Source organism: Rhodanobacter sp. Root561 (assembly GCF_001427365.1).
Classification (GTDB): domain Bacteria; phylum Pseudomonadota; class Gammaproteobacteria; order Xanthomonadales; family Rhodanobacteraceae; genus Rhodanobacter.
Map to the genome: position 1 here is coordinate 1199177 of NZ_LMGH01000001.1, position 53353 is coordinate 1252529.

Here is a 53353-nt window from a genome sequence, read left to right on the forward strand (position 1 = left end):
CACCGGCCCGGGCGGCAACCAGAAGACCGGCAAGTACCTCTACGGCACCGACTACGCCGCGCTCGACGTGACCCAGTCCGGCAGCACCTGCACGCTGGTCAATACCAACGTGAAGACCTACAACCTCAACCACGGCACCAGTGGCGGTTCGGTGGTCAGCTTCACCTGCTCCAACAGCGACACCGACGCGATCAACGGCGCCTACTCGCCGGTCAACGATGCCCACCATTTCGGTGGCGTGGTGCATGACATGTACAACGCCTACACCGGCGCACCGCCGCTGAACATGCAGCTGCGCATGAACGTGCATTACAAGAGCAACTACGAGAACGCGTTCTGGGATGGCTCGGCGATGAACTTCGGCGACGGTGCCAGCACGTTCTACCCGCTGGTGTCGCTGGACGTGACCAGCCACGAAATCAGCCACGGTTACACCGAGCAGAATTCGAACCTGGAATACGACGGCCAGTCCGGCGGCATGAACGAGGCGTACTCGGACATCGCCGGCGAAGCGGCCGAGTTCTACGACCGCGGCGCGGCCGACTTCCTGGTCGGCGCGGACATCGTCAAGACCAGTGCCGGCATCGGCGATGCGCTGCGCTACATGTGCAACCCGCCGCAGGATGGCGGCTCGATCGACAACGCGGCCGATTACACCTCCAGCCTCGACGTGCATTACTCCAGCGGCGTGTACAACAAGGCGTTCTGCCTGCTGGCCAAGACCTCGGGTTGGGACGTGAAGAAGGCGTTCCAGGCCTTCGCGCTGGCCAACAAGTCGTACTGGACGGCCACCTCCACCTTCAACTCCGGCGCCTGCGGCGTGGAGTCGGCGGCGACCGACCTGGGCTACAACGCGAATGACGTGATCACCGCGTTCAACGGCGTGGGCGTGGCCTGCCCGGGCACCGGTGGCGGCGGTGGCGGCGGCGGTGGCACGACCACCGAGTTGCAGAACAACGTGGCGGTGACCGGCGTGTCGGCCTCGACGGGTGCCGACAACGACTACTTCATCACGGTGCCGACAGGCGCCACCAACCTGGTGATGTCGATCTCCGGCGGTACCGGCGATGCGGACCTGTACACCAAGGCCGGCAGCGCGCCGACCACCAGCAGCTACGACTGCCGTCCGTACAAGACGGGCAACTCGGAAAGCTGCACCGTGGCGTCGCCCGTCGCGGGCAAGTACTACGTCAAGGTCCACGCTTACGCGTCCTACTCCGGCGTCACGGTGAAGGCCTCGTACAGCACCGGCAGCGGTGGTGGCGGCGGTGGCGGCGGCAGCACCTCGGTCAACTTGCCGACCGTGAGCACCGGCAACTTCTCCACGACCTACACCCAGGCGGTCACCGCGGGTCATACGGCGACCATCTCGATCGCCGGTGGTACCGGTGACGCGGATCTGTACGTGAAGGCCGGCAGTGCACCGACCACCAGCAGCTACAACTGCCGTCCGTACAAGACCGGCAACAACGAGACCTGCACGTTCACCCCGACCAGCAACACCACCTATTACATCAAGGTGCGTGCGTACCAGACGTTCTCGGGTGTCACCCTGACCACCAGCAGCAACTGATCCTCACGCTCATCGCGTGACGGTGCAAACGGGAACCCCGGCTTCGGCCGGGGTTCTTCATTTGGGGAGCACGGCTGGATTTGGGCGTGGCTGGCGAAAGCGCCGGACTTCAGCCCACCGGCTCGAAGCGGTTGGCGTCGCGGTTCTTGCGCACGCTGGCCGGGTCCCACACGCGACCGTTCATGGCGATATAGACGCCGTCGGGCAGGGTCTGCACCGCGGCCACCGCGCAGCCGATGTTGAACACCGCGTCCGAGCCCTGGAAGCGGGCGGGATTCAGCGCGCCGGTCAGCACGATCACCTTGCCCTTGATATTCGCCAGTTCGCGCGCGGTTTCGACCATGGTGTCGGTGCCGTGGGTGACCAGCACGTGGCGATGCGGCTGCGCCTCGATCGTCGAACGCACCAGCGCGCGATCCTCGGCGCCCATGTGCAGGCTGTCCTTGCGCAGGATCGGGATCACGTCGAACTGGAACGCCACGCCGAGCTGGCCGAGGATCTCGCCGATCTGCGGCGCGCCGATCTTGTAGTCCGACTTGTCGTCGAAATAGATCTTGTCGATCGTGCCGCCGGTGGTGACGATGGTCAGATGCTGCATGTCGGTGGGCCATGGAGAGAATCCCGGCATTTTAGCCCGTGCCAGCCCCGCCCACAGCATTGCCGACCCAGCGGCCCCGCCGGCCGCACCACGAAGCCGATGCTCCGCTCCCTCCCCTGCTCGTCCCGCAAGGGGACTTCCTTCGGTCGCAGAAAGGGCTGGGGTGGGGTCGCTCTTGATCTTCGCCGCGCGTCGCAGCCTGCAGTCGCTAGCCCAGCAACAACGCGGTGTTGTCCCCGTCCGGCACGATCAGCCGATCGAGCCCGAGGCGGACGAAACGGCGCAGTGCCGCGGCAGGCCGCGGGTCGGCATGAGCGCTCGACCAGCTCGCCTGTCTCGCCAGCAGGGCCGCCGCCGCACAACGAGCCAACGTGAACGCGAGGCCGCGTGCGCCCGATTCCAGGGTTTCGCGTGCGGCCGCATGCTGGTCGAGCCAGCGCGCGGCCGCGTCCAGCGTCTGCCGGATCGCGCTGGCCGCGTGCATGTCGTCGTTGCCATCCAGCCAGTGCGTGCTGGCCGTGCGCAGCGCGCCCAGGCTGTCGCCGGCCAGCGCGCGCAGGCTGTCCAGCGACAACACGTTCGTGGTGCCTTCCCAGATCGCGTACACCTGCGCGTCGCGCAACAACTGCGGCAGGCCGGTGTCCTCGATGTAGCCGGCGCCGCCGAAACATTCGATCGCCTCCGAGCAGACCTGCACCGCCAGCTTGCCGGTCCACAGCTTGGCCAGCGGCGTCAGCAGGCGCAGCAGCGCGGCCTCGTGCGGGGCGGCCGTGCCGTGCTCGACGCGGCCGAGCAGGTGGGCCACCTCGAACGCCAGCGCGAACGCGCCCTCGAACTCCGCCTGCATGTCGGCCAGCGTCTGCGCGTGCAGCGGCTGCTCGATCAATGGCCGTCCAAACGCCTGCCGCCGCGTGGCGAAGTCGCGCGCCAGGCTGATCGCGCGTGCCATGCTGGCCACGGCGCAGATCCCGTTCCAGGTGCGGGTCACGTTGAGCATCGGCGCCACCTGGCGCACGCCGTGGGCCAGTTCGCCCAGCGGCCAGGCGGGCAGGCCGTCCAGATGGATTTCCGCGGTGGGCAATTCCTGCGTGCCCAGCTTGTCCTTCAGCCGGTCGATGACCAGCTCGCTCTTGCGCCGCTCGCCGTCCATCGTCTCGACGTAGAACAGCGCCAGCGCCGCCGTGCCGCTGCCCGCGCCTTCGGGCCGCGCCAGCGCCAGCGCCGCTTCGCCGACCACCGCCGAGCTGAACCACTTGCGCCCGTACAGCCGCCACTGGCCGCCTGCATCCTGTCGCGCGACGGTTTCGGTGTTGCCCACGTCGGAGCCGCCGGCGTTCTCGGTCATCCACTGGCCGCTGAGCCAGAACGTCGATGCATCGCGGCTGAGGAAACGCGGCAACACGCGCTCGATCAGCTCGCGGTTGCCCGACGCCTTGATCGCGGTGGCGGCGCCGTCGGTCATCGCCAGCGGGCAGGTATAGAACTCGCTGGCCAGGTGATACAGGTAGACGCGGGCAAATTCCTCCAGTCGCGCATGCTCGCTGTCCGCATGGCCGGCGGCGAGCACCGCATGGCGGGTGGTGATGCCGGGGCCTTCCTGCCAGGCCGTGGTCAGCTCGATGCGATCGACCCGCCGGCCCCACGCATCCCACTGCGTCAGCACCGGCTTGCGCCGCGTCGTGTTGCATGCGCGGTGCCATGCCATCTGCGCGTAATCCCCCAGCGCATCCAGATCGGCATCCAGCGCCGCGCGTCGTTCCGCAGGCAGCGCGCGATCGAGCAGGGTCAGCAGCGAACGATCGCTGCGATACGGGTGGGAAAGTTGCGGCGGGTCCTGCAGGAAGGCCATGACGTGCTCCGTCCAGAGTCGAGGTGTCGAGTATAGGCACGCAGGCAATTAAGGCGGTGCGCTGGCATCATCGAAAGCCCTTCCCCGGCGCAGGCACAACCCATGCGATTTTCCGAAGCGATGCAGAGCGTCACCCGCCACAGTGACGGCTGGCAGGCCACGGTAAGCGAGGACTGGCTGCAGGGTCGCAGTGCCTTCGGTGGCCTGCAGGCGGCACTGGCCCTGCGCGCCATGCGCGAACGGGTGCCCGTCGACATGCCGCTGCGCACCTTGCAGGTGACCTTCATCGCGCCGGTGCCGGCCGGCACGGTGAGCATCCGCGCACAACGCCTGCGCGCAGGCCGCAGCGCGATCCAGGTCGAGGCCAGCCTGCATGACGGCGAACAGACCCTGTGCCGGCTGGTCGGCGTGTTCGGCAACGCGCGGCCGTCGGTCCTGGATTTCCAGCCCGTGCAATCGCCCGTGGAGAACGCCCCAGCACCGGAGCTGCGCTACGTCGAGGGCCGCATGCCCGCCTTCACCCAGCACTTCCGCGCCCGCTGGCTGCGCGGCGACCTGCCGTTCAGCGGCGGCCACCAGCGCGAAAACGTGCTGCAGCTTTCACTGCGCGACCAAGGCCAAGTCGACGAAACCCACGTCCTCGCCTTCGCCGACTTCATCCCGCCGATCGCCCTGTCGATGTTCGCCACGCCGACCCCCGGCAGCTCACTCACCTGGATGATCGAGTTGCTGCGCGATCGGTACGATGATCTGGGGATGGATGACTGGCGCGTGGACGCTGAACTCATTGCTGCCCGCGACGGGTATACGAATCAGAGCGTGATGCTGTGGGGGCCGGGTGGGGAGCCGGTGGCGTTGAGTCGGCAGAGCATGGTGGTGTTTGGGTGATGCATGCCGAGGCCTGCGTCAGGCCGGCCCAAGGGGGAGCGATGCACGATTACGCTGCAGCCGATGGTCGAGTCTTTGATTCACTCGGAGTTCTGTTGCAGCGTTCATGGGAAAAGCAGGGATAGACTGCAGGAATATGCTGCACTTTGAAATCTACTTAACGTTAGGCCCGTTTCCGAATGCCCTATTCAGCCGAATCGATCGACGAGATGGCCAGGGCGTTGCCTCGCACGTTGAGCGACGTCAACAACCTTCTTGTGCGTCATGCGCAACTCGCGGAAAGCTTTGATGGGGGCGTTAAGGAACATCTTCTGCACGGTGCAGGCCGTCGCCTTAACGTTATTCGTCGCTGCATCGAAAGACTCTTTCAAGTGTTTCCGCCTCAGCGGACGCGAAAACTGGATGATGGCGAGCTCGGTGATGTTCAACTAATGCTTCAGGCCCTTTGCATGAATGTGGCAGGCATATTCGACAACTGGGGATGGGCGTTTGCTCTACGTCACGGCTTATTGGACCTGATCGGCGGCCCGCACGGAGCCTCCCTTTTCAAGCAGAGAATCCGCAAATTTCTTCCCGAGCCTCTTCTGCGACAGGTGGAGGCGATGGATGACTGGCACACTAACTACCTCAAAGGTTACCGGGACTCGCTAGCCCACCAGATTCCGCTTTACATCCCTCCCTTTACAGTTACGAAGGATGAGGAGGTTCGCTACCGCGAGCTAGAGTCCGAACGGCAGCAATTGCTCTTCGCGGGTGAATTTGATCGGTATGAATCTGCGACCCAAGAACTCGAAGCAATAGGTAGTGCTTGCACCGTCTTCATGCACTCACTCCAATTCGAGGGCGTGTATCGTCCGGTTCACCTGCATCTTCAGATCCTCAGCGACTGCGCTACTGTCGTCGAGTGTGGTGGCCTGTTCTTGTCTCATTGGCAAGAACGGGCCTAACGGGGGCCGCGGCAAGCGTCAGACTGCATCCCCGTCGCGCGGTTTGCGCTTCACCCCGGCCCCCAGCGCCCCGATCAACAACACCGTCAACACGATCTCCGTCACCGCCAGCCAGCGCTCGCCACTCGCCGCGCTCCATGCCTCGGATACGCCGTGACAGAAGTAGAACAGGCTGAGGATGCCGACCCAGAGCAGGGCGCGGCGTACGTCGCGGAGGGCGAACAGGGGCAGCAGCAGGGGGACGACGGTGATCGCCAGCAGCAGGGTGATCGGCATGCTTTGCGGCGGGAACAGCCAGGCGTGCCAGATCAGTTGCAGCACGACGAGCAGGGCCCAGGCGATCAGGCCGAGGCGGTAGACGGGCAGGATCGGGGCGCGCGGCGTCGTGCTCATGGATTGGTCGCCAGTCGACGGGCCACGTCGGCGAGGCGACGGCCCAGGGCGCGGGCCAGTTCGCGTTCGTGGTCGCTGATCGGGTTGTCGCCCTTGGCGCCGGCCACGTGGCTGAGACCGTACGGTGTGCCGCCGCTCTGGGTGCTGGTGAGTGCCGGTTCGGTGTAGGGCAGGCCGACGATCAGCATGCCGTGATGGAGCAGCGGCAAGGCCATCGTCAGCAAGGTGGTTTCCTGGCCGCCGTGCATGGTGCTGGTGGAGGTGAACAGCGCGGCCGGCTTGCCGACCAGGGCACCGCTGGCCCACTCGGCGCCGGTGGTGTCGAGGAAGTGTTTCAGCGGCGCGGCCATGTTGCCGAAACGGGTGGGGCTGCCCATCGCCAGGCCCACGCAGTCGAGCAGGTCCTGCTTCTGCACGTAGGGTGCGCCGTCTTCGGGTTCGGGCGGCTGGGCCACTTCGGTGACCGGTGCTACCGGCGGCACCTGGCGCAGGCGCGCGCGCATGCCGGGCACTTCCTCGATGCCCCGGGCGATCAGCCGCGCGAGCTGCGCGGTGTGGCCGCTGCGGCTGTAGTAGAGGACCAGGATTTCATGATTCATGCAGCGTCGACTCGCGCGTTTGAGGCTTTCACGGCCAATACGCTAGTGTACCGGCCGATACCCACCATGTTGGTGGTCATCGTCGGCGCCCGTATGGGTTCAGCGACGAGAGGACCGTGATGATCCGGCGTTTCAATCGCGACCGCACCAGGACGTTCAGCCGCTTCATCTGGCAGCGCTTCATCGACGACAAGTGCTTCGAGACGGCCGGCGCGCTTTCGTACACCACGCTGGTGTCGCTGGTGCCGTTGACGGTGGCGGTGCTGGCGATGTTCTCGGCGTTCCCGGTGTTCCAGCCGGCGCGCGACACGCTGATCAATTTCGTGTTCAACAATTTCGTGCCGTCCACCGGCGAGGCGGTGCAGGCGACCATGCTGGGGTTTGCCGCGAACGCCAGCAAGCTCACCGGCATCAGCATCCTGGTGATGCTGTTCAGTGCGCTGTCGATGATGATCAGCATCGAGGACCGGCTGAACCGGATCTGGCGCGTGCACCAGGCGCGCAGCTGGGGTTCGCGCCTGCTGCTGTACTGGGCGGCGCTGACGCTGGGGCCGATCCTGGTGGTCGGCGGCATCGCGGCGACGTCCTACGTGACGGCCGCGCCGCTGCTGCACAGCGCGGTGGACCAGTTCGGCGCGCTGACCCAGGGCCTGCTCAGCGTGCTGCCGTTCCTGGTGACGTTCTTCACCTTGTGGCTGATGTATGCGGTGATCCCCAACTGCAAGGTGTCGCGCCGCGACGCGGCGATCGGCGCGTTGCTGGGCGCGGTGCTGTTCGAGGTCGCGCGCTGGGGCTTCGGCCAGTTCGTGCAGCACGCGCAGACTTACCAGCAGATCTACGGCGTGCTGGCGGCGATCCCGATTTTCCTGCTGTGGATCTACCTGTCGTGGGTGATCGTGATTCTGGCCGCGTCGATCGCCGCGTCCGCTTCGGCGTTCGAGTATCACGCGCCCAAGGAAACCCTGCCCGAGGGCGCGGAGTTCCTCGGCCTGCTGGTGGTGCTGCGGCATTTCGTGGAGGCGCAGCGGCGCGGCGATTGCGTGGACCCGGCCGACCTGCGGATACGCGAGCCGTATTTGCGCAGCGCGCTGATCTCGGCCTATTTCGATGACCTCGACCAGGCCGAACTGATCCAGCGTGGCGAGGCCGGCGGCTGGCTGCTGTGCCGCAGCCTGGACAGCACCGACCTGTTGCGCGTCTATCGCCACACCGACTACCGCCTGCCGCTGCAGCCGGTGGAAGAGGCGGCGACGCTGGGCATCGAACTGCCACCCGAACTGCTCGCCATGCTGGCCGACCTGGCGGCCGAGCTGAAGGCGAAACTGGGCGCCCGGCTCGACGAAATCTATCCCCCGGTCGCCACGGTGGCGGCCGACACCGAGGAACTCCCCGCATGACCCTGCTGCATTCCACGTCGTTCCGCTCCGCCGTGTTCGGCCTGGCGCTAGCTTTCGGCCTTGCCGCGCAGGCCGCCATGCCGGAGCGCCCCACGCTGCACGTCACCACGCTGGACGACAAGACGTTCGACCTGTCCGCGCAGCGCGGCAAGTGGGTGATCGTGAATTACTGGGCGACCTGGTGCGTGCCGTGCATCAAGGAGATGCCGGACATCTCGCGTTTCGTGGCCAGCCACAAGAACGTCGCCGCGATCGGCCTGGCCTACGACGACAGCGAGCTGGCGGACATCAAGGCCTTCATCGCCAAGCATCCCGTGGTGTACCCGATCGCCCAGGTCACGCTGGACAAGCCGCTGAAGGACTTCGACGAACCGCGCGGCCTGCCGACGACGTACCTGATCAGTCCGGACGGCAAGGTGGCCAAACACATCGTGGGGCCGGTGACCGAGGCGTCGCTGGCCGCGCTGATCGGCCAGCCGTGATGGTCAAGCCGTGATGCCGACGGCGCGCTTCATCGTCAGCGGACGGGTACAGGGCGTGTTCTTCCGCGCCAGCACCCGCGAGCAGGCGGTGGCGCTCGGCGTCGCCGGCCATGCAAGGAACCGCGGCGACGGCAGCGTCGAGGTGCTCGCCAGCGGCCCGGCCGGTGCGCTGGACGCGCTGGAGCGCTGGCTGTGGCAGGGGCCGCCGGCGGCGCGGGTCGATGCGGTCGTCCGCGAAGAGCTGCCGGAGCAGGAGCTGCAAGGCTTTCGCACGGGCGGGTGAATCGGCCGCACACCGTGGCAACTCCCGTTCGTCCCGAGCGCAGCGCAGCGAAGTCGAAGGACCCTGGGCGATCGTGTTCGGGGCAGCTCTAGTCCGTCGATTCCTGGAGCGTGTCAGGCACCCACAGCGCCTTGCCGGTGACATGTTCGCCTCGCGGCTTGCCCTTCAGCTTGGGCAGCTTCACCTTGGGCACCGCTTCCTCATGCAGCGGCACCTGCTGCAGCAGGTGGCGGATCAGGTTGATGCGGCCGCGCTTCTGGTTGTTGAAATCGACCACGAACCACGGTGCGTGGTCGGCGTGCGTGCGTTCGATCATCACGTCGCGCAGCTTGCCCATCTCGGCGTATTTCTGGCGTGCGGCCAGATCCACCGGCGACAGCTTCCAGCGCTTCAGCGGATCGTCGGCGCGTTCGGCGAAACGCTGTTCCTGTTCGGCCTGGTCCACCGCCAGCCAGTATTTGACGAGGATGATGCCGTCGTCGGCGAGCAGCTTCTCGAAGGCCGGCACGGCATCGAGGAAGGCCTCGTACTGGGCGACCGTGCAGAAACCCATCGCCGGTTCCACCACGGCGCGGTTGTACCAGCTGCGATCGAACAGCACGAACTCACCGGCGCTGGGCAGGTGGGCGACGTAGCGCTGGAAATACCACTGGGTGGCTTCTTCCTCGCTGGGTTTGCCGAGTGCTGCGATGCGATAGCCGCGGGTGTCCAGGCTTTCGGTGATCGCCTTGATGGTGCCGCCCTTGCCGGCCGCGTCGCGCCCTTCGAAGATCACCAGCAGGCGCTTGCCGCTGCTGCGCAGGCCATGCTGCAGCCGCACCAGTTCGAGCTGCAGTTCCCCGATCGCCTTGCGGTAGCGCTTGCCCATGATCGCCTCGCCGGATGCCATGTCGCGTGCAGGGTAACCTGCCGCGGCGTGAGGGTGAGGTTCAGGAGCGACCCCACCCCAACCCTCCCCTGCAGGCAGGGGAGGGAGCAGGGCGGCTTTCGTTGCTCACTGGCCCGCAGGTGGCTTCTGCTCCTCCCCCTGCAGGCAGGGGGAGGTCGTGAGGGGGTGAGCTTTTGACCTTGGCCCGGCGAAGAGCGACCCCACCCAACCCTCCCCTGCAAGCAGGGGAGGGAGCGACTGAGTCCGACGAATGCCCGAATAAGCTTCGCAGCCTTTCGCGGTGATCATTGTGCGAGCGGCTTTCGGAGAACTCACCTCGCCGACTATTCGGCGGGCGTCACCGTGCGGATCTTCCAGCAGTTGCCGAGTTTGACCAGGCTGATCTTCAGTTCATGCCCAGTGGCCCCGATTGTGCCCAGTACCACGCGGACCGTTGCAGTCTTGCCGTCAACTTTTTCATCGGTGACTGCGACATGGTTGGGCCAGTCTTCCAGAATATCCTGAGCCTCGATGAAATAGTCCTGCTCCAGTCCGTCGGGGCTGTTTGCCTGCTTGCGTATTTCGCTAACGAGAGCTTTCGATACATAGCGATCCATCGTGTTGTCCTCATCCAACGGATTCTGGTCCCTGGAAAGTTCGCCCAGATACCATTGGTAGAACGCTTGCACGCGAACAGCTGGTGCATCCACAGCGTGCGGTGTCGCAGCCGGGACGGGGCTGGCCAGAAACAGCCACAAGCATGCCATTGCGATGCTCACGACGCGCAAAATCTTGCCCGGCTGTCGGCGGAACCGGATGAAGATAAGTTTGATCATGAGTGGCTTTCCGTCGGACATCGTCATGTCGGGCAGGCTGACCTGGAATGGATGGACAATGGTCATACTGACGGCGAGGTGATGGTACCTGGCGTCGGCATGTGCGTTGCTCACCTTGACGAGGCGGTCACAGGCCGCCAAGCGCCTGCAGCTGGTCGGCCTGGTGTTCGCGGGTCAGCGTGTCGATCAGTTCGGCCAGGTCGCCCTGCATGATCTCGGCGAGGCTGTACAGGTTCAGGCCGATGCGGTGGTCGGTGACCAGGTTGTCCTTGTAGCGGTAGGTGCGGATGCGCTGGCTGCGGTCGCCGGTGCCGACTTGCAGGCGGCGCGACTCGGCCTGTTCGGCGGTCTGCTTGCTGCGTTCGGCGTCGAGCAGGCGCGCCTTCAGCAGGCTCATCGCGCGGGCGCGGTTCTTGTGCTGGCTGCGCTCTTCCTGGCATTCGACCACGGTGCCGGTGGGCAGGTGGGTGATGCGGATCGCCGAGTCGGTCTTGTTGACGTGCTGGCCGCCGGCGCCGGAGGCCCGGAAGGTGTCGGTCTTGAGGTCGGCGGGATTGATCGTGATGTCGTCGATCTCGTCCAGTTCGGGCAGCACGGCCACGGTGGCGGTCGAGGTGTGCACGCGGCCCTGCGATTCGGTGACCGGCACGCGCTTGACGCAGTGGGTGCCGGATTCGAACTTCAGCTGAGAGTACGCGCCGCTGCCTTCGACGCGGGCCACGACTTCGCGGTAGCCGCCGTGTTCGCCGGCGTGCTCGCTGAGGATCTCGACGTGCCAGCGACGGCTTTCGGCGTAGCGCAGGTACATGCGCAACAGGTCGCCGGCGAAGATCGCCGCCTCGTCGCCGCCGCTGCCGGCGCGTATCTCCAGGTAGAGGTTCGCCTGGTCGCGCGGGTCCTTCGGCAACAGCAGCAACTGCAGTTCACCATCCAGATCCTGCAGCCGCTGTTCCAGCCGCCGCACGTCGTCGACGGCCATCTCGCGCAGTTCGGGGTCGTCCAGCATGGCGCGCGTTTCGGCCAGTTCGCGCTCGGTCTGGTCGTGTTCGCGCAGCGACGCGGCGACCGGTTCGAGCTGGGCGTATTCCTGGGAAAGTTCGCGGAAACGGCTGTTGTCGGCGTGGACGTCCGGCTGCGACAGCAGCAGGCCGACTTCATGATGACGCTCGGACAGCGCCTCGAGCTTGCGGCGGATCGATGGGGTCATGGCAGGCCGGGAACGAGTGGTGCGGATGAGGGCAGGGCCGCTGTACGGCAAGGAACTTCCGGTGCGCGGCAGCCAGCCGCCCTCGCTATTCGCCCCGGGTGGCGCGCCCGTCATCGTCTTCGTCCAGCCCGTACAGCCGCCCCGCCGCGTGCAGCAAATCGAGGTCGCCGTTCAGCGCGGCCTCGCGCAGGCGGGCGCTGGGGTGGTGCAGCAATTTGTTGGTCAGCGTGTTGGCGAGGAAGGCCAGCGCCTCCTCCGGCGACTTGCCGTGGGCCAGCATGCCGCGGGCCTTCAGCAGCACTTCGTCGCGATAAACCTCGGCGTGCTGGCGCATGTCCAGCGCGGGGTTGCGCACGGTGAGCGCGCGGCGCCAGGCCATGTAGCGGTCGACCTGCAGGTCGATGATCGCTTCGGCGTCGTGGGCGGCGGCGGCGCGCGAGCGGATGTTTTCGTCGATCACCTGGCGCAGGTCGTCGATGCCGTAGAGGTAGACGTCGGGCAGTTCGCTCACGTCGGCCTCGATGTCGCGCGGCACCGCGATGTCGACCATGAACATCGGCCGGCGTTTGCGCGCGAGCATGGCCTGCTCGACCATCGCGCGGGTCACGATCGGCTGCCGCGCGGCGGTGGAGGAAATCACGATGTCGGCTTCGGCCAGGTGCTGCGGCAGGTCGGCCAGGGCGATCGCGTAGCCGCCGTAACGGCCGGCCAGCTCCTGCGCGGTTTCCGGCGTGCGGTTGGCCACGATGATCCGGCGCGCCTGCTTTTCGGCCAGGTGCCGCGCGGCCAGCTCGATGGTGTCGCCGGCGCCGATCAGCAGCACGCAGGCCTGCTTCAGGTCGGTGAAGACCTGTTCGGCCAGGCGCACCGCGGTGAACGCCACCGATACCGTGTGCGCGCCGATGCGGGTGTCGGTGCGCACGCGCTTGGCCACTGCGAAGGTGTGCTGCAACAGCCGGTCCATCGGCGCCTTCAGCGATTGCGCGCCGCGCGCCAGCTGGTAGGCGTCCTTCACCTGGCCCAGGATCTGCGGTTCGCCAAGCACCATCGAGTCCAGCCCGGTAGCGACGCGGAACATGTGCCGCACGGCGTCGTCCTCGTCGTGCCGGTACAGGAACTCATCGAGCTTGCCGGGGGTCAGATGATGATGACGATTGAGCCATGCCCGCGGGATGTCCTCGGCGCCGGCGGCGGTGCCGACGTACAGCTCGGTGCGGTTGCAGGTGGACAGGATCATCGCCTCTTCCACGCCCGGCTCGCTGACCAGCGCGCGCAGGGCGTCACCGGCGGCGTCCGCGTCGAACGCCACCTGCTCGCGCAGGCTGACCGGCGCGGTGAGGTGATTGAGCCCGAGGGCGATCAGCGGCATGGTGGTCGGAACATCTCGGCGGCGGCGATCCGGCGGCGTAGGCTAAGCTTGGCGCAACGCCGCGAAGTGGTGACCGGCACGGTCAAGGCAGGCATGTGGATGGAGAGTAGTGTGCGGAGCGGGCCCGGCAAGTTCAAGCAAGTGCGGCATTTTACGGCAGTGGCGACCATGGCGCTCGGACTGGCCGCCTGCGCCGGCGCGCCGCTGCATTCGAGCGTCAAGGCCGCTGCGCCGGCGCAACCGCTGGCGCAGCTGGTGGTGGCCACGCAGGATGCCGACCACGACGTGCTGGCCCAGTTGCTGGCTGGCGAGATGGCGCTGACCCGCACCGACCTCAAGGCTGCCGCCGGTCATTACGACAAGGCGATGGCCTTGAGCAATGATCCGAAGGTGGCGGAGCGTGCGGCGGGCCTGGCCATCGCGGTGCACGACGACGATGCGGCCCGGCGCGCATTGGCGCGCTGGCAGGCGCTGGGCGCCAAGCCCGCCGCGATCGCTCAGGCGCGGGCGCAGCTGGCGCTGGATGTCGGCGACACCGCCGAGGCGCGGCGCCAGCTGGAAATCCTGGTCGGCAGCGGTGACAAGGATGCCTGGCGCCAGTTCGGCCGGGTGCTGGTGGGTGCGCGCGACCAGGCCCAGGCGGCCCGGCTGCTGGAAGCCCTGGCCACGCCGCAGCGGCTGCCGGCCGATGCCCAGGCCTGGCTGGCGATGAGCGAGCTGGGTGACCGCCTGGGTCGTCACGCCTACGCCGCGCAGATCGCCACGGCGGCGATGCAGCGTTTCCGGACGGCCGAGACCTATACCTGGGCGGCCCAGATGAAGTTCAAGGACGGCGACCGCGACGGCGCCGCCGCCCTGCTGCAGAAGGCCCTGGCGAAGGAACCGAAGAACACCCGGCTGCGGCTTGCCTACGCGGGCCTGCTGGGCCAGGCGGGTGACTACGCCGCTGCCAGCAAGCTGCTGGCGCAGGGTCCGCAGAACGCGGACACCTACGCGATGCGCGCGGGACTGGCCGCGCATCTGCACGACGACAAGGCGCTGGCGGCGCTCTATCGGCAATTGCAGAACGCGCCGACCGACGTGCGCGAACAGAGCGCCTACCTGCTGGGCCAGCTGGCCGAAATGCAGAACAAGCCGGCCGAGGCACTGGCCTGGTACGACCAGGTGGGCGACGACGACGCTCACGCGTTCGACGCCGACCTGCGCAGCGCGATCATCCTGCACGGACAGGGCAAGCGCAGCGATGCACACGCGCTGCTGGAACAGTTGCAGCTGGCCTATCTCGACCAGCCCGACCAACTGCGCCAGGCCTGGCAGGCCGACGCCGAGCTGTACCTGACCGAGCAGAACTATGCGAAGGCGGAGGCGGCGTTCAGTCGCGCACTGCAGGTGGTGCCGGATGATCCGGGCCTGTTGTACGGCCGCGGCCTGGCCTACGCCGAGGGCGGGCAGGTGGATCAGGCGGTGCAGGATTTCGAGCGCCTGCTGAAACTCAAGCCCGGCGATGTCGATGCCAGCAATGCACTGGGCTACACCCTGGCCGATGCCAATCGCGACCTGCCCGAAGCCACCCGGCTGATCAGCGCCGCCCGCGCGGCCAAGCCCGATGATCCGGCGATCGCCGATTCCTGGGGCTGGCTGCAGTACCGCCTCGGTCATCTCGACCAGGCGGCGCAGACGCTGCGTGGCGCCTGGCTGGCCCGCAAGGACGCCGACGTCGGCGTGCACCTGGGCGAGGTGCTGTGGCAGCAAGGCCACAGGCAGGATGCGCAGCGGGTCTTCGACGAGGTGCGCAAGCTCGATCCGCAAAACGACAACCTGCAGCAGGCGCTGAAGCGGCTGCATCCATGAGGCGCTGGCAGGCTCTTTTCGCCATCGTGGCCCTGCTGTCGCTGGCCGCCTGCGTACCGCAGGCCGTGCGGGTGAAGGGTGATGCAAGCCTGTTGAACGCGCAGCTCGCGCGCGAACAGGCGCTGGCGCATGCGGACCACTGGTCGCTGCAGGGAAGGCTGGGCATTTCCAACGGCAAGGACGGCGGCAGCGGCAGCTTCAGCTGGCGCCAGGATGGCGAGCGCTACGAGTTCACCTTGCGCGGACCGGCGATCAGCGGGATGAATTTCCGCCTCAGCGGTGGTCCCGACGGCGCCGTGCTGGAAGGACTGGAGCATGGTCCGCTGCAGGGGCCGGACGCCGAGGCGCTGATGCGCAAGGCGCTGGGCTGGGAGGTGCCGCTGCGCGACCTGCGCGCCTGGGTGCTGGGCGTGCGCGCGGACAGTGGCCCGGCCGAGCTGAGCTTCGGCGAGAACCGTCTGCCTTCGCTGCTGCAGCAGGATGGATGGACGGTCGACTATCGCGCCTGGGACGAGACCCGCCAGCCGCCGTTGCCGACCCGGGTGTTCGCCGCCCGGCCGCCGTACAAGGTGAAGCTGTCGATCGAGTCCTGGCAGTTTCAGTAACTTCGCCCGGCTGGGTTAGTCTTTGCGCCCCTGATCGCCTGCCGATCGTTCGGCGAATCCCGGAACGCAAGCATGCCCTTTTCCATCGCACGCGCTGAACCCGGCCAGGTCGAGGCCTTGTGCGCGATCGAGCGCAAGGCCGTGCACCTGTTCCGCGGGCATCCGGCATGGACAAGCTATGCGGCGCTGTCGATGCCGCCGGAACAACTGTTGCAGGCGATCAGCCGCGGCCTGGTCTGGGTCGCCCTGGGCGAAGCCGGCGATCCGGTGGGCTTCGTCTGGCTGGACGCGGAGCTGGAACCCGGTGCGATCGGCATCGCCGAGATCGACGTGCTGCCGCTCTACGGCCGGCGCGGGATCGGTGCCGCGTTGCTGGAACATGCTTGCGCGTGGGCCCGTTCGGCCGGTTATCGGCGGGTGGACCTGGGCACCCTGGCCGACGTGCCGTGGAATGCGCCGTTCTATGCGAAGCACGGTTTTGTCATGGTCGACAAGCACGATCCCGCCTTTGCGTTGGCGCGCCAGCGCGATCGCGAGAACGGCTTTCCCGACACCTTGCGCGTATTCATGAGCCGCCTGCTGACACCCCCCGCGCCCGCTGAATGGACGGTGTGGCCGGCGCCGGCCAAGCTGAACCTGTTCCTGCGCATCGTCGGGCGACGGGCCGATGGCTACCACGAGCTGCAGACGGTGTTCCGCCTGCTCGACTGGGGTGACGAAGTGCGCCTGCGCGTGCGCGATGACGGCGAGATCCGGCGCGTGCGGGGCATTCCTGGCGTGGCCGAGGCCGACGATCTGGTGGTGCGCGCCGCGCGCCTGTTGCAGCGGCACGCCGCGACAAGCCTGGGTGCCGACATCGAGGTGGACAAGCGCATCCCGATGGGCGGCGGCCTGGGCGGCGGCAGCTCGGATGCGGCCACCGTGCTGGTGGCGCTGAACCAGCTGTGGCAGCTGGGCCTGGACGAGGATGTGCTGGCCGAACTGGGACGCCAGCTGGGCGCCGACGTGCCGGTCTTCGTGCGCGGACGCTCGGCCTGGGCCGAGGGGGTGGGCGAGCAGCTGACGCCGCTGGCGCTGCCGCCGCGCCACTACGTGGTGCTCGATCCCCATGAGGCAGTGCCGACGGCAGCGCTGTTTCAAGCGTCTGAATTGACACGAAATGCCCCGCGGGCGACAATTTCATCCTTTGCTTCAGGCGAAACGACGGAAAACGCCTTCGCGCCGGTCGCGTGCGCGCGGCACCCGCGGGTGGCTGCGGCGCTGGACTGGCTGGACGGTTTCGGCCAGGCGCGACTATCCGGCAGCGGCGGTTGCGTGTTCCTGGAGCTGCGTTCGATGGAGCGGGCGCAGGCGGTGGCAAGGCAGTGTCCGGTGGCGTTCACGGCGCATGTTGCCGGTGGCGTCGACGTGTCGCCCCTGCTGTCGTCGTTGAAGCGACATGCCGGTGCGGTGCCTGCGGATTGATGGAAGCGGACGAAGTTCTGGGATAGACGGATCAAACAAATACTGGGGCGTCGCCAAGCTGGTTAAGGCACGGGATTTTGATTCCCGCATACGCAGGTTCGAATCCTGCCGCCCCAGCCATTTCATGATGGCCAAGTTTTCGAGGTAACACCTGTGGACACGTCCACCCCGATGATGCTGTTTACCGGTAACGCACATCGTGCCCTGGCCGAGGATGTCGCCCATCGCCTGGGCGTGCCGCTGGGCAAGGCGCTGGTCGGCACGTTCAGCGACGGCGAAGTGCAGATCGAGATCGAGGAGAACGTACGCCGGCAGGAAGTGTTCGTGATCCAGCCGACGGGCGCGCCCAGCGCGGTCAACCTGTTCGAGCTGCTGGCGCTGACCGACGCGCTGAAGCGCGCCTCCGCGGCCAGCGTCACCGCGGTGATGCCGTACTTCGGCTATGCCCGGCAGGATCGCCGGCCGCGTTCGGCGCGGGTGCCGATCACCGCCAAGCTGGCTGCCCGCATGATCGGCGCCGCGGGCGTGGACCGGGTGCTGACGGTGGATCTGCACGCCGACCAGATCCAGGGCTTCTTCGACATGCCGGTCGACAACGTCTACGCCTCGCCGGTGCTGCTGGCCGACATCTGGCGCAGCCACAGCATGGACGACCTGATCGTGGTCAGCCCGGACGTGGGCGGCGTGGTGCGCGCCCGCGCGATCGCCAAGCGGCTCGACGACGCGGACCTGGCGATCATCGACAAGCGCCGGCCGCGTGCCAACGTGTCGACCGTGATGAACATCATCGGCGACGTGGAAGGCAAGACCTGCGTGATGGTCGACGACATCGTCGACACCGCCGGCACGCTGTGCGCGGCTGCTGCTGCCCTCAAGGAGCGCGGCGCCCGCAAGGTGGTCGCCTACTGCGTGCACCCGGTGCTGTCGGGCGCGGCGATCAGCAACATCGAAGGCTCCCAGCTCGACCAGCTGGTGGTCACCAATACCTTGCCGCTGCGCCCTGAAGCCAAGGCCTGCGCCAAGATCCGCCAGCTCTCGGTCGCCGAGCTGCTGGCCGAGACCATTCGCCGCATCGCCTTCGGCGAGTCGGTGAGTTCGCTGTACGTGGATTGATATCTACGGGAATGGAGAATCGGGAATAGGGAATTGTAAAAGCACGGCTTGCGCGCTCGACGATTCTCCATTCCCGATTCTCCATTCCCGGCTCAACCGACTTCCCTGGTCGCGGGGAAGTCACTCAGCCGCTGCGAGGCGGCAAACACAAACCAGGTAGTAATGAAATGACCAAGACTCATGAAATCAAGGCGCAGAGCCGCAAGGACGAGGGGAAAGGTGCGAGCCGCCGCCTGCGTCATGCCGCTTTCGTGCCTGCCGTTGTCTACGGCGCCGGCCAGCCGCCGGAAAGCATCCAGATCGAACACAACACCATCCTGCTCGCCGCCAAGAACGAGTGGTTCTTCTCCTCGGTGCTCGACCTGAACGTCGACGGCAAGGTGCAGAAGGTGCTGGTGCGCGACTGGCAGAAGCATCCGTTCAAGCAGCTGATGATGCACATGGATTTCCTGCGCATCGACGAGAACGCCAAGCTGCGCGCCAACGTGCCGCTGCACTTCCTGAACCAGGAAAAGTCGCCCGCGGGCAAGACCTCCGGCGTGGTGATCTCGCACAACCTGACCGAAGTGGAAGTCAGCTGCCTGCCGAAGGACCTGCCTGCCTACATCGAGCTGGACCTGGGCGAGCTGGTGGCCGGCGACATCATCCACCTGTCGCAGCTGAAGCTGCCGGCAAACGTGGAGTTGCCCGCGCTGCAGCTGGGCGAGGCGCATGACGCTGCCGTGGTCACGGTGAACGTGGTCAAGGAAAGCGCTGCGGACGCCGCCGAAGACGCTGCCGCCGAGGCCGAGGCCGAAGCGAACAAGGCCGCCGCGGCCAAGTCTGCCAAGGCTCCCGCCAAGCCGGCTGGCGACAAGAAGTAAGTCGTGTGATCCCGCGTCCGTGAGGGCGCGGGATCATGTGGCTGGTCGCTCATGGCTGGTTTGCGACTCATCGTCGGACTGGGCAACCCCGGTGCCGAATACCTCAGAACCCGGCACAACGCCGGGTTCTGGCTAGTTGACGCCCTCGCCAGCGGGCAGGGCGAGCGCTTCGCCTTCGACGGCAAGCTGCACGGCGAAAGCTGCCGCGTACGCCTCGGCGGCGAACCGGTCTGGCTGCTGAAGCCGGCCACCTTCATGAACAAGAGCGGCATCGCCGTGGTTTCGGCGCTGCGCTACTACAAGATCGAACCCGAACAATGCCTGGTCGCGCATGACGACCTAGACCTTCCTGCGGGCACCGTGCGGATGAAATTCGACGGCGGCCACGGCGGCCAGAACGGCCTGCGCGACATCATGGCCCATCTCGGCCACGGCAAGTTCCATCGGTTGCGCGTGGGCATCGGCCATCCCGGCCACCGCGACCAGGTCACGCCCTGGGTGCTGGGCCGGCCGTCGGCCACGGACGAGGACGCGATCCTCGACGGCATCGCCCGCGCCCTGGACGTGCTGCCGCTGGCGGTGGAAGGCCAGTTCGAGAAGGCGATGAAGCAGTTGCATACGAATAGCCGGGAATAGGGAATGGGGAATCGGGAATGGTCAAAAACCAAGCCCGATTCCTGCTTCTCCTGTTCCCGATTCCCCATTCCCTATTCCCGGAATCACATCCATGGGCATCAAATGCGGCATCGTCGGTCTGCCCAATGTCGGCAAGTCCACCCTGTTCAACGCGCTGACCAAGGCCGGCATCGCGGCGGCGAATTTTCCGTTCTGCACGATCGAGCCGAACGTCGGCGTGGTGCCGGTGCCGGATCCGCGGCTGAATGCGTTGGCGGCCATCGTCAATCCGCAGAAGGTGATCCCGACTGCGGTGGAGTTCGTCGACATCGCCGGCCTGGTGGCTGGCGCGTCGAAGGGCGAGGGTCTGGGCAACAAGTTCCTGGCGCACATCCGCGAGGTCGACGCGATCGCCCACGTGGTGCGCTGCTTCGAAGGTGACGTGATCCACGTGGCCGGCAAGGTCGATCCGATCTCCGACATCGAGACGATCGACACCGAGCTGGCGCTGGCCGACCTGGAGTCGGTGGACAAGGCACTGAACCGCGCCGAGCGCGCGGCCAAGGCGAACGACAAGGAGGCGGTGGCCAAGAAGCCGGTGCTGCAGAAACTGTCCGCTGGCCTCAACGAAGGCAAGTCCGCGCGCAGCCTCGGGCTGGACGAGGAAGAGAAGGCGCTGGTGCGCGACCTGTTCCTGCTCACCTTGAAGCCGCTGATGTACATCGCCAACGTCGCCGACGACGGCTTCGAAAACAACCCGCTGCTGGACGCGGTGCGTGCGCGTGCCGCCACCGAGGGTGCCGAAGTGGTGCCGGTGTGCGCCGCGATCGAGGAAGAGATGGCGCAGCTCGACGACGCCGACCGCGACGAGTTCCTGAAGGACATGGGCCTGGACGAGCCGGGCCTGAACCGGGTGATCCGCGCGGGTTACAAATTGCTCGACCTGCAGACCTATTTCACCGCCGGCGTGAAGGAAGTGCGCGCGTGGCAGTTGCGACGCGGCTCCAGCGCACCGCAGGCGGCGGGCGTGATCCACAGCGATTTCGAGAAGGGCTTCATCCGCGCCGAGACGATCAGCTACGACGACTTCATCCAGTACAAGGGCGAAGCCGGCGCCGCCGCGGCCGGCCGACTGCGCAAGGAAGGCAAGGAATACGTCGTCAAGGACGGCGACGTGCTGCACTTCCTGTTCAACGTCTGACGCGGTTCCATCCATCGCGAAAAACAGCGCACTCCGGTGCGCTGTTTTTTGTGCGGTTCAGAGCGCGCTGCCGCCGAGCTTCCAGGTGAACTGCAGGTAGTAGCTGCGTCCGGCGGCGTCGAACCAGGACACGTCGTAATACGGATACGCCGTGTAGCTGGGGTCGCGTGGCGGCAGCTTGTCGAACAGGTTGTCCACCGCCAGCGACAGCTGCGCGTGATCGCTGAACTTGTATTGCAGCGTGGCGTTGTAGCGATAGGTGGCGTGCACCCAGGCCGCCTCGCCGGCGTCGGTGTCGACGATCTGGTCGTAGGAGTCGGAGTTCGGCAGTCGACCCAGGCGTGAGCCGAACAGCGTCGCCGACCAGGCCTTGCGTTCCCACGACACGCTGGCGCTGGTCTTCTCGCGGGGAATGTCGAAGCCGCTGTTGACGGCCAGCTCGTCCAGGGTCGGGTCGCCCGGGTATTGCTGGAACAGGTGGTTGCGCGTCCAGGTGTAGTTGCCGCTGAAGCGGAACGTGCCGATCGCGGTTTCCAGCTTGTAATGGCTGCTGACGTCGACGCCGCTGGTGCGTTCGTTGGCGACGTTGATCGGGTTGACGAAGATGCCGTACAGGCCGCCCGGGTCGACCGCGCTGTCCGCCGGGTAGCGGTTCACCCGCGCTATCGCGTCGATGCAGCTGGGCGAATTCGCATCCACCGCGTTGCCGTTCACGTCGCTGCCGATGCGGCAGCTGGCTTCCAGTTGCAGGATGCGGTCGGTGCTGAGGTCCTGCACCTGGTTCTGCATGCGGATGTTGAAGTAGTCGACCGAGAAATCCAGGTTCGGCGTGGGCGACCAGACGAAGCCGCCGGTCCACGAGGTGCTGGTTTCGGAGTCCAGGTCGCGATTGCCCTGGCGTGTGCGGATCAGGCCCTGGTCGGAATACGAGCAGTCGGTGATGTCCTCGTCAGGCTCTTCGGTGCGGCACAGGTAGTAGTCGTTGCCCGAAGTCTCGTCGTTGCCGATGCCGGAGTAGACGTAGTGCAGGTCCGGCGCGCGAAATGCGGTGCCGTAGGAGCCACGCACCAGCAGAGTATCCAGCGGGCGCCATTCCAGGCCGGTGCTCCAGGTCAGCTTGCCGGTCTTGTGGCCGGAGAAGCGGTACTGGTCGTAGCGACCGGCCACGCTCCAGTTGAGCGAATCCAGCAGCGGCATGCGCAGTTCGCCGGCGGCGGCCCAGCGGTTGCGGCTGCCGTGGCCGTCGGAGTCCTTCCAGCTGTAGTAGTAATACTGGGTGGCCAGCGGGTCGGGCTTGAGGTCGTAGGACTGGTTGCCGTACTCGACCACGCCGGCAAAACCGGCTGGCCCGGCCGGCAGGCTGAACAGCTCGGTGTTGGTCAGGGTGAACGCCAGCGTGTCGCTGCGCGACTCGGGGTGGTAGTTGGTGCGTGCGGTGATCGAGTCGTATTCGGCGCGGGTCAGCGGCGTGTACAGGCGGCTCGGGTCGGCGTCGAAGATCGGCAGACCGCTGTCGGCGTCCACGCCGAGCTGCGGGCCGAGGTAGAGGTCATTCGCCTTCGACGCGACGGTCTGCGGCCAGCTGATCAGCGCCTTGTACTGCGAGTGGCTCAGCGAGGCCTCGTAATCCCAGGCCTGGCCGAACGTGCCCTTGAAGCCGGTGGTGAGGCTGAAGGTCTTCTGGGTGTTCTCGATCATGCCGCGGCCGAGGCCGCCCATTTCCTCGGGCGTGAACTGGCGATACCAGTTCTCGATGCCGCCGCTGTGCGCGTTGTAGAAGTAACCGTCCTCGTTGCCGTCGGGCGCCTGGTAGTTCCACTGCTCGACGTCGCGAAACAATTTCACCTTGCTCCAGCCCAGCTGCATGTCGCCGAACCAGCTCAGGTTGTCGTTGATCTTCAGGTTGGTCGAGGTGTAGGTGTTGATGCCGCGGCGCTGGCTGAGGATGGTGCCGTAGCCGATCGACTCCGCGCTGCCGCAGAAATTGCCGTAGCGCGGCCGGTTCGCATACACCGTGGTGCCGCCGTTGAGATAGCCCAGCGCGTCGCAGGTGGCCTGACCCGGGTCGATGTAGTCGTCGTTCCAGTCGCCGTTGAGGAAGGTGCGCCGCGGTACCTGCGAGCGTTCGGTGGGCGCGTCGGCGGTGGAATCCTGGATCTTCCGGTCATAGGCCCACAGTGGCTTCTGGTCGATCAGCTCGGCGCCGAATACCAGGTTGAAATCGTCGTGCGAGAAGCCGGTGGAAAAGTTGAGCTTGGTCGAGGCGCCGCCGCCGCGGGTGGTGTCGCCGTAGCGCAGGTCGATGGTGGTGCCGTCGGCGTGGTCCTTCAGGATGAAGTTCACCACGCCGGAGATCGCGTCCGAACCGTAGACCGCCGAGGCGCTGCCGGTGAGCACCTCGATGCGGTCGATCATGCCGATCGGGATGTTGGAGACATCGGTGAAGTTGCTGCGGCCCTTGAACGGCATCGGAAAGTCGGCGATGCGGCGGCCGTTGACCAGCACCAGGGTGTGGTTGGGGCCGAGTCCGCGCAGGTCGACTTCCTCGGCGCCGGGCGAGAAGTCGGCGCCGCTGGAGGACTGCTGGCTCTGCGTCTCGCCGCTGTTCTGGGTGATCGCGCGCATCACGTCGGGCACGCTGGCGAAACCGCTGGCCTTGATGTCGTTGGCGGTGATCACGGTGACCGGCGCCGGCCCTTCGACCTGGGCGCGGGGGATGCGCGAGCCGGTGACCTGGACTTCGTCCAGCCGGGTGGCTTCCTGCGGGTCCGCGCTCGCGCCGCTGCGACTGCTGGCCGGCGTGGCCGACGAAGCCGGTCGAACCGATTGGCTGGCGCCCTTCACGATGACGACGGCGCCGGAGTCGTCGCGGTGGACGGTGAAGCCGGTGCCGGCGAGCAGGCGACCCAGCGCCTGGTCGGCCGACAGCGCGCCATGCACGCCGCCGGTGCGCAGGCCCTTCAGCTGATCCGCCTGATAGATGAACTGGGCGCCGGACTGGCGCGCCAGGCTGTCCAGGGCGGTGACCAGCTCACCGGCGGGAATGTCGATCTGCCGGACCGCATTGCCCTGGGCCGAGGCGAAGGCCGACACCGAACAGGCCATCACGAACAGCATGCCACGTAGCGAACGAACCATGGTCACCTCTCCCCAGGTGGGCGCGCGCGATGCGCGCCATGTGAAAGCCGGGACGAACGGCTGCGGCAAATCCCCCCTCGCGCGAACCTCAGCGGCGGCGCAGCACGATGTTGTCGCCCTGCTGCTGCGCCCTGATCGGGAAGCCCTGCGCCAGCAGGCGCACGAAGGCGTCGGTGTTGGACCAGCGGAAGTTGCCGCCCACCCGCATGTTGCCCACGCTGGTGTCGCCGATCACGATCTTGCGCGTGTTGTAGCGGTTGAACTCGGCGGCGGCGATGGCCAGTGGCGTGTCGTGAAAGCTGACGAAGCCGCTGCGCCAGCTGAGGTATTCCTCGGCCTGCTGGACCGGGCCGGAGCGCACCACCACGCCGGCATCGCTGGCCGTGGCGATGCTGCCGGCGGGCAGCAAGGTGGTGGGCTGGCGTTCGCCGTCGGGCCGGTTGTCCGACTCCAGCCGCACCAGGCCCTGGGTCACCACCACGCGCAGGTCGGCGGCGTCGCGGCGCACGGCGAAGCGGGTGCCCACGGCGATCACCCGGCGGCTGCCGGTGCTGACCACGAAAGGCCGGGCGCGATCCTTGGCCACGGCAAAGAACGCCTCGCCACGCTGCAGGTCGATGTGGCGTTCGCCGTGGGACAGGGTGACCAGCATGCGGCTGTCGCTGCTCAGCGTGACGGTCGAGCCGTCGGCCAGCGGCACCTCCTGCAAGCCGCCGATCGCGGTCTGGTAGGAAGCCTGGTCGACCGCGGTGTAATGGCGCCAGCCCAGCGCCAGCGACACGACCAGGGCGAGCATCGCCGCCGCGGCGAACAGGCGCAGCCAGCGGCGCGACCCCGCACGGCTGCCTCGTTCCGGCTCGGCACGATCCCGCGTCGTGGTGGGCACCTCGTCTTCGCCATGCGACGCGTGCGCCCAACTGCCGCGTGCGGGCACCACGCCCGGCGCCATGCCGGCGCCGAGCGCCTGCAGCCGGCCGCTCTGTCGCCACGCGGCATCCAGCCGGAGAAAGGCGACCTGGTGCGCGACCGCCTCATCCAGCCAGGCGTCGAGCTGCTGCTGGTCGCGCGCGCTCCAGCCGCCGGCGTCGCGTCGCGCCAGCCAGGCAGCGGCGACCTGCTCAATCTCCCTGCTGCTGGCCATGTCCGTTCCCGTCATTGGCTTCCATGATCCGGTCGCGGCGCGCGCGATGCGTCGGCGTGCCGCCATAGAAGTATTCGGCGATCAGGCGCGAGCCCTTGGCGACCTGCTTTTCCACGGTCTTCTCGCTGATGCCCATGCGTGCTGCGACCTGCTTTTGCGACAGTTCCTCGACCCGGCGCAGCCAGACCACTTCCCGGCAACGGTCGGGCAGGCGGTCGAAGGCGCTGGCCAAGTGCCGCAGTTCCTGCCGCGCGCTCATCCGGTGTTCCGGCGACAACTCGTCTATCAGGACGTTCAGCGCGTCCAGATCACCCACGGCATCGATCGAGACGACCCGACTGCGGCGCAGGCGATCGGTCATCAGGTGGCGCGCGGTGGTGAACATGAAGGACTTCGGTTGCGCTGGGCGCGCCTTCGCCGCGGCCTCGTAGACGCGTACGTAGATCTCCTGGCGCAGGTCGTGGATCTCGTCGCGATGGAACCAGCTGCGTAAGAGGTAACGCATCAGCGCGCCTTCGTGCACGAGGATTTCGCGGGCAAACCAGTTGTTGAGGGAGTCGTCCACGCTGGCGACGATAGCGCCAATGCCGGCGGGAAACACCTTGTCCGAAGGCATGGGGGATCGGCCGTCCAGCTTCGTCCCGGATCAGGTGTGTGCCCGCTGTCTGCGCGGGTGGAACTGCCCGGAGAGACCCCGATGACGACCTTGCTCCAGCGGTTCGCCGCGCCGTCGCGCCACCTGCTTTGCCTGCTCGTCCTGTTGCTTGCGCCGTGGCTGGTGATGGCGCAGGCGGGCGTGCCGGATGCCGCTGCGCGCCATGGCTACGAGTATTACCGGATCGGCCATCCGGAGGCGGTTCGCCCCGCCGCGACCGAGCCGGCACTGATGTTGATGGGCGGCGGGGAGTGGCCGCACAAGGCGTTCGCCTGGTTCGCCGCGAAGGGTGGCCACGGGCATTTCGTGATATTGCGCGCCTCCGGCGACGACGGCATGCAGAAGGAACTGTTCAACGAAGTCGGCGGCGTGGCCTCGGTGCAGACGCTGGTCTTCCACGATCGCGCCGCCGCCAGCGATCCACGGGTGCTGGACATCGTGCGGCACGCGGACGGCATCTTCATCGCCGGCGGCGACCAGGCCAACTACGTGCGGTTCTGGAAGGGCACGCCGCTCGGCGCGCTGTTGAACGAGCACGTGGCGCACGGCAAGCCGATCGGCGGCACCAGCGCGGGGCTCGCCATTCTCGGCGCTCATGCCTATGGCGCGATGGATGGCGGCAGCATCACCTCGAAGGAGGCGATGCGCGACCCGCTGGGCAAGGCGATGACCCTGGTCGGCGATTTCATGCACCTGCCCAACATGCAGCAGGTGATCACCGACACCCACTTCCACGCCCGCGACCGGCTCGGCCGGCTGATTGCGTTCGTGGCCAACCTGCGCCACGCGGGCCATGCCGACATCGTCGGCCTGGGCGTGGATCAGGATGCGGCGCTGTGCGTGGACGGTGACGGCATCGGGCGGCTGTTCACCATCGACAACGGCTTCGCCTGGCTGGTGCAGCCGAAGGGAGCGCCCGAACGGATTGCGGCCGGCAAACCGCTCGACTACCCGGGTACGCGCGTCACCGGCGTGGGCACGCAAAGCCGGATCGACCTGAAGCGTCTCGCGGTCAGCCGGCCGGTGTTCGAAGCCGTCGCCGACGTGCGCGACGGCGAGCTGACCCTGCGCGGCGAGCACGCACCGCTGCTGGTGATCCACGGCGGCGCGGGCGTGGAGCGGGCGGGCATGACGCCGCAGATCGAAGCCGGCGCCCGTGCCGCGATGGAGCTGGCATTGCGCAAGGGTTACGCGGAACTCAAGGCCGGCAAGGCCGCGACCGACGCGGTGACGGCGGCGATCGTCGTGCTGGAGGACGATCCGCTGTTCAACGCCGGCAGGGGCGCGGTGTTCACCCATGACGGCAGGAACGAGCTGGATGCCTCGATCATGGATGGTTCGGCGCTGGCCGCCGGCGCGGTGGCGGAGGTCCATCGCGTGAAGCATCCGATCCTGCTGGCGCGCGCGGTGATGGAGCATTCGCCGCACGTGATGATGGTCGGCGACGGCGCGGAGAAATTCGCCACGGAGCAGGGATTCGAGCTGGTCGATCCGGCGTACTTCCGCACCGAGCGGCGCTGGCTGGAACTGCAGAAGGCGCTGAAGGAAGACGCCGCAGGCGTGCCGCTGCCCGAACGGCTGCGCGCGCTGAAACATTTCGGCACCGTCGGCGCCGTGGCGCGCGACGGCCAAGGCCGCCTGGCCGCCGGCACCTCGACCGGCGGCATGACCGACAAGCGCTACGGCCGGGTCGGCGATTCGCCGATCGTGGGCGCGGGCACCTATGCGAACGTGGCCTGCGCGGTTTCAGGCACGGGCTGGGGCGAGTACTACATCCGCGTTTCGGCAGCGCGCGAGATCTGCCTGCGCATGACCGAATTGCACGAGTCGGCGGAGCAGGCCGGCAAGGCGGTGATCAACGACGAGATCCCGCAGATGGGCGGCGACGGCGGCGCGATCATCCTGGGCGCCGATGGCAGCACGGCGATGCCGTTCAACACCGAGGGCATGTACCGGGGCTGGATCGGCGCCGACGGCGTGCCGCACGTGGCGATCTACGACAACGATCCACTGGCGCTGCCGCCACCCACGCCTTGAACGGCATGGGTCAGGCGTCGTCGCCTTCGGTGATCTGCCGCTGCATGCGGTCCAGATAGGCGTCGAGCTCCTGCGTGCTGGTGAACACCTCGTTCACCGGCACCGCCTTGACGATGTCGAACACCTTGCGCACCTGCGCCTGCGGGTTCAGCAACAGGGTGTGGCCGCCGCGGGCGCGCATGCTCTTGCGCACCTTGGCGAAGCTGCGCAGGCCGGCACTGCTGATGTAGGTCAGTCCGGCCAGGTCGATCACCACGGTGCCGCCATCGGGCAGCTGCGGCAGCAGGGCGAGCATGGCCTCATCGAGTTCGCCGAAGGTCATCGCATCGAGGCGCCCACCGACTTGCACGACGGCGCGATCGGGGGCGGAGAATTCACTGTGCAGGCTGAGCGTCATGGTGAAGATTCATCCTGGGTCGGGTAGGCGAAGCGAAGCAGCAGGTGGTTGCCTTGCGCATCCCGTGTATAGCGCATTTCGTCGGTCATGGTACGCGCGAGATGGATGCCGAGACCGCCGACCCGTTCGCGATCGGCCAGGTCGCCGGTGAGGACGGGATCGGCGCATTGCAGCGGGTCGAAGGCGACGCCGTCGTCGATCAGCTCGACCGTGACGGCATCCGCCAGGGGCTGCAACCGAAGGCCGATCTGGCCGGGCTGGCCATCGGGATAGCCGTATTCGACCGTGTTGACCATCAGCTCCTCCAGCACCAGGCGCATGTCACCGCACAACGACGCCGGGGTGCCGGCGTCCTGCAGCAACTGCTCGCAGCGGTCGAGCGCGGTGAAAACCTCCGGCAGCCGGTTGTCGATGGTCATCTCGGTGGCCTTGAGCGCCGAGCCGTGCCAGCTCAGTGCCAGCAGGGTGATGTCGTCGGCCTGCGGCGCATCGGCCACGAAGCGGTCCACGTCGCCCAGCAGGCGCTCGATGTAGGTGGCCGTGGCTGCCGTCGGCGGAACCTGCGCGAGACTTTCCACGGTGCGTTCGATGCCGTACATCTGCTCGTCGTGGTCGCTGGCTTCGGTGATGCCGTCGGTGTACATCAGCAGCGTTTCGCCCCGGCCCAGGCGCAGGACGTGTTCCGGATAATCCGAATCCTCGTACAGGCCGAGCACCGCCCCGGTGGGAAATTCCAGCACCTGTGGCGCGCCACGGCCACACAGGATCGGCGGCTCGTGGCCGGCGCTGGCCAGCACCAGGCTGCCGCTGCCGGTGTCTAGCAGGCCGCAAAGCAGGGTGACGAACATGCAACTGTCGTTGCCGCGGCACAGTTCGAGGTTGAGCAGCCGCAGCAGGTTCTGCGGTGTCTGCGCGCGCGGCGCCAGCGCCTTGGCCAGGGTGATCGTCTGCGCCATGAACAGGGCCGCCGGGATGCCCTTGTCCGAGACGTCGCCGACCATCACGAAGAAGCGCTGCGGGTCGAGCATGAAATAGCTGTAGAGATCGCCACCGACCGCTCGCGCGGGACGCAGCGCGGCGTGCAGTTCGAACTGCGCGCAGACGGCGTCCAAGTAATGCGCATTCGGCAGCAGGCCGAGCTGGATCTGGTGGGCGATCTCCAGTTCGCTGGCCAGTCGCTGTTTTTCCCGTGCGACCCGGGCCAGGTCCTCCAGGTGCAGGGCCAGTTCGCGACGCATCTGGTCGAAGGATTCGGTGAGACGGCCCACTTCATCGGGGCGGCGGGCCACCGGCAGTTCGAAATCCAGTTCGCCACGGGCGACGTGCTCTGCACGGTCGGCCAGCACGCCGAGCGGCGCCATCGTGCGGCGGATCGTCAGCAGCGTGATCAGCGCCACGCCGAGCATGGCCAGCAGGCCCAGGGCGAGGCTCAATTGGAAGATGTGTCGCACGCTGGCGTAGATCTGGTATTCCGGCACCACCAGGCCGAGCCGCCAGCGGGTGCCTTGGATCGGGGCGGAGTAGACCCATACCGGTCCCCGGGCCCGCCTGTTCTGCGCCACCGGCAGGCGCATGGAGCCCGCATGATCGCTGGCCAGTGCGTCGAGCAGGGCGGTGGCGCCCCGCTGGCCGACCAGTTCCGGATTGTCGTGCGCCAGGTAATTGCCGTCGCTGTCCAGCACGAAGGCGTAGGCGCCCGGCGGCTTGTCCAGGCTGCCGAGAATCCGGTGCAGCCAGTTGAGCGTGACATCGGCGTTGATGATGCCGATCGGGTGCCCGTCGCGTTCGATCGTGGTGGAGTAATTGACCAGCTGGCGATGCCGCGACTGCGAAAAGAACGGTCGCTGCCAGCAGCCGCCGGCACAGCCAAGGCCGCCGAGGAACCAGTTGCTGTTCCAGTAGGGATTGGCGTCATGTGACAGGTCGCGGCTGCTCAGCGAACCATCGTCCAGGCGGTTCACGAAAGGTGAATAGGGTGGAGCGCTTGCGGGATTCGGCGAGGGCCTGAACACCGCAGCCAGGCCGTCCATGTCCAGGTTGGCGGCCAGGGTATCCCGCAACAGCGGTTCGGCGTTGCCCTGGCGGGTGGCAACTATCGCGGCAAGCATCTGCGCCGAAACGACAATGCGATCGATGCGGGCCTGGATCTGGCTGCCTGCGTTGGCGGCCAGGGCGGCTGCCTCATGGTGTGTGTGCTGCAGGATCTGCGCGCGGGTCAGGGCAAGCAGCAGGCCGCCGATGGCGCCGAGCACGAGGGTGGAGCCGACGAGAACCCACCATGCCGTCCGCGATGCGATGCTGCGCAAGACCATTGGAATTCCCTGGCGTCCTTGCCAAGCATCTAGCCATGAAGCGAAGCCGGCCGCAAGCCGATGGCCATGCGCGGTGACAGAGGAGCGACACGGCAAGACTGGACAGGCAGGGCATAATTGCGGTCTACCACTTCGCCGACGAGATGCCAGCCCATGCCCGGACAACAGCACGAAGTGACCTTCCGCTTCCTCGCCCAGCCCACCGATGTCAATTTCGGTGGCAAGGTGCATGGCGGCATGGCGATGAAGTGGATCGATCAGGCCGGCTACGCCTGTGCGGTGGCGTGGAGCGGGGCCTATTGCGTCACCGTCTCGGTCAGCGGCATCCAGTTCGTGGCGCCGATCCTGATCGGCGACCTGGTCACCGTGCGAGCGCGCCTGATCCACACCGGCACGTCGAGCATGCATCTCGCCGTGGACGTGCTGGCCAACGACCTGCGCAGGGACGAGCGGCGCCTGGCCACCAGCTGCGTGATGGTCTTCGTGGCGCTGGACAGTCCGGATGGCAAGCCCACGCCGGTGCCGCACTGGGAGCCGCGCGACGCCGCCGAGCGGCGACTGCAGGCACAGGCCAGGCGGCTGCTCGAGGCGTCGAAGGACATGGAGCAGCTGGTTCGCCTCAACGCTACTTCGACGGACTGAACGCAGCGACAAAAAAACGTCGCTGCAGGTGAAATTCACGTCGGCAGGTGTTGACAGTTCGAGGCCTGATCCACACAATACGCGTTCTTTGTTGGAGGGATACCCAAGCGGCCAACGGGGGCAGACTGTAAATCTGCTGGCTTACGCCTTCGGTGGTTCGAATCCACCTCCCTCCACCAGCTTGAATACCCCGGTAATCAAGTTTGTAGAGATCTGACAAGCAGGGCCATGGAGGTGGATGAGATCCGCCGTCGTGGTTCGACAAAATCGCCTGGAGCGATTTTGAACGCGACGCGAAAGCGGCGCGGCCCCGGAGGGGCGGAGGGCAGGATGCCCGGAGTGATCCACCTCCCTCCACCAGCAAGAGTTCCGCGCCAGGCGGGAGTAGTTCAATGGTAGAACATCAGTTTTCCAAACTGATTACGCGGGTTCGATTCCCGCCTTCCGCTCCATTGCTCTGCAAGTGTCAGGCGCTGTTGATCGAGGCAGTAAGTGCGTAGATCGACGCTTTTTTGAATGGTCCGGCAGGATGCCGGTCTGAAGTCACCATCAGGGACGATGGATGAAATACACCACGCTCATGTAGCTCAGTCGGTAGAGCACTTCCTTGGTAAGGAAGAGGTCACAGGTTCGATTCCTGTTATGAGCACCAATTCAGGCCAGTCCGGCCAGCCCCGAAGGGGCAGTTTCTTCAATTCATCGACTCCATCGGGGTGTAGCGCGCATGGCAAAGGGTAAATTCGAACGCACCAAGCCGCACGTCAACGTCGGCACGATTGGTCACGTGGACCACGGCAAGACGACGCTGACGGCCGCACTGANCATGGCAAAGGGTAAATTCGAACGCACCAAGCCGCACGTCAACGTCGGCACGATTGGTCACGTGGACCACGGCAAGACGACGCTGACGGCCGCACTGACGAAGGTCGGGGCGGAACGTTTCGGTGGCGAGTTCAAGGACTACAGCGCGATCGACGCGGCGCCGGAAGAGAAGGCGCGCGGCATCACGATCTCGACCGCCCACGTGGAATACGAGTCGCCGCTGCGCCACTACGCGCACGTGGATTGCCCGGGCCATGCCGACTACGTGAAGAACATGATCACCGGTGCGGCGCAGATGGACGGCGCGATCCTGGTGTGCTCGGCCGCTGACGGCCCGATGCCGCAGACCCGCGAACACATCCTGCTGTCGCGCCAGGTCGGCGTGCCGTACATCGTGGTCTACCTGAACAAGGCGGACATGGTGGACGACGCCGAGCTGCTGGAACTGGTCGAGATGGAAGTGCGCGAGCTGCTGTCGAARTACGAGTTCCCGGGCGACGACACCCCGATGATCCACGGTTCGGCCAAGCTGGCGCTGGAAGGCGACCAGAGCGACATCGGCGTGCCGTCGATCATCAAGCTGGTGGACGCGCTGGACAGYTACATCCCGGAGCCGGTGCGCACGATCGACAAGCCGTTCCTGATGCCGGTGGAAGACGTGTTCTCGATCTCGGGCCGCGGCACCGTGGTGACCGGTCGTATCGAGCGCGGCATCATCAAGGTGGGCGACGAAATCGAAGTGGTCGGCATCCGYGACACGCAGAAGACGACCGTCACGGGCGTGGAAATGTTCCGCAAGCTGCTGGACCAGGGTCAGGCGGGCGACAACGCCGGTCTGCTGCTGCGCGGCCTGAAGCGTGACGACGTGGAGCGTGGYCAGGTGCTGGCCAAGCCGGGCACGATCACCCCGCACACCGACTTCGAGGCCGAGGTCTATGTGCTGTCGAAGGACGAGGGTGGCCGTCATACGCCGTTCTTCAAGGGCTACCGSCCGCAGTTCTACTTCCGCACCACCGACGTGACCGGCGCCTGCCAGTTGCCGGAAGGCGTGGAGATGGTGATGCCGGGTGACAACGTGAAGATGGTGGTGAGCCTGATCCACCCGATCGCGATGGACGAAGGCCTGCGTTTCGCCATCCGCGAAGGCGGCCGCACCGTCGGCGCCGGCGTGGTGGCCAAGGTCATCAAGTAANCTGATCCACCCGATCGCGATGGACGAAGGCCTGCGTTTCGCCATCCGCGAAGGCGGCCGCACCGTCGGCGCCGGCGTGGTGGCCAAGGTCATCAAGTAAGAAAAAGCGGGGAACGGGGAACGGAGCGAGCCAAAGCCGCGTTCCCCGTTCCCCGGCACCTGTAAGCCAGTAACCCGATCGGCAAGGTGGTGATCTCCGGATCGCGCTACACCCCCTTCACTTGTTGAAGTTTTGTCGGTATACTTGGCAGCTCACTCGTCAGCCAGACATGTTTTGGCTGACCTACCGCGAAATGAGACACAGGATGTGTTTCGAGTTCGCTGGCCGTGGATCGGCCCTCGCAAGTCGACGTGATGACAGGGCAAATCCTGTCGACACGTCATTTTGCGCGAGATTCGGATTGTGCCAGGCGAGCGTTCCGTTGCTCGCCTGGCGTTTTTCAGAGGGGTCATGCAGTTCACCGCGCGACGCCGATGCAGTGGCAAAAGGTAGTGCGGGGCGGTGAGAAGCCGCTTCGTTTCACATTACGTTCTTTAGACAACAGGACACGGTTATGGCGAACCAGAAGATTCGGATTCGGCTGAAAGCGTACGATCATCGACTGATCGACCGCTCCGCCAGCGAGATCGTCGAGACGGCAAAGCGCACGGGTGCCACGGTACTCGGCCCGATTCCGCTTCCGACCAAGATCGAGCGTTACACCATTCTGACGTCGCCGCACGTCGACAAGGATGCACGCGACCAGTACGAGACCCGTACCCACAAGCGTGTGCTCGACATCGTCGACCCGAACGACAAGACCGTGGACGCGCTCATGAAGCTTGATCTCGCCGCTGGCGTCGATGTTCAGATCAAGCTCGGTTGAGCGACAGACAGGATACGAATATGAGTATCGGATTGGTTGGCCGCAAATGCGGCATGAGCCGGCTCTTCACTGAAGATGGCCGCTCGATTCCGGTGACGCTGATCGAAGCGACGCCGAACCGGGTGACCCAGCTGAAGACGGACGATAACGATGGCTACAGCGCCGTCCAGGTTTCCGCGGGCAGCAAGCGCGCAAACCTCCTGACGCAGCCGCTGAAGGGCCACTACGCGAAGGCGAAGGTCGAGCCGGGTCGTGGCTTGTGGGAATTCCGCGTGTCTGCCGATGACCTCGGCAAGTACGAAGTGGGCGCCGAGATCAAGGCTGACGACGTGTTCACCGTCGGCCAGATCGTCGATGTCGCCGGCGTGTCGAAGGGCAAGGGCTTCCAGGGCACGATCAAGCGCTGGAACTTCAAGATGGGTGATGCCACCCACGGTAACTCGCTGTCGCATCGTGCGCCGGGCTCCATCGGCCAGCGCCAGACCCCGGGCCGCGTGTTCCCGGGCAAGAAGATGTCCGGGCACATGGGTGCGGTCAACCGCACGCAGCAGGGTCTGGAAGTGGTCAAGGTCGACGCCGAGCGTCATCTGATTGCGGTGAAGGGCGCGGTGCCGGGTGCAACCGGTGGCGACGTCATCATCCGCCCGACGACGAAGAGCTGAGGAGAGACGCCATGGAACTCAATGTTATTGGCGCCAAGCCGCTCAGCGTGTCGGACGAAGTGTTCGGCGGCGAGTACAAGAAGGCCCTGGTCCACCAGGTCGTGATCGCCTACCAGGCGGCCGGTCGTGCAGGTACCCAGTCGCAGCTGTCGCGCGGCCAGATGTCCGGCACCACCAAGAAGTTCAAGAAGCAGAAGGGCGGTGGCGCCCGTCACGGCGACTATCGCGCTCCGATCTTTGTCGGCGGCGGTCGTGCGTTCGCGGCAAAGCCCCGCAGCTACGAGCAGAAGGTCAACCGCAAGGCGTACCGCGTCGCGATTCGCTCGATCTTCTCCGAGCTGGCCCGTCAGGGTCGCCTGAAGGTTGTCGAGAGCTTCGGCGTCGAGTCCCCGAAGACCTCGTTGATGGTTGCCAAGCTGGCCGAGCTGGAAGTTTCCGGTCGCGTGCTGCTGGTGTCCGAAGACGCCTCCGAGGCAGTGTTCCTGGCTGCCCGCAACATCCCCTACATCCATGTGCTGGATGTGATGGGTCTGAACCCGGTCAGCCTGGTCGGTTCCGACCATGTGGTGATGACGGTTGACGCCGTGAAGAAGGTCGAGGAGTGGCTGGCATGAACAACGAACGCATTCTCGACACGCTGCGCGCGCCGCACATCTCCGAGAAATCGGCGCGTCTCGCCGAGCACAACCAGTACGTATTCGTGGTCGCCCCCACGGCAACCAAGGCCGATGTCCGTTCTGCCGTGGAGAAGCTGTTCGACGTCAAGGTCGAACAGGTGAACCTCGTCAACACCAAGGGCAAGGTCAAAGCCTTTCGTCAACGCGCTGGCAGCCGCCAGGGCAAGCGCAAGGCCTACGTGCGTCTTGCCGATGGCCAGACCATCGACGTCGCCGCCAAGGCCTGAGCCAGGAGTTCTGTGAGATGGCACTAATCAACCACAAGCCGACCTCGCCGGGTCGTCGCGACGCAGTCAGCGTCAAGACGGAAGGCCTGTACAAGGGCGCGCCGTACGCGGCGTTGACCGAGTCACAGTCCCGCACCGGCGGCCGCAACCACCACGGTCGCATCACCGTGCGTCATCGTGGCGGCGGTCACAAGCAGCATTACCGCATCATCGATTTCAAGCGCGACAAGGAAGGCATCGCCGCCCGCGTCGAGCGCATCGAATACGATCCGAACCGCACCGCGCACATCGCGTTGCTGTGCTACGCCGACGGCGAGCGTCGTTACATCATCGCGCCGAAGGGCGTGCAGGTGGACGATCGCCTGGTGTCCGGTCGTGACGCGCCGATCAAGGCTGGCAACTGCCTGCAGCTGCGCAACATCCCGATGGGCAGCACCATTCACTGCATCGAACTGCGTCCGGGCAAGGGCGCGCAGATCGCCCGCAGCGCCGGCGCCTCCGTGCAGCTGGTGGCCCGTGAGTCCGGCTACGCCACGTTGCGTCTTCGCTCCGGGGAGATGCGTCGCGTCTCGGTCGATTGCCGCGCCACCATCGGTGAAGTCGGCAACGGCGAGCACAGCCTGAAGAAGCTCGGCAAGGCCGGCGCCAAGCGCTGGCTGGGTATTCGCCCGACCGTTCGCGGTGTGGTGATGAACCCGGTCGACCATCCGCACGGTGGTGGTGAAGGCAAGACCTCCGGCGGTCGTCATCCGGTCAGCCCGTGGGGCACGCCGGCCAAGGGTTACAAGACCCGTAACAACAAGCGCACGCAGCAGTTCATCGTGCGTCGTCGTACCAAGTAACAGGAAGCCGACATGCCTCGCTCTTTGAAGAAAGGTCCGTTCGTCGACCTTCACCTCGTAAAGAAGGTGGAAGCTGCGGTTTCCGCCAACAACAAGCGCCCGATCAAGACCTGGTCGCGTCGCTCGATGATCCTGCCGGAAATGGTCGGCTTGACCATCGCCATCCACAACGGCCGTCAGCACGTGCCCGTCCTGATCAACGAGAACATGGTCGGGCACAAGCTCGGCGAGTTCGCGGTGACCCGCACGTTCAAAGGCCATGTCGGCGACAAGAAGGGCAAGTGATGAGCACTGAAGCCAAAGCGATCCTGCGCGGCGCCCGCATTTCGGCGCAAAAGGCACGCCTGGTGGCTGATCTCGTCCGCGGGCTTCCCGTGGGCCGGGCCAGCGACGTGCTCACCTATACCAACAAGAAGGCCGCACACCTTGTCCGCAAGGTGCTGCTGTCGGCCGTCGCCAACGCCGAGAACAATCTCGGCGCCGACGTCGACGAGCTGAAAGTGGCCAGCATCTTCGTCGACGAAGGTCCGGCGATGAAGCGCATGTATGCCCGCGCCAAAGGCCGCGGTTCGCGCATTCTCAAGCGCACCAGCCACATCACTGTGGTTGTTGGTAACTGACCGGGGACATAGACGATGGGTCATAAAGTTCATCCCACCGGTATCCGCCTCGGCATTGCCAAGGACTGGAACTCGAAGTGGTACGCCAACAAGGGCGATTACGCGAAGTATCTCGTGGCCGACATCAAGGTCCGCGACATGCTGAAGAAGAAGCTGGCTGCCGCCGGCATCTCGAAGATCCAGATCGAGCGTCCGGCCAAGACCGCACGCGTGACGATCCACACCGCCCGTCCGGGCGTGGTGATCGGCAAGAAGGGCGAGGATATCGAGAAGCTGCGCAAGGAAGTCAGCGACATGATGGGCGTTCCGACGCACATCAACGTCAATGAAGTGCGCAAGCCCGAGCTGGACGCGCAGCTGGTTGCCGAGTCGATCGCGCAGCAGCTGGAGCGTCGCATCATGTTCCGCCGCGCGATGAAGCGCTCGGTCGGCAACGCGATGCGCCTGGGCGCCCTGGGCATCAAGATCAACGTTTCCGGTCGTCTGAACGGTGCCGAGATCGCCCGTTCCGAGTGGGCTCGCGAAGGTAGGGTGCCGCTGCACACGCTGCGCGCCGACATCGACTACGGCACGGCCGAGGCGAAAACCACCTACGGCATCATCGGCATCAAGGTCTGGGTCTACAAGGGCGAGATCTTCGATCTGGCCGCTGCCAGCCAGGAGTCGAAGGACGAGCCGTCGCAGCCGCGCCGCGAAGGTGGCGAAGGTCGTCGTAACGATTCGCGTCGCGAGGCCGGTGACGGCCGCCGCGAGCGGTCTGCGAAGTAAGGAGAGTTGCCATGTTGCAACCTAAGCGAACCAAATACCGCAAACAGTTCAAGGGCCGCAACGACGGTCTGGCTCAGTGCTCCAACCTCGTCAGCTTTGGCGAGTACGGCCTGAAGGCGACGACCCACGGTGCGCTCACCGCGCGCCAGATCGAAGCCGCCCGTCGTTGCATCACCCGCTTCGTCAAGCGTGGCGGCAAGTTGTGGATCCGTGTGTTCCCCGACAAGCCGATCACCAAGAAGCCCATCGAAGTCCGCATGGGCGCCGGCAAGGGCAGCGTCGAGTTCTGGGTCGCTCCGATCCAGCCTGGTCGCATGCTTTACGAGATCGAGGGCGTCGACGAGACGACGGCACGCGAGGCGTTCCGCCTGGCCGCCGCCAAGCTCTCGGTGCAGACCCAGTTTGTGACCCGGGCGGTGATGTGATGGCCAGCAAAGATATCAACAACCAGTCGGCCGACGAGCTGAAGCAGCATCTGCTGGACCTGCGCAAGGAGCAGTTCAATCTGCGCATGCAGAAGGGTTCCGGCCAGCTTACCCAGCCGCACCAGCTGCGCCGCGTTCGGCGCGACATCGCCCGCACGAAGTTCGTGCTCGGCAGCAAGAAGTAAGGGACGGCCGACATGAGCGACAACCAGATTCAATCTGACAAGAAGCAGACGCGTACCCTCGAAGGTCGCGTCACCAGCAACAAGATGGACAAGACGGTTACCGTCCTGGTCGAGCGTCAGGAGCAGCATTGGCTGCTCGGCAAGATCATCCGCCGGTCGACCAAGCTGCATGCGCAGGACGACCTGGGTGCGAACGAGGGTGACCTCGTGCGTATCGCCGAGTGCCGTCCATTGTCCAAGACCAAACATCACCGCGTGGTCGAGATCATCACGCGCGCCAACGTCTAAGGGAGGGTGCAGACATGATCCAGATGCAAAGCACGCTTTCCGCAGCGGACAACAGCGGCGCGAAGGAATTGATGTGCATCAAGGTGCTCGGCGGCTCCAAGCGTCGTTACGCCGCGATCGGTGACGTCATCAAGGTCACCGTGAAGGATGCGATTCCCCGCGGCAAGGTCAAGAAGGGCGAGGTGTACAATGCCGTGGTGGTTCGCACCGCCAAGGGTGTCCGCCGTCCCGATGGTTCGCTGATCCGTTTCGACGGCAATGCAGCGGTCCTCCTCAACAACAAGCTCGAGCCGATCGGTACCCGTATTTTCGGGCCGGTCACCCGCGAGCTGCGCAGCGAGAAGTTCATGAAGATCGTCTCGCTTGCGCCCGAAGTGCTCTGAGCGGAGTCAAGATATGAACCGTATCCGCAAGGGTGATCAGGTCCTCGTGATCACCGGCAAGAACAAGGGTCAGCGCGGCGACGTGCTGCGTGTTGCAGGCGAGCGTGTATTCGTCTCCAACGTGAACCTGGTCAAGCGCCACACCAAGCCGAATCCGCAGGCCAATCAGGCCGGTGGCATCGTCGAGCGTGAGGCCTCGATCCATCTCTCCAATGTGCAGCTGTTCAACCCCGCCACGAACAAGGGTGAACGCGTCGGCACCAAAACGCTCGAAGATGGGCGCAAGGTCCGCGTGTTCCGTTCGAATGGCGAGGTCGTGGACGCGTAAGGAATCACGATCATGACCCGCCTCGAAAATTTCTACAAAGAGAAGGTAGTCGCCAAGCTCACCGAGCAGTTCGGCTACCAGAACGTGATGCAGGTTCCCCGCATCACCAAGATCACGCTGAACATGGGCGTGGGTGAAGCTGCCGGCAACAAGAAGATCCTGGAGAACGCCGTGGCCGACATGGCCAAGCTCTCGGGTCAGAAGCCGATCACGACCAAGGCCCGCGTTTCGGTGGCCTCGTTCAAGATCCGCGACGGCTGGCCGATCGGCTGCAAGGTCACCTTGCGTCGCGCCCAGATGTGGGAGTTCATGGATCGCCTGATCAACATCTCGCTGCCGCGCGTGCGCGACTTCCGTGGTGTCTCGGCGAAGGCCTTCGACGGCCGTGGCAACTACAACTTCGGCATCAAGGAACAGATCATCTTCCCTGAGATCGACTTCGACCAGGTTGACGCGCTGCGCGGCATGGATATCTCCATCGCCACCACCGCCAAGACCGACGAAGAGGCGAAAGCCCTGCTGGCAGCGTTCAGCTTCCCGTTCCGCAATTAATCGATCATCCGTGATCGAAAAACCGGCCATCCATGGCCGGACTCTTAAAAAAGAGAATTGATAAAACATGGCCAAGACATCAATGGTGAACCGCGATATCAAGCGGACCAAACTCGTCGAGAAGTTCGCCGCCAAGCGCGCCGAGCTGAAGGCGATCGTGCTGAGCCCCAAGGCCTCCTACGAGGAGAAGATGGAAGCTCAGACCAAGCTGCAGAAGCTGCCGCGCGATGCGAGTCCGGTGCGCCAGCGTACCCGTTGCGCGCTGACCGGTCGTCCGCGTGCGGTCTATGCGAAGTTCGGCCTGGGCCGCAACAAGCTGCGTGAAGCGACCATGCGCGGTGACGTGCCGGGTCTGCGCAAGGCCAGCTGGTAACCCAACAACGTTCCGCACTGACGGGCGGGCAGATTGCCCGCCCGTCGTGGTCGGCCGCAACGGTTGTTGCGGCTGCCGGATGCGACTACCGCATCGCTATTCGCCAAAACCTGAAATTGCTGTTATAGTCGGCGGTCTGCGCAACGCAGGCTGGCGTCTTGCCAGCTCACAATCTGATTGATTTCCGGTTTTATCGGATATCGGTGCACTCTGAAGGATGTTTTCATGAGCATGACTGATCCCATCGCCGATCTGTTCACGCGCGTCCGCAATGCCCAGGCCATGGGCAAGCCGACCGTGCGTATGCCGTCGTCGAAACTGAAGGTGGCGATCGCCGACCTTCTCAAGAACGAGGGCTACATCCTCGACGCCAAGACTTCCGCAGAGGAAGGCAAGCCGGTGCTCGAGATCAAGCTCAAGTATTTCGAGGGCCAGCCGGCCATCGAGCGCATTTCCCGTGTCAGCCGTTCCGGCCTGCGTGTATATCGCGGCAAGGACGAGCTGCCGAAGGTCCTTGGTGGCCTGGGTATCTCGATCATCTCGACTTCCGCTGGTCTGTTGACCGATGCGCAGGCCCGTGCCAAGGGTCTGGGCGGCGAAGTCATCGGCCAAGTGGCATAAGGAGTCCTTCGATGTCACGTGTTGCCAAACAACCCATTTCCCTGCCGAAGGGCGTCGAGCTGACCGTCGGCAACGACCAGATCTCGGTGAAAGGCCCGAAGGGCACCCTGTCCGTGCATCACCTGCCGGGCGTCACCGTTGCGGTCGAGAACGGTGTGGCGAACATCAGCCTGGACGAGGGCGCCGACGACAAGTTCGGCGGTACCGCTCGCGCTCTGCTGGCCAACATGGTCACCGGCGTGTCCACCGGCTATGAGCGCAAGCTCGAGCTGGTCGGCGTCGGCTATCGCGTTTCCATGGCCGGCAAGTCGCTGAACCTGAGCCTGGGCTTCTCGCACCCGGTCGTCTTCGATGCGCCGGAAGGCATCAGCATCGAAACCCCGACCCAGACCGAAGTCCTGATCAAGGGCGCGGACAAGCAGGTGGTGGGCCAGGTCGCTGCAAAGATTCGCGGCTTCCGTCCGCCGGAACCCTACAAGGGCAAGGGCGTGCGTTACTCCGGCGAGAAGATCACCCTGAAGGAAGCCAAGAAGGCATAAATGCGCTGTCCCTGCGCGAAGACCGGCCACCCATGGCCGGACTCTTCAGCAAGAGCAGTTACCAGCCATTTGCCGATCCGCTTTCGAGGAACTGAGAAATGAACAAGAACGAAAATCGCCTGCGCCGCGCCAAGTCCACGCGTTCGCACATCCGCAAGCTGGCTGTCGCCCGCCTGTCGGTGCATCGCACGGGCCAGCACATCTACGCCCAGGTGTTCGACGCCTCCGGCACGAACGTGGTGGCTGCTGCCTCCACCGTGCAGAAGTCGGTCTCCGAGGGGCTCAAGGGCACCAAGAACCTCGCCGCCGCCGCGGCGGTGGGCAAGGCCGTCGCCGAGCGCGCCATGGCAGCGGGCATCGAGTCGGTCGCGTTCGACCGTTCGGGCTTCCGCTACCACGGTCGCATCAAGGCACTGGCCGAAGCCGCTCGTGAGGCCGGTCTGAAGTTCTGAGTAGCACCGGGTCGGGTCATCCCGATTTCCACTGCGTCACCTACAACTCCAAGCGGCTCAGCCGCAAGCAAAGTCCCGGTATTCCGGGCACATGGAAAAGAACATGTCTTCTACCGATCGCGAAAATTCCGACGGCCTGCTGGAAAAGTTGATTGCCGTCAACCGTGTGGCCAAGACCGTCAAGGGCGGCCGCCAGATGAGCTTCACCGCACTGACTGTCGTCGGTGACGGCGAGGGCAAGGTGGGTTTTGGTTATGGCAAGGCGCGTGAAGTGCCGGTGGCCATTTCCAAGGCCATGGAGCGCGCCCGTCGCCAGATGGTCGACATCGAGCTGAACAACGGTACGTTGTGGTATGCCGTCAAGGCGAATCACGGCGCGGCCCGCGTCTACATGCAGCCGGCCTCCGAAGGTACCGGCGTGATCGCCGGCGGCGCCATGCGTGCCGTGCTGGAAGTGGTCGGCGTGAAGAACGTGCTGGCCAAGGCCGTGGGTTCGCGCAACCCGATCAACCTGGTGCGCGCGACCATCAAGGGCCTGCAGGCGGTCGCCTCGCCCAAGAAGATCGCCGCCAAGCGTGGCAAGACCCTGGATGAGGTGTTGGGTAATGGCTAAGAAGAACGAAACCGCCGCCGCCACGGTGCGCGTGCGCCTGGTCAAGGGCCTGCGCGGCGTGCAGGCTCGTCATCGCCTCAGCGTCAAGGCGCTGGGCCTGGGCAAGCTCAATGACGTCCGCGAGTTGAAGGACAGTCCGCAGGTTCGTGGCCTGATCAACACGGTCTACTACCTGGTCCGGGTCGAGGAGTAATCATCATGCGTTTGAATGACATCAAGCCGGCCGCCGGTTCCCGCAAGTCGCGTCTGCGCGTCGCTCGCGGTATCGGTTCGGGCATGGGCAAGACCGCCGGTCGCGGTCACAAGGGTCAGCACGCCCGCGCGGGCGGCACCCACAAGTTCGGTTTCGAAGGCGGCCAGATGCCGCTGAACCGCCGGATGCCGAAGATCGGTTTCCGTTCCAAGAAGCTGGTCGCGAGCCAGGAAGTGTTCCTGTACCAGCTGGCCAACCTCAAGGCTGACGTGATCGACGTCGTCGTGCTGCATCAGGCAGGCCTGATCAACAGCCGTGCGAAGCGGGTCAAGGTCGTCCTCAAGGGTGAAATCGGTCGCGCGGTGAAGTTGTCTGGTCTGCTGGCTACCGCCGGCGCCAAGGCAGCCATCGAGGCGGCCGGCGGCAGCGTGGAGTAAGGCCGGTGGCAGCAGCCAAGGGCAACGCACTCGGCAAGCTCGGCAAACTCACGGAGCTTCGCCAGCGCATCTTCTTCGTGATTGGTGCGCTGGTGGTGTTCCGGCTCGGTTCGTTCATTCCGGTTCCCGGCGTCAACCCCGAGGCGATGACCAGCCTGGTCAGCGGCAACGGCCTGATGGACATGTTCAACATGTTCTCGGGTGGTGCGCTGGCGCGGTTTTCGGTGTTTGCGCTGGGCGTGATCCCGTACATCTCGGCATCCATCGTGTTCCAGATGATGGGCGCGGTCGTGCCAAGCCTGCAGGCCTTGCGCAAGGAAGGCGAGTCCGGCAAGCGCAAGATGACCATGTACACGCGCTATGCGACGGTGGCGCTGGCGGCTTTCCAGTCGTTCGGCATCGCGGTGGCATTGCAGGGTCAGGTCGCGGCAGGCGGTGCTCCGGTCGTCTATACGCCTGGCTTCGGCTTCGTCCTGTCGTCGGTGGTGGGTCTGACCGCCGGCACGATGTTCCTGATGTGGCTGGGCGAGCAGATGACCGAGCGCGGTGTCGGCAACGGCATTTCGCTGCTGATCTTCGCCGGCATCGTGGCCGGCCTGCCAGGGGCGGTGGTGCATACCCTGGGCATGGCCAGCAACGGCGAGCTGTCGCTGATCAAGCTGTTGATGGTGTTCGGCCTGGCGCTGGCGGTGACTGCCTTCGTGGTGTTCATGGAGCGGGCGCAGCGGCGGATCACGGTGAACTACGCACGGCGGTCCGGTGGGCAGAAGGCCTACATGAACCAGAGCTCGAACCTGCCGCTGAAGATCAACATGTCGGGCGTGATCCCGCCGATCTTCGCCTCGAGCCTGCTGATGTTCCCGGCGACCGCGGTGAGCTGGTTCAGCACCGGTCAGCAGTCGCGCTGGGTGCAGGATCTGGTGCAGGCGCTGAGCCCTGGCAATCCGCTGTACGAAATCGTGTTTTCGGTACTGGTGATTGGTTTTGCGTTCTTCTACACCGCGATCGTTTTCAACGCGGACGAGACCGCCGACAACCTCAAGCGGTCGGGTGCCCTGATTCCGGGTATCCGCCCGGGCAAGGGAACGGCCAACTACATTGATGCGGTGATGACTCGTCTGACCGGTGTCGGTGCGTTGTATCTGGTACTGGTGTGTCTGGTGCCGTCGTTCATGCAGAGCGCCTGGCATGTTCCGTTCTATTTCGGTGGCACGTCGCTGCTGATCGTGGTGGTGGTGGTGATGGACTTTACCTCTCAGGTGCAGGCGCACCTGGTCAGTCACCAGTACGAAAGTCTGCTCAAGAAGGCCAATCTTCGTCGCAACTAGTGGCTGCTGGTGTGGACGCGGTTTTGGTCAAAGGTAGGAAGCTGGCGGCGCCTCGGTGCCGCAGGGCTTTCCAGTCAGGGTAATTCAGGTTAAAATTGCGCGTTTACCGCGCACGAAACGCATCGGAGAAAGTACATCATGGCGCGCATCGCGGGTGTCAATTTGCCGGTCCAGAAGCATGTCTGGGTTGGTCTGCAGAGCATTTTCGGTATCGGCCGCAGCCGAGCCAAACAGGTCTGCGTGGATGCTGGCGTGGTTCCGACCACCCAGATCAAGTCCCTCAGTGAAGGCGAGGTGGAGAAGATCCGCCACGAGATCGCCAAGTACACCGTCGAGGGCGATCTTCGCCGCGAGGTGGGCATGGCCATCAAGCGTCTGATGGACCTGGGTTGCTACCGTGGCCTGCGCCACCGTCGTGGCCTGCCGGTGCGCGGTCAGCGCACGCGTACCAACGCACGTACCCGCAAGGGTCCGCGTCGCGCGATCAAGAAGTAATTGAACAGTGCGATCATTCCTGATCGCGACGATCAAAAAGCGGCCTTGCATGGTCGCACTGATTACTAAGAGCCTCAAAAATTATGGCTAAGCCGGTTAAAACCAAGAAGAAGATCAAGCGCGTTGTCACGGATGCCGTGGCCCACGTGCAGGCCTCCTTCAACAACACCATCGTCACCATCACCGATCGCCAGGGCAACGCCTTGTCGTGGGCTACTGCCGGCGGCGCCGGTTTCCGTGGCTCGCGCAAGTCGACCCCGTTCGCAGCGCAGGTTGCCGCCGAGAAGGCTGGCCGCGCTGCCGGCGACTACGGCGTGAAGACGGTGGAAGTGCGCATCAAGGGCCCCGGCCCGGGCCGCGAGTCGGCGGTGCGTTCGCTGAACGCGTTGGGCTACAAGGTGCTCAACATCATCGACGTCACGCCGATTCCGCACAACGGCTGCCGTCCCCCCAAGAAGCGTCGAGTCTAAGGAGTAACCCATGGCCCGTTATCGTGGAGCTACCTGCAAACTCGCCCGTCGCGAGGGAGCGGATCTCAGTCTGAAGAGCCCGGCGCGCGCGCTGGATTCCAAGTGCAAGCTGGAAAACAAGCCCGGCCAGCATGGTGCGAACAAGCGCATGCGCATGTCCGACTATGCCGTGCAGCTGCGTGAGAAGCAGAAGGTCAAGCGCATCTACGGCGTGCTTGAGCGCCAGTTCAGCAACTACTACACCAAGGCGTCGACGACCAAGGGCAACACCGGTGAAAACCTGTTGCGCCTGCTCGAGAGCCGCCTGGACAACGTCGTCTACCGCATGGGCTTCGCGGTCACCCGCGCCCAGGCCCGCCAGCTGGTTGCCCACAAGGCGATCCTGGTCAACGGCAAGAAGGTGAACATTCCTTCCTACCAGGTTCGTCCCGGCGACGCGATCGCGCTGACCGAGAAGGGTCGCACGCAGCTGCGTGTACAGGAAGCCGCGACCGTGTTCGACACCATGGATCTGCGTCCGATCTGGGTCGAAGTCGACGCCAAGAAGTTCGAAGGCACGTTCAAGTCGGTGCCGGATCGCGGTGATCTGCCGTCCGACATCAATGAAGCATTGATCGTCGAGCTTTACTCGAAGTAATTACCGGAGTTCTGCATGGCAGTTTCGTCAACTAGCGTGCTGCGGCCTCGTGGCCTCAGCGTCGAACAGCTCGGAGCCAACCGCGCCAAGGTGGTGGTCGAGCCGCTCGAGCGTGGCTTTGGCCATACCCTGGGCAACGCGCTGCGTCGCGTGCTGCTCTCCTCGATCCCTGGCAGCGCCATCGTCGAGGTTGAAATCGATGGCGTGCTGCACGAATACACCACCCTGGAAGGCCTGCAGGAGGACGTGATCGAAGTCCTGCTCAACCTGAAGGACGTGGCGATTCGCCAGCACACGGGTGATGAAGTCACCCTGACCCTGTCCAAGAAGGGCAAGGGCGTGGTCACGGCCGGCGACATCGTCGTCGACCACTCGGTGGAAATCATCAACCCCGAGCACGTGATCTGCCACCTGACCAAGGACATCGCGCTCAACATGCGCCTGAAGGTGCGTCGCGGCGTCGGCTACCAGCCGGCCAGCACGCGTCAGCATCCGGATGACGAGGCGCGCCCGATCGGTCGCCTGCAGCTGGATGCGTCGTTCGCGCCGGTGCTGCGCGTGGCTTACGAAGTGGACGCCGCTCGTGTCGAGCAGCGCACCAACCTCGACAAGCTGGTGCTGGACATCGAGACCAACGGCACCATCGGTGCGGAAGACGCGGTGCGCAAGGCCGCCGAGATCATCAACGACCAGCTGTCCGTGTTCGGTGACTTCTCGCGTCGCGAGAGCGCCACCGACAAGGCCGAGAAGAGCGGTTTCGATCCGCTGCTGCTGCGTCCGATCGACGATCTGGAGCTGACCGTGCGTTCGGCGAACTGCCTGAAGGCCGAGAGCATCTACTACATCGGCGACCTGGTGCAGAAGACCGAGGTCGAGTTGCTGAAGACGCCGAACCTGGGCAAGAAGTCGCTGACGGAAATCAAGGACGTGCTGGGCGGGCGTGGTCTCGCGCTGGGCATGAAGCTCGAGAACTGGCCGCCGCCGGGTCTGTCGCACGGCATGCAGTTGGGTTGATCGTCGAGTCGCGATCATTCGTGATCGCGAACGATGCCGGTGCACTGGCGAGGTCGAGTTTCGGCTCTCTCGCCAGGCACCACCAGCGGCCTTCATGGTCGCGTTGTTTTTTTGGCGATCCCGTTTGATCGCCGGTCGTTGCGCTTGGCGAGCACGGTTCTGCCTGCTCCGCCGGTCGCCAGAGGCGGTCGTCCATGACGACCGTGCTTTCGAACAAGAGCCCGGTTCAAAAAGGCTCCTCATAGCGGGTAACCGCGGGAATCCGGACATGCGTGCCGGCTTTTCATAACAACAGACCTTCAAGAGAATCCAGTCATGCGCCATCAAAAATCCGGACGCAAACTCAATCGCACCAGTTCGCATCGCGAAGCGATGTTCAAGAACATGGCGTCGTCGCTGATCAAGCACGAGCTGATCCGCACCACCCTGCCCAAGGCGAAGGAACTTCGTCGCGTGGCCGAGCCGCTGATCACGCTGGGCAAGGTCGATGGCGTCGCCAATCGTCGTCTCGCTTTCTCGCGCCTGCGCGACAAGGAAGCGGTCGGCAAGCTGTTTGTCGAGCTGGGACCGCGCTACAAGGAGCGTCCCGGTGGTTACCTGCGCATCCTCAAGTGCGGCTTCCGCGCCGGCGACAACGCGCCGATGGCGTATGTCGAGCTGGTCGGCCGTCCGCAGGTCGAGGCCGTCGACGCCGAGTAAGTCGCCTCGGCTGACCGTCGCGGCATGCAAAGTGAAAACCCGGCCGGGCAACCCGCCGGGTTTTTTTGTGCGATACCGCCGGGCGCAGGATCGCGCTTTTCCGCCAAATGCCGGGATGGGCTGACAGCGCCCCGGCGAACCGGTAATGTCACGGGTTCCGCAACGCAACAATCCGTCATGAATCCATTCCGCTGGTCGTATCGCGTCACTTTCTTCGTCGGCTTCCTGGTCTGCGCGGCGCTGCTGGCGTTCGCCCTGTACGCCGAGTACGGGCTGGGCATGACGCCGTGCCCGCTGTGCATCTTCCAGCGCATCGCCTTCCTGGTGATGGCCTTGTTCTTCCTGCTCGGCGCCATCCACGCGCCGAAGGGCAGGGGGCGCTGGGTATATACGGGACTGGTGCTGGCGGGCGCCGTGGGCGGCATCGTCACCGCCGGCCGCCATTTGTGGCTGCAGAGCCTGCCGGCCGACCAGGTGCCTTCCTGCGGCCCCGGCCTGGGTTACATGCTGGACGCATTTCCGTTCGCGAAGATGCTGAAGCTGGTGTTCACCGGTTCCGGCGAGTGCGCCAAGGTGGAGCCGATCCTGGGCTTGCCGATGCCGGCCTGGACCCTGTTGTGGTTCGCGTTGCTGGCCGTGCTGGCGGTCGTCGCCACCCGTCGGGTGACGTCGTCCAGGTGAATGCTCTTGTCGCCGCCGAAGGCCATGCCATGAATCCCGTCGTGTCTGATGTCCACATCCCGGATCACTGGGCCCCCGATTCCTGGCAGCGGCGCGTGGCCCTGCAGCAGCCGCAGTACGACGACGCAGCCGAGCTGGCCGCTGCCGGCGCCCACCTCGCGCAGTTGCCGCCGCTGGTCACCTCGTGGGAGGTGCTGGCGCTGAAGCAGTCGCTGGCCGAGGCGCAGGAAGGCCAACGCTTCCTGCTGCAGGGCGGTGATTGCGCGGAGAGCTTCGCCGACTGCACCAGTCCGGTGATCTCGAACCGGCTGAAGGTGCTGCTGCAGATGAGCCTGGTGCTGGTGCACGGCTTGAAGAAGCCGGTGTTACGCGTGGGTCGCTTTGCCGGCCAGTACGCCAAGCCGCGTTCGACCGATATGGAAACCCGCGATGGCGTGAGCCTGCCGAGTTTCCGCGGCGACGTGGTCAACGGTCCGGAATTCACCGTCGCGGCGCGTCGGCCTGATCCGCAGCGACTGATCACGGCGCATGCGCATTCGGCGCTGACCATGAACTTCGTGCGCGCCCTGATCGACGGCGGCTTCGCCGATCTGCATCACCCGGAATACTGGGATCTGGCCTGGGTCGAGCATTCGCCGCTGGCGGCCGAGTATCGGCAGATGGTCGCCGGCATCGGCGATTCGCTGCGCTTCATGGAGACCCTGGCCGGTCCGATCGCTGGCTTCTCCAAGGTGGATTTCTTCACCTCGCACGAGGCGCTGCTGCTGCATTACGAGCAGGCGCTGACCCGCCAGGTGCCGCGCCATCCCGGGTTCTTCAACCTGTCCACCCACTACCCGTGGATCGGCATGCGCACCGCCGCGCTGGATGGCGCCCACGTCGAGTATTTCCGCGGCATCCGCAATCCGGTCGCGGTCAAGGTCGGCCCCTCGGTGACCCCGGAGCAGTTGCTGCCGCTGATCGACGCGCTGAACCCGCACGACGAGCCGGGCCGGCTGACCCTGATCCATCGCATGGGCAACGCGAAGATCGCCGCCGCGCTGCCGCCGCTGCTGGAGGCGGTGAAGCGCGAAGGGCGTCGCGTGCTGTGGGTGGCCGATCCGATGCACGGCAACACCGAGAGCACCTCGAACGGCCACAAGACCCGGCGCTTCGACAACATCCGCGGCGAGCTGGAGCAGGCCTTCGACCTCCACGCGGCGGCCGGCACCCGGCTGGGCGGCGTGCACCTGGAGCTGACCGGCGAAGACGTCACCGAATGCATGGGCGGCGCCCGCGACCTGTCCGAGAGCGACCTCGATCGCGCCTACAAGTCGATGGTCGATCCGCGTCTGAACTACGAGCAGTCGCTGGAACTGGCGATGCTGATCGTGCGCAAGTCGGCCGGCTCCTCGGCGCACGCCGGCGCTTGAGCGCCTGACAGTTGTCATGGCGCGGAGCTGGCAGTCCGCACTGATCTGCGCCTGCCGAACGCGCGAATAATGCCTCCAACGAACAGCGGAGGCGCGAGCGATGAGCGAATCCACGGGTACCACACCGCGGGTCGATCCCTGGACGCTGGCCGGCCTGGCGCTGTTGCTGTTGCCGCTGCTGACCATGGCGCACGAGCTGGGCGGCCACGCGCTCACCTGCGTCGCCAGCGGGCATCTGCCCAGCCAGCTCGGCGCGTACTACATCGAATGTCCCGGCACCGGTCCGTGGGCCCATCGCCTGGTGGCGATGGCCGGCACCGGCATGGACGTGGTGCTGGCCGTGCTGGCGCTGCTCGGCTGGCATCGCGCGCAGCGACCGCTGCCGCGGCTGGTGCTGTGGATCGTGTTCACGGTGAAGGGCATGGTGGCCGCCGGTTACTGGATGTTTTCCGGCGTTTCCAACCTGGGTGACTGGGGCCCGGCTGCCGGCGGCGGCATCGGTCCGCTGCCGTGGCCCTGGCTGTGGCGCGCAGTGATGTTCGCGATCGGTCTGGCCGTCTATATCGGCGTCGTGAAGCAGTCGATCCGGATGTTGCGGGCGATGCTCGGTGGCGGCGAGGTCGCCGGCCGCACCCAGCGGCACATCGCCATGGCGATCTACCTGATCGGCGGCGTGTCGGCGGTGCTGGTCAGCCTGTTCAACCCGCTGGGCATCGTGATCACCCTGATGTCGGCGGTCGCCGCGTCGTTCGGTGGCACCGCAGGCCTATTCAACGTCGCCTATGCGAAGCCCTGCAACGAGCCGCCGCGGGGATTCGTGATCGACCGGAGCTACGCCATCTTCGTGGCGGGCGTGCTGATGACGCTGGCGTTCGCGGCGGTGCTGGGGCCGACGGTCTACCTGCGCTGAGGGGGAGATCAGCCTACCGTTTCCAGCGCCTGCTCCCGCTCGCCGACGTGGCCCTCGTTCGGCGGCGGGAAGTGGTACCACTGCGTGTGTGGCGAGGCCCACCGGCACGACAGGCACTGGGTCATTTCCCAGTAGTGGCCGCAGCCGGGGCAGCAGCCCGCCGTCCAGAACGTGTTCCACAAGGTGCCGCAGCCCGAGCCGGGTTCGCGCGAGGTGCAGCACCATCGGCTGTCCGCCCGCGGCTCCCAGGCGCAATGCGGACAGTGGATGTGCGGTTGGCGTTCCATCGGTCGCGACTCCGCGCCGGCGCCTCAGCGGCCCGGCGGCACCGGCTTGCCGTCCACGGTGTCGAGGAATCGCGGCGGCTGCCAGGCTTGCGCGTGCTGCTCGAAGCCATAGGCGATCGCGATCAGCGTCGGCTCGCTCCACTTCGCGCCGAACAGCACGATGCCGACGGGCAGGCCGTGGGCGAAGCCTGCCGGCACGGTGATCGACGGATAGCCCGAGACGGCCGCCGGCTGCGAGGCACCGCCCACGGTCGGGTCGCCGCTGACGATGTGGTCACCCAGCACCGGATCGGTCATGAAGGCCGGCCCCCAGGACGGCGCCAGCAACGCGTCCAGATGTTGCGCCTGCAGCGCCGCGTCGATGCCTTGCGGGCCGGACAGCCGCTTCGCCCTGGCCAGCGCATCCACGTATGCCTTGTCGCTGAGCGGGCCCTTCTTTTCCGCCTGCTCGAACAGTTCCTGGCCGAACCACGGCATTTCCTCATTGGCGTGCGTGCGGTTGAACGCAATCAGGTCGGCCAGCGTCTTCACGCCGAGGCCTTGCCGGGTGGCGAGGTAGGCATTGATGTCGTGCTTGAAGTCGTACAGCAGCACGGTGATTTCCGGGTCGCCGAGCTCGGCCAGGTGCGGCAGCTTCACCGGGTCGACGATGATCGCGCCCTGCGCCTTCATCAACGCGATCGACTCTTCGAGCACGCGATCGGCATTCGGCTCGGCCCCGGCCAGCTGGCGCACCACGCCGATGCGCTTGCCCTTCAGTCCGTTCGGATCGAGGAACTTCGTGTAGTCGGTCGCATGCCTGTCCGCGTCGCGGGTGGCCGGATCGCGCGGGTCGCTGCCGGCGATCACCGAGAGCAGGGCCGCGGCGTCGGCCACGCTGCGCGCCATCGGGCCGGCGGTGTCCTGGCTGTGGCTGATCGGCACGATGCCGCTGCGGCTGACCAGGCCCAGGGTCGGCTTGATGCCCACGATGCCGTTCATAGCCGCGGGGCAGATGATCGAACCGTCGGTCTCGCTGCCGATCGCCACCGTGGTCAGTCCCGCCGCCACCGCCGCCGCGGAGCCGGCGCTGGAACCGCAGGGATTGCGGTCGAGCACGTAGGGATTCTTGGTCTGCCCGCCGCGGGCGCTCCAGCCGCTGCTGGCGTGGTTGGAGCGGAAGTTCGCCCACTCGCTGAGGTTGGTCTTGCCCAGGATCAGCGCGCCGCCCTTGCGCAGCCGCTCGACCAGGCCGGCGTCGCGCGGCGCGGGCGCGCCGGCCAGCGCCAGCGAGCCGGCCGTGGTCAGCATGCGGTCGCCGGTGTCGATGTTGTCCTTGAGCAGTACCGGGATGCCGTACAGCGGACCGCGCTTGTCATGAGCACCGCGGGCCGCGTCCAGCGTGCCGGCCAGTTGCAGCGCATCGGGATTGGTCTCGATCACCGCGTGCAGGCTCGGGCCGGCGCGGTCGATCCGTTCGATCCGTTGCAGCAACTGGCCCGTCAACTGGCGGCTGTCCAGCGTGCCGGCCTCCATGCGCTGCTGCAGCTGGTCGATCGAGGCGTAGGCGGTGTCGGCGGGCGGCGCCGCCGGAACTTCCGCGGCCAGCGCCGGGCCGGCGAGCAGGGCGGTGACGAGCGCGGCGAGATGGACGGCTGAACGATTCACGGTAACCCCCTGCTTGGTGGAAGCGGCTGCTGTCGCAAGGCTGCAGCTTAGCGCCGCTGCGGCTTGGACGTCGCGGCGGCACGCGTACAATGGGCGGATGACCAAGACCCGTCGCCCGCTCCGTCCCCGCTGGTTTGCCGTTGCCTCCCTGTTTGCATTCGCGCTGATCGGCGCCAGCGCCAGTCGCGCCGCCGACGCGCCGGTGATTCCCGACACCTTGCAGCAGCGCATCGCCGCCTGCACCAGTTGCCACGGCGTGCACGGCGAAGGCACCCCCGGCAGCGGCTACTTCCCGCGACTGGCGGGCAAGCCGGCCGCGTACCTGGCGCGGCAGCTGCAGGACTTCCAGAACGGTCTGCGCAAGTACGCGCCGATGGAATACACG

62 protein-coding genes, 4 tRNA genes, 1 other RNA gene and 2 pseudogenes (1 of these 69 only partly in view) are annotated in these 53353 nt (G+C 65.7%); 54 read left to right on the top strand and 15 right to left on the bottom strand.

Features of this window, described 5'->3' with window-relative positions; genetic code table 11:
* Positions 1 to 1573: M4 family metallopeptidase (locus ASD55_RS05120; protein ID WP_200946056.1), on the top strand; the 1573-nt coding region annotated here is incomplete at its 5' end.
* A 109-nt stretch (positions 1574 to 1682) separates the two neighbouring features.
* Here the strand turns inward: ASD55_RS05120 and ASD55_RS05125 are convergent.
* Together ASD55_RS05125 and ASD55_RS05130 are read right to left on the bottom strand one after the other, a co-directional pair.
* Complete coding sequence (locus tag ASD55_RS05125; RefSeq protein ID WP_007806907.1) at positions 1683 to 2171, bottom strand: asparaginase domain-containing protein; 489 nt, start codon at positions 2169 to 2171, stop codon at positions 1683 to 1685.
* A 208-nt stretch (positions 2172 to 2379) separates the two neighbouring features.
* Positions 2380 to 4020 carry an acyl-CoA dehydrogenase family protein gene (locus ASD55_RS05130; protein ID WP_056764157.1) on the bottom strand — a complete coding sequence of 547 codons (1641 nt, stop codon included), beginning with the start codon at positions 4018 to 4020 and terminating at the stop codon, positions 2380 to 2382.
* Positions 4021 to 4122: 102 nt separating this feature from the next.
* Between ASD55_RS05130 and ASD55_RS05135 the strand changes: the two genes are divergently transcribed.
* Together ASD55_RS05135 and ASD55_RS05145 are read left to right on the top strand one after the other, a co-directional pair.
* On the top strand, positions 4123 to 4908 hold the full coding sequence (locus tag ASD55_RS05135; protein WP_056764159.1) for a thioesterase family protein: 786 nt from the start codon (positions 4123 to 4125) through the stop codon (positions 4906 to 4908).
* A 179-nt stretch (positions 4909 to 5087) separates the two neighbouring features.
* Positions 5088 to 5855, top strand: a complete 768-nt coding sequence (locus tag ASD55_RS05145; RefSeq protein ID WP_157598798.1) for a hypothetical protein — start codon at positions 5088 to 5090, stop codon at positions 5853 to 5855.
* A gap of 18 nt (positions 5856 to 5873) precedes the next feature.
* Here the strand turns inward: ASD55_RS05145 and ASD55_RS05150 are convergent, their stop codons facing one another.
* Together ASD55_RS05150 and wrbA are read right to left on the bottom strand one after the other, a co-directional pair.
* A complete protein-coding gene (locus ASD55_RS05150) occupies positions 5874 to 6248 on the bottom strand; it encodes a DUF2069 domain-containing protein (protein ID WP_056764164.1) in 375 nt (124 codons plus the stop codon).
* Entirely contained in the window at positions 6245 to 6847 is a 603-nt protein-coding gene (gene wrbA / locus ASD55_RS05155; RefSeq protein ID WP_056764166.1) for an NAD(P)H:quinone oxidoreductase, read from the bottom strand. The genes ASD55_RS05150 and wrbA overlap by 4 nt, the downstream gene beginning before the upstream one ends.
* Positions 6848 to 6966: 119 nt before the next feature.
* On the opposite strand from wrbA, the gene ASD55_RS05160 reads away from it, so the two are divergent.
* The 3 genes from ASD55_RS05160 to ASD55_RS05170 are packed head-to-tail and all read left to right on the top strand — an operon-like array spanning position 6967 to position 9009.
* The gene (locus tag ASD55_RS05160; protein WP_056764167.1) at positions 6967 to 8244 is read left to right on the top strand and encodes a YihY family inner membrane protein; all 1278 of its coding nucleotides are present in this window, start codon (positions 6967 to 6969) and stop codon (positions 8242 to 8244) included.
* Positions 8241 to 8726 carry a TlpA disulfide reductase family protein gene (locus ASD55_RS05165; RefSeq protein ID WP_056764170.1) on the top strand — a complete coding sequence of 162 codons (486 nt, stop codon included), beginning with the start codon at positions 8241 to 8243 and terminating at the stop codon, positions 8724 to 8726. Before ASD55_RS05160 ends, ASD55_RS05165 begins: the two co-directional genes overlap by 4 nt.
* 13 nt (positions 8727 to 8739) lie before the next feature.
* A complete protein-coding gene (locus tag ASD55_RS05170) occupies positions 8740 to 9009 on the top strand; it encodes an acylphosphatase (protein WP_056764172.1) in 270 nt (89 codons plus the stop codon).
* Between the two features lie 88 nt (positions 9010 to 9097).
* On the opposite strand, the gene ppk2 is transcribed toward ASD55_RS05170, so the two are convergent.
* From ppk2 to hemA, 4 genes are all read right to left on the bottom strand, one after another.
* Positions 9098 to 9877: a polyphosphate kinase 2 gene (ppk2, locus tag ASD55_RS05175; protein WP_056764174.1), complete on the bottom strand. Its 780-nt coding sequence runs from the start codon at positions 9875 to 9877 to the stop codon at positions 9098 to 9100.
* A 344-nt stretch (positions 9878 to 10221) separates the two neighbouring features.
* Positions 10222 to 10713, bottom strand: coding sequence for a DUF3828 domain-containing protein (locus tag ASD55_RS05180; RefSeq protein WP_162248778.1), 492 nt, complete (start codon positions 10711 to 10713; stop codon positions 10222 to 10224).
* 127 nt (positions 10714 to 10840) lie between these two features.
* Entirely contained in the window at positions 10841 to 11920 is a 1080-nt protein-coding gene (gene prfA / locus ASD55_RS05185) for a peptide chain release factor 1 (RefSeq protein WP_056764178.1), read from the bottom strand.
* An 85-nt stretch (positions 11921 to 12005) separates the two neighbouring features.
* Positions 12006 to 13289, bottom strand: a complete 1284-nt coding sequence (hemA, locus tag ASD55_RS05190) for a glutamyl-tRNA reductase (RefSeq protein WP_056764180.1) — start codon at positions 13287 to 13289, stop codon at positions 12006 to 12008.
* Positions 13290 to 13457: 168 nt separating this feature from the next.
* Between hemA and ASD55_RS05195 the strand changes: the two genes are divergently transcribed.
* From ASD55_RS05195 to ychF, 8 genes are all read left to right on the top strand, one after another.
* Positions 13458 to 15140 carry a tetratricopeptide repeat protein gene (locus tag ASD55_RS05195; protein WP_056764495.1) on the top strand — a complete coding sequence of 561 codons (1683 nt, stop codon included), beginning with the start codon at positions 13458 to 13460 and terminating at the stop codon, positions 15138 to 15140.
* Positions 15137 to 15745, top strand: a complete 609-nt coding sequence (gene lolB, locus ASD55_RS05200) for a lipoprotein insertase outer membrane protein LolB (RefSeq protein WP_056764182.1) — start codon at positions 15137 to 15139, stop codon at positions 15743 to 15745. Before ASD55_RS05195 ends, lolB begins: the two co-directional genes overlap by 4 nt.
* A gap of 72 nt (positions 15746 to 15817) precedes the next feature.
* Entirely contained in the window at positions 15818 to 17209 is a 1392-nt protein-coding gene (gene ispE, locus ASD55_RS05205; protein WP_056764184.1) for a 4-(cytidine 5'-diphospho)-2-C-methyl-D-erythritol kinase, read from the top strand.
* Between the two features lie 43 nt (positions 17210 to 17252).
* Positions 17253 to 17329: transfer RNA gene (locus ASD55_RS05210), tRNA-Gln, on the top strand.
* A gap of 51 nt (positions 17330 to 17380) precedes the next feature.
* Positions 17381 to 18322 carry a ribose-phosphate diphosphokinase gene (locus ASD55_RS05215; protein WP_200946082.1) on the top strand — a complete coding sequence of 314 codons (942 nt, stop codon included), beginning with the start codon at positions 17381 to 17383 and terminating at the stop codon, positions 18320 to 18322.
* Between the two features lie 167 nt (positions 18323 to 18489).
* The gene (locus ASD55_RS05220; RefSeq protein ID WP_056714285.1) at positions 18490 to 19185 is read left to right on the top strand and encodes a 50S ribosomal protein L25/general stress protein Ctc; all 696 of its coding nucleotides are present in this window, start codon (positions 18490 to 18492) and stop codon (positions 19183 to 19185) included.
* 51 nt (positions 19186 to 19236) lie between these two features.
* Positions 19237 to 19821 (top strand): aminoacyl-tRNA hydrolase, encoded by a 585-nt coding sequence (pth, locus tag ASD55_RS05225; RefSeq protein WP_056764185.1) that lies wholly within the window; start codon positions 19237 to 19239, stop codon positions 19819 to 19821.
* A gap of 91 nt (positions 19822 to 19912) precedes the next feature.
* The gene (gene ychF, locus ASD55_RS05230; RefSeq protein WP_056764187.1) at positions 19913 to 21001 is read left to right on the top strand and encodes a redox-regulated ATPase YchF; all 1089 of its coding nucleotides are present in this window, start codon (positions 19913 to 19915) and stop codon (positions 20999 to 21001) included.
* 57 nt (positions 21002 to 21058) lie between these two features.
* Here the strand turns inward: ychF and ASD55_RS05235 are convergent, their stop codons facing one another.
* The 3 genes from ASD55_RS05235 to ASD55_RS05245 all read right to left on the bottom strand — a co-directional run bounded on the left by ASD55_RS05235 (position 21059) and on the right by ASD55_RS05245 (position 25845).
* Positions 21059 to 24139, bottom strand: a complete 3081-nt coding sequence (locus tag ASD55_RS05235; RefSeq protein WP_082542645.1) for a TonB-dependent receptor — start codon at positions 24137 to 24139, stop codon at positions 21059 to 21061.
* 88 nt (positions 24140 to 24227) lie between these two features.
* The gene (locus tag ASD55_RS05240) at positions 24228 to 25280 is read right to left on the bottom strand and encodes a FecR domain-containing protein (RefSeq protein WP_056764189.1); all 1053 of its coding nucleotides are present in this window, start codon (positions 25278 to 25280) and stop codon (positions 24228 to 24230) included.
* Positions 25258 to 25845: a sigma-70 family RNA polymerase sigma factor gene (locus ASD55_RS05245; RefSeq protein WP_343123465.1), complete on the bottom strand. Its 588-nt coding sequence runs from the start codon at positions 25843 to 25845 to the stop codon at positions 25258 to 25260. Before ASD55_RS05245 ends, ASD55_RS05240 begins: the two co-directional genes overlap by 23 nt.
* 426 nt (positions 25846 to 26271) lie before the next feature.
* Here ASD55_RS05245 and ASD55_RS18785 point away from each other — a divergent pair.
* Positions 26272 to 26778: pseudogene (locus ASD55_RS18785) on the top strand (cyanophycinase); the annotation flags it as partial.
* Positions 26779 to 26958: 180 nt separating this feature from the next.
* The gene (locus ASD55_RS18790) at positions 26959 to 27972 is read left to right on the top strand and encodes an isoaspartyl peptidase/L-asparaginase (protein ID WP_056764499.1); all 1014 of its coding nucleotides are present in this window, start codon (positions 26959 to 26961) and stop codon (positions 27970 to 27972) included.
* Positions 27973 to 27982: 10 nt separating this feature from the next.
* Here ASD55_RS18790 and ASD55_RS05255 read toward each other — a convergent pair whose 3' ends face one another.
* Together ASD55_RS05255 and ASD55_RS05260 are read right to left on the bottom strand one after the other, a co-directional pair.
* On the bottom strand, positions 27983 to 28369 hold the full coding sequence (locus ASD55_RS05255) for an STAS domain-containing protein (protein ID WP_056764190.1): 387 nt from the start codon (positions 28367 to 28369) through the stop codon (positions 27983 to 27985).
* Positions 28366 to 30681, bottom strand: coding sequence for a SpoIIE family protein phosphatase (locus ASD55_RS05260; RefSeq protein ID WP_056764192.1), 2316 nt, complete (start codon positions 30679 to 30681; stop codon positions 28366 to 28368). The genes ASD55_RS05255 and ASD55_RS05260 overlap by 4 nt, the downstream gene beginning before the upstream one ends.
* 153 nt (positions 30682 to 30834) lie before the next feature.
* Between ASD55_RS05260 and ASD55_RS05265 the strand changes: the two genes are divergently transcribed.
* From ASD55_RS05265 to ASD55_RS05435, 37 genes and pseudogenes are all read left to right on the top strand, one after another.
* Positions 30835 to 31323 (top strand): acyl-CoA thioesterase, encoded by a 489-nt coding sequence (locus ASD55_RS05265; RefSeq protein WP_056764193.1) that lies wholly within the window; start codon positions 30835 to 30837, stop codon positions 31321 to 31323.
* 93 nt (positions 31324 to 31416) lie between these two features.
* Positions 31417 to 31502 (top strand) — tRNA-Tyr (locus tag ASD55_RS05270).
* A 38-nt stretch (positions 31503 to 31540) separates the two neighbouring features.
* Positions 31541 to 31683, top strand: a non-coding RNA gene (locus tag ASD55_RS17960) — RtT sRNA.
* 18 nt (positions 31684 to 31701) lie between these two features.
* Positions 31702 to 31775: transfer RNA gene (locus ASD55_RS05275), tRNA-Gly, on the top strand.
* A 124-nt stretch (positions 31776 to 31899) separates the two neighbouring features.
* Positions 31900 to 31975: transfer RNA gene (locus ASD55_RS05280), tRNA-Thr, on the top strand.
* A gap of 170 nt (positions 31976 to 32145) precedes the next feature.
* A pseudogene (tuf, locus tag ASD55_RS05285) lies at positions 32146 to 33337 on the top strand (elongation factor Tu); the annotation flags it as partial.
* A 4-nt stretch (positions 33338 to 33341) separates the two neighbouring features.
* Positions 33342 to 33437 (top strand): hypothetical protein, encoded by a 96-nt coding sequence (locus tag ASD55_RS17965; RefSeq protein WP_255357463.1) that lies wholly within the window; start codon positions 33342 to 33344, stop codon positions 33435 to 33437.
* A gap of 454 nt (positions 33438 to 33891) precedes the next feature.
* Positions 33892 to 34203 carry a 30S ribosomal protein S10 gene (gene rpsJ, locus ASD55_RS05290; RefSeq protein WP_007082173.1) on the top strand — a complete coding sequence of 104 codons (312 nt, stop codon included), beginning with the start codon at positions 33892 to 33894 and terminating at the stop codon, positions 34201 to 34203.
* 20 nt (positions 34204 to 34223) lie between these two features.
* On the top strand, positions 34224 to 34865 hold the full coding sequence (gene rplC, locus ASD55_RS05295) for a 50S ribosomal protein L3 (protein WP_007808204.1): 642 nt from the start codon (positions 34224 to 34226) through the stop codon (positions 34863 to 34865).
* A gap of 11 nt (positions 34866 to 34876) precedes the next feature.
* A complete protein-coding gene (gene rplD, locus ASD55_RS05300) occupies positions 34877 to 35479 on the top strand; it encodes a 50S ribosomal protein L4 (RefSeq protein ID WP_007808203.1) in 603 nt (200 codons plus the stop codon).
* A complete protein-coding gene (rplW, locus tag ASD55_RS05305; RefSeq protein WP_007808202.1) occupies positions 35476 to 35769 on the top strand; it encodes a 50S ribosomal protein L23 in 294 nt (97 codons plus the stop codon). The genes rplD and rplW overlap by 4 nt, the downstream gene beginning before the upstream one ends.
* Before the next feature lie 17 nt (positions 35770 to 35786).
* On the top strand, positions 35787 to 36611 hold the full coding sequence (gene rplB, locus ASD55_RS05310) for a 50S ribosomal protein L2 (protein ID WP_007808200.1): 825 nt from the start codon (positions 35787 to 35789) through the stop codon (positions 36609 to 36611).
* Between the two features lie 12 nt (positions 36612 to 36623).
* Positions 36624 to 36896 (top strand): 30S ribosomal protein S19, encoded by a 273-nt coding sequence (gene rpsS / locus ASD55_RS05315; protein ID WP_007082178.1) that lies wholly within the window; start codon positions 36624 to 36626, stop codon positions 36894 to 36896.
* Positions 36896 to 37231 (top strand): 50S ribosomal protein L22, encoded by a 336-nt coding sequence (rplV, locus tag ASD55_RS05320; RefSeq protein ID WP_007513348.1) that lies wholly within the window; start codon positions 36896 to 36898, stop codon positions 37229 to 37231. Before rpsS ends, rplV begins: the two co-directional genes overlap by 1 nt.
* Positions 37232 to 37246: 15 nt before the next feature.
* On the top strand, positions 37247 to 37999 hold the full coding sequence (rpsC, locus tag ASD55_RS05325; RefSeq protein WP_007808196.1) for a 30S ribosomal protein S3: 753 nt from the start codon (positions 37247 to 37249) through the stop codon (positions 37997 to 37999).
* A gap of 11 nt (positions 38000 to 38010) precedes the next feature.
* The gene (rplP, locus tag ASD55_RS05330; protein ID WP_007808195.1) at positions 38011 to 38424 is read left to right on the top strand and encodes a 50S ribosomal protein L16; all 414 of its coding nucleotides are present in this window, start codon (positions 38011 to 38013) and stop codon (positions 38422 to 38424) included.
* Positions 38424 to 38609, top strand: a complete 186-nt coding sequence (gene rpmC / locus ASD55_RS05335) for a 50S ribosomal protein L29 (RefSeq protein ID WP_007808194.1) — start codon at positions 38424 to 38426, stop codon at positions 38607 to 38609. Before rplP ends, rpmC begins: the two co-directional genes overlap by 1 nt.
* Before the next feature lie 12 nt (positions 38610 to 38621).
* Positions 38622 to 38897 (top strand): 30S ribosomal protein S17, encoded by a 276-nt coding sequence (rpsQ, locus tag ASD55_RS05340; protein ID WP_056714870.1) that lies wholly within the window; start codon positions 38622 to 38624, stop codon positions 38895 to 38897.
* Positions 38898 to 38911: 14 nt separating this feature from the next.
* Positions 38912 to 39280, top strand: a complete 369-nt coding sequence (rplN, locus tag ASD55_RS05345) for a 50S ribosomal protein L14 (protein WP_007513359.1) — start codon at positions 38912 to 38914, stop codon at positions 39278 to 39280.
* Between the two features lie 13 nt (positions 39281 to 39293).
* Positions 39294 to 39608, top strand: a complete 315-nt coding sequence (rplX, locus tag ASD55_RS05350) for a 50S ribosomal protein L24 (RefSeq protein WP_007082185.1) — start codon at positions 39294 to 39296, stop codon at positions 39606 to 39608.
* Between the two features lie 9 nt (positions 39609 to 39617).
* Positions 39618 to 40160 carry a 50S ribosomal protein L5 gene (gene rplE, locus ASD55_RS05355; protein WP_193385070.1) on the top strand — a complete coding sequence of 181 codons (543 nt, stop codon included), beginning with the start codon at positions 39618 to 39620 and terminating at the stop codon, positions 40158 to 40160.
* 67 nt (positions 40161 to 40227) lie between these two features.
* Complete coding sequence (gene rpsN / locus ASD55_RS05360) at positions 40228 to 40533, top strand: 30S ribosomal protein S14 (protein ID WP_007808191.1); 306 nt, start codon at positions 40228 to 40230, stop codon at positions 40531 to 40533.
* Between the two features lie 225 nt (positions 40534 to 40758).
* The gene (gene rpsH / locus ASD55_RS05365) at positions 40759 to 41154 is read left to right on the top strand and encodes a 30S ribosomal protein S8 (RefSeq protein WP_007808190.1); all 396 of its coding nucleotides are present in this window, start codon (positions 40759 to 40761) and stop codon (positions 41152 to 41154) included.
* A gap of 11 nt (positions 41155 to 41165) precedes the next feature.
* Positions 41166 to 41693 (top strand): 50S ribosomal protein L6, encoded by a 528-nt coding sequence (gene rplF, locus ASD55_RS05370; RefSeq protein WP_056764195.1) that lies wholly within the window; start codon positions 41166 to 41168, stop codon positions 41691 to 41693.
* A gap of 98 nt (positions 41694 to 41791) precedes the next feature.
* The gene (gene rplR, locus ASD55_RS05375; RefSeq protein WP_007808188.1) at positions 41792 to 42145 is read left to right on the top strand and encodes a 50S ribosomal protein L18; all 354 of its coding nucleotides are present in this window, start codon (positions 41792 to 41794) and stop codon (positions 42143 to 42145) included.
* Positions 42146 to 42236: 91 nt separating this feature from the next.
* A complete protein-coding gene (gene rpsE / locus ASD55_RS05380; RefSeq protein WP_193385068.1) occupies positions 42237 to 42758 on the top strand; it encodes a 30S ribosomal protein S5 in 522 nt (173 codons plus the stop codon).
* Positions 42751 to 42951 carry a 50S ribosomal protein L30 gene (gene rpmD, locus ASD55_RS05385; RefSeq protein WP_007808186.1) on the top strand — a complete coding sequence of 67 codons (201 nt, stop codon included), beginning with the start codon at positions 42751 to 42753 and terminating at the stop codon, positions 42949 to 42951. Before rpsE ends, rpmD begins: the two co-directional genes overlap by 8 nt.
* A gap of 5 nt (positions 42952 to 42956) precedes the next feature.
* Positions 42957 to 43388 carry a 50S ribosomal protein L15 gene (gene rplO / locus ASD55_RS05390; RefSeq protein WP_007808185.1) on the top strand — a complete coding sequence of 144 codons (432 nt, stop codon included), beginning with the start codon at positions 42957 to 42959 and terminating at the stop codon, positions 43386 to 43388.
* Positions 43389 to 43393: 5 nt separating this feature from the next.
* Entirely contained in the window at positions 43394 to 44716 is a 1323-nt protein-coding gene (gene secY, locus ASD55_RS05395; RefSeq protein ID WP_056714878.1) for a preprotein translocase subunit SecY, read from the top strand.
* Between the two features lie 138 nt (positions 44717 to 44854).
* Positions 44855 to 45211: a 30S ribosomal protein S13 gene (gene rpsM, locus ASD55_RS05400; RefSeq protein ID WP_056764196.1), complete on the top strand. Its 357-nt coding sequence runs from the start codon at positions 44855 to 44857 to the stop codon at positions 45209 to 45211.
* Positions 45212 to 45294: 83 nt separating this feature from the next.
* Positions 45295 to 45681, top strand: coding sequence for a 30S ribosomal protein S11 (gene rpsK / locus ASD55_RS05405; RefSeq protein ID WP_007513384.1), 387 nt, complete (start codon positions 45295 to 45297; stop codon positions 45679 to 45681).
* A gap of 10 nt (positions 45682 to 45691) precedes the next feature.
* On the top strand, positions 45692 to 46318 hold the full coding sequence (gene rpsD, locus ASD55_RS05410) for a 30S ribosomal protein S4 (protein ID WP_007808182.1): 627 nt from the start codon (positions 45692 to 45694) through the stop codon (positions 46316 to 46318).
* A 15-nt stretch (positions 46319 to 46333) separates the two neighbouring features.
* On the top strand, positions 46334 to 47332 hold the full coding sequence (gene rpoA, locus ASD55_RS05415) for a DNA-directed RNA polymerase subunit alpha (protein ID WP_056714883.1): 999 nt from the start codon (positions 46334 to 46336) through the stop codon (positions 47330 to 47332).
* A 315-nt stretch (positions 47333 to 47647) separates the two neighbouring features.
* Complete coding sequence (gene rplQ, locus ASD55_RS05420) at positions 47648 to 48031, top strand: 50S ribosomal protein L17 (RefSeq protein WP_007808179.1); 384 nt, start codon at positions 47648 to 47650, stop codon at positions 48029 to 48031.
* Positions 48032 to 48208: 177 nt separating this feature from the next.
* A complete protein-coding gene (locus tag ASD55_RS05425) occupies positions 48209 to 48712 on the top strand; it encodes a disulfide bond formation protein B (protein ID WP_056764198.1) in 504 nt (167 codons plus the stop codon).
* Between the two features lie 29 nt (positions 48713 to 48741).
* Positions 48742 to 50124 carry a 3-deoxy-7-phosphoheptulonate synthase class II gene (locus tag ASD55_RS05430; RefSeq protein ID WP_056764200.1) on the top strand — a complete coding sequence of 461 codons (1383 nt, stop codon included), beginning with the start codon at positions 48742 to 48744 and terminating at the stop codon, positions 50122 to 50124.
* Between the two features lie 100 nt (positions 50125 to 50224).
* Positions 50225 to 51034 carry a hypothetical protein gene (locus ASD55_RS05435; protein WP_056764202.1) on the top strand — a complete coding sequence of 270 codons (810 nt, stop codon included), beginning with the start codon at positions 50225 to 50227 and terminating at the stop codon, positions 51032 to 51034.
* Between the two features lie 8 nt (positions 51035 to 51042).
* Here the strand turns inward: ASD55_RS05435 and ASD55_RS17970 are convergent, their stop codons facing one another.
* Both ASD55_RS17970 and ASD55_RS05440 read right to left on the bottom strand, forming a co-directional pair.
* Positions 51043 to 51321, bottom strand: coding sequence for a hypothetical protein (locus ASD55_RS17970; RefSeq protein WP_082542647.1), 279 nt, complete (start codon positions 51319 to 51321; stop codon positions 51043 to 51045).
* A 24-nt stretch (positions 51322 to 51345) separates the two neighbouring features.
* The gene (locus ASD55_RS05440) at positions 51346 to 52968 is read right to left on the bottom strand and encodes an amidase (RefSeq protein ID WP_056764204.1); all 1623 of its coding nucleotides are present in this window, start codon (positions 52966 to 52968) and stop codon (positions 51346 to 51348) included.
* 97 nt (positions 52969 to 53065) lie between these two features.
* Here ASD55_RS05440 and ASD55_RS05445 point away from each other — a divergent pair, with 97 nt between their 5' ends.
* Positions 53066 to 53353 carry the 5' end (the start) of a c-type cytochrome gene (locus tag ASD55_RS05445; RefSeq protein WP_056764205.1) on the top strand. Its footprint extends 462 nt past the window's final position, so only the first 288 of its 750 coding nucleotides appear in the window; it begins with the start codon at positions 53066 to 53068; the stop codon falls past the right edge of the window.

Excerpts from the sequence above, each read along its gene's own strand:
- pth (WP_056764185.1), top strand. The coding sequence starts at position 19,237 with ATGGCTGGTTTGCGACTCATCGTCGGACTGGGCAACCCCGGTGCCGAA.
- rpsS (WP_007082178.1), top strand. The coding sequence starts at position 36,624 with ATGCCTCGCTCTTTGAAGAAAGGTCCGTTCGTCGACCTTCACCTCGTA.
- ASD55_RS05135 (WP_056764159.1), top strand. The coding sequence starts at position 4,123 with ATGCGATTTTCCGAAGCGATGCAGAGCGTCACCCGCCACAGTGACGGC.
- ppk2 (WP_056764174.1), bottom strand. The coding sequence starts at position 9,877 with ATGGGCAAGCGCTACCGCAAGGCGATCGGGGAACTGCAGCTCGAACTG.
- ASD55_RS05195 (WP_056764495.1), top strand. The coding sequence starts at position 13,458 with ATGGCGCTCGGACTGGCCGCCTGCGCCGGCGCGCCGCTGCATTCGAGC.
- rpsD (WP_007808182.1), top strand. The coding sequence starts at position 45,692 with ATGGCCCGTTATCGTGGAGCTACCTGCAAACTCGCCCGTCGCGAGGGA.
- ASD55_RS05150 (WP_056764164.1), bottom strand. The coding sequence starts at position 6,248 with ATGAGCACGACGCCGCGCGCCCCGATCCTGCCCGTCTACCGCCTCGGC.
- ASD55_RS05425 (WP_056764198.1), top strand. The coding sequence starts at position 48,209 with ATGAATCCATTCCGCTGGTCGTATCGCGTCACTTTCTTCGTCGGCTTC.
- rpsJ (WP_007082173.1), top strand. The coding sequence starts at position 33,892 with ATGGCGAACCAGAAGATTCGGATTCGGCTGAAAGCGTACGATCATCGA.
- ASD55_RS05265 (WP_056764193.1), top strand. The coding sequence starts at position 30,835 with ATGCCCGGACAACAGCACGAAGTGACCTTCCGCTTCCTCGCCCAGCCC.
- rpsC (WP_007808196.1), top strand. The coding sequence starts at position 37,247 with ATGGGTCATAAAGTTCATCCCACCGGTATCCGCCTCGGCATTGCCAAG.
- rplR (WP_007808188.1), top strand. The coding sequence starts at position 41,792 with ATGAACAAGAACGAAAATCGCCTGCGCCGCGCCAAGTCCACGCGTTCG.
- ASD55_RS05130 (WP_056764157.1), bottom strand. The coding sequence starts at position 4,020 with ATGGCCTTCCTGCAGGACCCGCCGCAACTTTCCCACCCGTATCGCAGC.
- wrbA (WP_056764166.1), bottom strand. The coding sequence starts at position 6,847 with ATGAATCATGAAATCCTGGTCCTCTACTACAGCCGCAGCGGCCACACC.
- rpmD (WP_007808186.1), top strand. The coding sequence starts at position 42,751 with ATGGCTAAGAAGAACGAAACCGCCGCCGCCACGGTGCGCGTGCGCCTG.
- ASD55_RS05125 (WP_007806907.1), bottom strand. The coding sequence starts at position 2,171 with ATGCAGCATCTGACCATCGTCACCACCGGCGGCACGATCGACAAGATC.
- rpsM (WP_056764196.1), top strand. The coding sequence starts at position 44,855 with ATGGCGCGCATCGCGGGTGTCAATTTGCCGGTCCAGAAGCATGTCTGG.
- rpsN (WP_007808191.1), top strand. The coding sequence starts at position 40,228 with ATGGCCAAGACATCAATGGTGAACCGCGATATCAAGCGGACCAAACTC.
- ASD55_RS05240 (WP_056764189.1), bottom strand. The coding sequence starts at position 25,280 with ATGGCCAGCAGCAGGGAGATTGAGCAGGTCGCCGCTGCCTGGCTGGCG.
- prfA (WP_056764178.1), bottom strand. The coding sequence starts at position 11,920 with ATGACCCCATCGATCCGCCGCAAGCTCGAGGCGCTGTCCGAGCGTCAT.
- rpsH (WP_007808190.1), top strand. The coding sequence starts at position 40,759 with ATGAGCATGACTGATCCCATCGCCGATCTGTTCACGCGCGTCCGCAAT.
- ASD55_RS05430 (WP_056764200.1), top strand. The coding sequence starts at position 48,742 with ATGAATCCCGTCGTGTCTGATGTCCACATCCCGGATCACTGGGCCCCC.
- ASD55_RS05220 (WP_056714285.1), top strand. The coding sequence starts at position 18,490 with ATGACCAAGACTCATGAAATCAAGGCGCAGAGCCGCAAGGACGAGGGG.
- rplO (WP_007808185.1), top strand. The coding sequence starts at position 42,957 with ATGCGTTTGAATGACATCAAGCCGGCCGCCGGTTCCCGCAAGTCGCGT.
- ASD55_RS05160 (WP_056764167.1), top strand. The coding sequence starts at position 6,967 with ATGATCCGGCGTTTCAATCGCGACCGCACCAGGACGTTCAGCCGCTTC.
- rplV (WP_007513348.1), top strand. The coding sequence starts at position 36,896 with ATGAGCACTGAAGCCAAAGCGATCCTGCGCGGCGCCCGCATTTCGGCG.
- ispE (WP_056764184.1), top strand. The coding sequence starts at position 15,818 with ATGCCCTTTTCCATCGCACGCGCTGAACCCGGCCAGGTCGAGGCCTTG.
- ASD55_RS05235 (WP_082542645.1), bottom strand. The coding sequence starts at position 24,139 with ATGGTTCGTTCGCTACGTGGCATGCTGTTCGTGATGGCCTGTTCGGTG.
- rplX (WP_007082185.1), top strand. The coding sequence starts at position 39,294 with ATGAACCGTATCCGCAAGGGTGATCAGGTCCTCGTGATCACCGGCAAG.
- ASD55_RS05260 (WP_056764192.1), bottom strand. The coding sequence starts at position 30,681 with ATGGTCTTGCGCAGCATCGCATCGCGGACGGCATGGTGGGTTCTCGTC.
- rplP (WP_007808195.1), top strand. The coding sequence starts at position 38,011 with ATGTTGCAACCTAAGCGAACCAAATACCGCAAACAGTTCAAGGGCCGC.
- rplB (WP_007808200.1), top strand. The coding sequence starts at position 35,787 with ATGGCACTAATCAACCACAAGCCGACCTCGCCGGGTCGTCGCGACGCA.
- ASD55_RS05435 (WP_056764202.1), top strand. The coding sequence starts at position 50,225 with ATGAGCGAATCCACGGGTACCACACCGCGGGTCGATCCCTGGACGCTG.
- rpsQ (WP_056714870.1), top strand. The coding sequence starts at position 38,622 with ATGAGCGACAACCAGATTCAATCTGACAAGAAGCAGACGCGTACCCTC.
- lolB (WP_056764182.1), top strand. The coding sequence starts at position 15,137 with ATGAGGCGCTGGCAGGCTCTTTTCGCCATCGTGGCCCTGCTGTCGCTG.
- ASD55_RS05165 (WP_056764170.1), top strand. The coding sequence starts at position 8,241 with ATGACCCTGCTGCATTCCACGTCGTTCCGCTCCGCCGTGTTCGGCCTG.
- ASD55_RS05255 (WP_056764190.1), bottom strand. The coding sequence starts at position 28,369 with ATGACGCTCAGCCTGCACAGTGAATTCTCCGCCCCCGATCGCGCCGTC.
- rpoA (WP_056714883.1), top strand. The coding sequence starts at position 46,334 with ATGGCAGTTTCGTCAACTAGCGTGCTGCGGCCTCGTGGCCTCAGCGTC.
- ASD55_RS05180 (WP_162248778.1), bottom strand. The coding sequence starts at position 10,713 with ATGATCAAACTTATCTTCATCCGGTTCCGCCGACAGCCGGGCAAGATT.
- rplN (WP_007513359.1), top strand. The coding sequence starts at position 38,912 with ATGATCCAGATGCAAAGCACGCTTTCCGCAGCGGACAACAGCGGCGCG.
- rplW (WP_007808202.1), top strand. The coding sequence starts at position 35,476 with ATGAACAACGAACGCATTCTCGACACGCTGCGCGCGCCGCACATCTCC.
- rplD (WP_007808203.1), top strand. The coding sequence starts at position 34,877 with ATGGAACTCAATGTTATTGGCGCCAAGCCGCTCAGCGTGTCGGACGAA.
- rplQ (WP_007808179.1), top strand. The coding sequence starts at position 47,648 with ATGCGCCATCAAAAATCCGGACGCAAACTCAATCGCACCAGTTCGCAT.
- ASD55_RS05170 (WP_056764172.1), top strand. The coding sequence starts at position 8,740 with ATGCCGACGGCGCGCTTCATCGTCAGCGGACGGGTACAGGGCGTGTTC.
- rpsK (WP_007513384.1), top strand. The coding sequence starts at position 45,295 with ATGGCTAAGCCGGTTAAAACCAAGAAGAAGATCAAGCGCGTTGTCACG.
- ychF (WP_056764187.1), top strand. The coding sequence starts at position 19,913 with ATGGGCATCAAATGCGGCATCGTCGGTCTGCCCAATGTCGGCAAGTCC.
- ASD55_RS05215 (WP_200946082.1), top strand. The coding sequence starts at position 17,381 with ATGATGCTGTTTACCGGTAACGCACATCGTGCCCTGGCCGAGGATGTC.
- ASD55_RS17970 (WP_082542647.1), bottom strand. The coding sequence starts at position 51,321 with ATGGAACGCCAACCGCACATCCACTGTCCGCATTGCGCCTGGGAGCCG.
- rpsE (WP_193385068.1), top strand. The coding sequence starts at position 42,237 with ATGGAAAAGAACATGTCTTCTACCGATCGCGAAAATTCCGACGGCCTG.
- rplC (WP_007808204.1), top strand. The coding sequence starts at position 34,224 with ATGAGTATCGGATTGGTTGGCCGCAAATGCGGCATGAGCCGGCTCTTC.
- ASD55_RS05145 (WP_157598798.1), top strand. The coding sequence starts at position 5,088 with ATGCCCTATTCAGCCGAATCGATCGACGAGATGGCCAGGGCGTTGCCT.
- hemA (WP_056764180.1), bottom strand. The coding sequence starts at position 13,289 with ATGCCGCTGATCGCCCTCGGGCTCAATCACCTCACCGCGCCGGTCAGC.
- rpmC (WP_007808194.1), top strand. The coding sequence starts at position 38,424 with ATGGCCAGCAAAGATATCAACAACCAGTCGGCCGACGAGCTGAAGCAG.
- rplF (WP_056764195.1), top strand. The coding sequence starts at position 41,166 with ATGTCACGTGTTGCCAAACAACCCATTTCCCTGCCGAAGGGCGTCGAG.